General features: G+C 74.9%; 48 protein-coding genes. 35 read left to right on the forward strand and 13 right to left on the reverse strand.

What is annotated here, in order from left to right; all coding sequences use genetic code 11:
- The 3 genes from KIK08_RS11335 to KIK08_RS11345 all read left to right on the forward strand — a co-directional run.
- Window positions 1-1,432: TM0106 family RecB-like putative nuclease (locus KIK08_RS11335; protein ID WP_214403025.1), on the forward strand; the 1,432-nt coding region annotated here is incomplete at its 5' end.
- A 12-nt stretch (window positions 1,433-1,444) separates the two neighbouring features.
- Window positions 1,445-1,852 (forward strand): nitroreductase/quinone reductase family protein, encoded by a 408-nt coding sequence (locus tag KIK08_RS11340; RefSeq protein WP_214403026.1) that lies wholly within the window; start codon window positions 1,445-1,447, stop codon window positions 1,850-1,852.
- 69 nt (window positions 1,853-1,921) lie between these two features.
- On the forward strand, window positions 1,922-3,724 hold the full coding sequence (locus KIK08_RS11345) for a gamma-glutamyltransferase family protein (RefSeq protein WP_214403027.1): 1,803 nt from the start codon (window positions 1,922-1,924) through the stop codon (window positions 3,722-3,724).
- 37 nt (window positions 3,725-3,761) lie between these two features.
- Here KIK08_RS11345 and KIK08_RS11350 read toward each other — a convergent pair whose 3' ends face one another.
- On the reverse strand, window positions 3,762-4,757 hold the full coding sequence (locus KIK08_RS11350; RefSeq protein WP_214403028.1) for a helix-turn-helix transcriptional regulator: 996 nt from the start codon (window positions 4,755-4,757) through the stop codon (window positions 3,762-3,764).
- Window positions 4,758-4,899: 142 nt separating this feature from the next.
- Here KIK08_RS11350 and KIK08_RS11355 point away from each other — a divergent pair, with 142 nt between their 5' ends.
- Complete coding sequence (locus KIK08_RS11355) at window positions 4,900-5,298, forward strand: VOC family protein (RefSeq protein ID WP_214403029.1); 399 nt, start codon at window positions 4,900-4,902, stop codon at window positions 5,296-5,298.
- 13 nt (window positions 5,299-5,311) lie between these two features.
- Here KIK08_RS11355 and KIK08_RS11360 read toward each other — a convergent pair whose 3' ends face one another.
- Together KIK08_RS11360 and KIK08_RS11365 are read right to left on the reverse strand one after the other, a co-directional pair.
- Complete coding sequence (locus KIK08_RS11360; RefSeq protein WP_308257584.1) at window positions 5,312-6,568, reverse strand: MFS transporter; 1,257 nt, start codon at window positions 6,566-6,568, stop codon at window positions 5,312-5,314.
- 49 nt (window positions 6,569-6,617) lie between these two features.
- Window positions 6,618-7,238 carry a DJ-1/PfpI family protein gene (locus KIK08_RS11365; RefSeq protein ID WP_214403031.1) on the reverse strand — a complete coding sequence of 207 codons (621 nt, stop codon included), beginning with the start codon at window positions 7,236-7,238 and terminating at the stop codon, window positions 6,618-6,620.
- Window positions 7,239-7,302: 64 nt separating this feature from the next.
- Between KIK08_RS11365 and KIK08_RS11370 the strand changes: the two genes are divergently transcribed.
- A complete protein-coding gene (locus tag KIK08_RS11370; RefSeq protein WP_214403032.1) occupies window positions 7,303-8,640 on the forward strand; it encodes an aminotransferase-like domain-containing protein in 1,338 nt (445 codons plus the stop codon).
- A gap of 18 nt (window positions 8,641-8,658) precedes the next feature.
- Here KIK08_RS11370 and KIK08_RS11375 read toward each other — a convergent pair whose 3' ends face one another.
- Entirely contained in the window at window positions 8,659-9,048 is a 390-nt protein-coding gene (locus KIK08_RS11375) for a YybH family protein (protein WP_214403033.1), read from the reverse strand.
- A 91-nt stretch (window positions 9,049-9,139) separates the two neighbouring features.
- Here KIK08_RS11375 and KIK08_RS11380 point away from each other — a divergent pair, with 91 nt between their 5' ends.
- The 3 genes from KIK08_RS11380 (at window position 9,140) to KIK08_RS40985 (ending at window position 10,525) form a co-directional block, all read left to right on the forward strand.
- Complete coding sequence (locus KIK08_RS11380) at window positions 9,140-9,796, forward strand: TetR/AcrR family transcriptional regulator (protein ID WP_214403034.1); 657 nt, start codon at window positions 9,140-9,142, stop codon at window positions 9,794-9,796.
- Window positions 9,797-9,874: 78 nt separating this feature from the next.
- A complete protein-coding gene (locus KIK08_RS11385; protein WP_214403035.1) occupies window positions 9,875-10,315 on the forward strand; it encodes a VOC family protein in 441 nt (146 codons plus the stop codon).
- A 75-nt stretch (window positions 10,316-10,390) separates the two neighbouring features.
- Entirely contained in the window at window positions 10,391-10,525 is a 135-nt protein-coding gene (locus KIK08_RS40985; protein WP_256446201.1) for a hypothetical protein, read from the forward strand.
- Between the two features lie 48 nt (window positions 10,526-10,573).
- Here the strand turns inward: KIK08_RS40985 and KIK08_RS11390 are convergent, their stop codons facing one another.
- Window positions 10,574-11,755: a glycosyltransferase gene (locus KIK08_RS11390; protein WP_214403036.1), complete on the reverse strand. Its 1,182-nt coding sequence runs from the start codon at window positions 11,753-11,755 to the stop codon at window positions 10,574-10,576.
- Window positions 11,756-11,845: 90 nt separating this feature from the next.
- Between KIK08_RS11390 and KIK08_RS11395 the strand changes: the two genes are divergently transcribed.
- Window positions 11,846-12,508, forward strand: coding sequence for a TetR/AcrR family transcriptional regulator (locus tag KIK08_RS11395; protein WP_214403037.1), 663 nt, complete (start codon window positions 11,846-11,848; stop codon window positions 12,506-12,508).
- On the opposite strand, the gene KIK08_RS11400 is transcribed toward KIK08_RS11395, so the two are convergent.
- The gene (locus KIK08_RS11400) at window positions 12,492-12,947 is read right to left on the reverse strand and encodes an Lrp/AsnC family transcriptional regulator (protein ID WP_214403038.1); all 456 of its coding nucleotides are present in this window, start codon (window positions 12,945-12,947) and stop codon (window positions 12,492-12,494) included. The two genes, KIK08_RS11395 and KIK08_RS11400, sit on opposite strands and share 17 nt — an antisense overlap.
- A 62-nt stretch (window positions 12,948-13,009) precedes the next feature.
- Between KIK08_RS11400 and KIK08_RS11405 the strand changes: the two genes are divergently transcribed.
- A complete protein-coding gene (locus KIK08_RS11405) occupies window positions 13,010-13,684 on the forward strand; it encodes an AzlC family ABC transporter permease (RefSeq protein ID WP_308257586.1) in 675 nt (224 codons plus the stop codon).
- Window positions 13,677-14,006, forward strand: a complete 330-nt coding sequence (locus KIK08_RS11410; RefSeq protein ID WP_214403039.1) for a branched-chain amino acid transporter permease — start codon at window positions 13,677-13,679, stop codon at window positions 14,004-14,006. Before KIK08_RS11405 ends, KIK08_RS11410 begins: the two co-directional genes overlap by 8 nt.
- 120 nt (window positions 14,007-14,126) lie before the next feature.
- Here KIK08_RS11410 and KIK08_RS11415 read toward each other — a convergent pair whose 3' ends face one another.
- Window positions 14,127-14,786 carry a DUF805 domain-containing protein gene (locus KIK08_RS11415; protein ID WP_214403040.1) on the reverse strand — a complete coding sequence of 220 codons (660 nt, stop codon included), beginning with the start codon at window positions 14,784-14,786 and terminating at the stop codon, window positions 14,127-14,129.
- A gap of 254 nt (window positions 14,787-15,040) precedes the next feature.
- The gene (locus tag KIK08_RS11420) at window positions 15,041-16,279 is read right to left on the reverse strand and encodes an MFS transporter (RefSeq protein ID WP_214403041.1); all 1,239 of its coding nucleotides are present in this window, start codon (window positions 16,277-16,279) and stop codon (window positions 15,041-15,043) included.
- A gap of 269 nt (window positions 16,280-16,548) precedes the next feature.
- Between KIK08_RS11420 and KIK08_RS11425 the strand changes: the two genes are divergently transcribed.
- On the forward strand, window positions 16,549-17,181 hold the full coding sequence (locus KIK08_RS11425; RefSeq protein ID WP_214403042.1) for a TetR/AcrR family transcriptional regulator: 633 nt from the start codon (window positions 16,549-16,551) through the stop codon (window positions 17,179-17,181).
- A gap of 101 nt (window positions 17,182-17,282) precedes the next feature.
- On the opposite strand, the gene KIK08_RS11430 is transcribed toward KIK08_RS11425, so the two are convergent.
- Window positions 17,283-18,590 carry an MSMEG_0569 family flavin-dependent oxidoreductase gene (locus KIK08_RS11430; RefSeq protein WP_214403043.1) on the reverse strand — a complete coding sequence of 436 codons (1,308 nt, stop codon included), beginning with the start codon at window positions 18,588-18,590 and terminating at the stop codon, window positions 17,283-17,285.
- Window positions 18,591-18,757: 167 nt separating this feature from the next.
- Here KIK08_RS11430 and KIK08_RS11435 point away from each other — a divergent pair, with 167 nt between their 5' ends.
- The 7 genes from KIK08_RS11435 (at window position 18,758) to KIK08_RS11465 (ending at window position 25,623) form a co-directional block, all read left to right on the forward strand.
- Window positions 18,758-19,579, forward strand: a complete 822-nt coding sequence (locus KIK08_RS11435; RefSeq protein ID WP_250556797.1) for an amidohydrolase family protein — start codon at window positions 18,758-18,760, stop codon at window positions 19,577-19,579.
- A gap of 31 nt (window positions 19,580-19,610) precedes the next feature.
- Complete coding sequence (locus KIK08_RS11440; protein ID WP_214403044.1) at window positions 19,611-20,123, forward strand: MSMEG_0572/Sll0783 family nitrogen starvation response protein; 513 nt, start codon at window positions 19,611-19,613, stop codon at window positions 20,121-20,123.
- Window positions 20,124-20,182: 59 nt separating this feature from the next.
- Window positions 20,183-21,256 (forward strand): MSMEG_0568 family radical SAM protein, encoded by a 1,074-nt coding sequence (locus KIK08_RS11445; RefSeq protein ID WP_250556788.1) that lies wholly within the window; start codon window positions 20,183-20,185, stop codon window positions 21,254-21,256.
- Window positions 21,257-21,366: 110 nt separating this feature from the next.
- A complete protein-coding gene (locus tag KIK08_RS11450) occupies window positions 21,367-22,779 on the forward strand; it encodes an MSMEG_0567/sll0787 family protein (protein WP_250556789.1) in 1,413 nt (470 codons plus the stop codon).
- Window positions 22,776-23,618, forward strand: a complete 843-nt coding sequence (locus tag KIK08_RS11455; protein WP_214403045.1) for a carbon-nitrogen hydrolase family protein — start codon at window positions 22,776-22,778, stop codon at window positions 23,616-23,618. Before KIK08_RS11450 ends, KIK08_RS11455 begins: the two co-directional genes overlap by 4 nt.
- 65 nt (window positions 23,619-23,683) lie before the next feature.
- Window positions 23,684-24,508: a carbon-nitrogen hydrolase family protein gene (locus KIK08_RS11460; RefSeq protein ID WP_214403046.1), complete on the forward strand. Its 825-nt coding sequence runs from the start codon at window positions 23,684-23,686 to the stop codon at window positions 24,506-24,508.
- Window positions 24,509-24,510: 2 nt separating this feature from the next.
- Complete coding sequence (locus tag KIK08_RS11465; protein WP_214403047.1) at window positions 24,511-25,623, forward strand: MSMEG_0565 family glycosyltransferase; 1,113 nt, start codon at window positions 24,511-24,513, stop codon at window positions 25,621-25,623.
- Here KIK08_RS11465 and KIK08_RS11470 read toward each other — a convergent pair.
- The 3 genes from KIK08_RS11470 to KIK08_RS11480 all read right to left on the reverse strand — a co-directional run bounded on the left by KIK08_RS11470 (window position 25,586) and on the right by KIK08_RS11480 (window position 27,914).
- Window positions 25,586-26,215 (reverse strand): maleylpyruvate isomerase family mycothiol-dependent enzyme, encoded by a 630-nt coding sequence (locus KIK08_RS11470; protein ID WP_214403048.1) that lies wholly within the window; start codon window positions 26,213-26,215, stop codon window positions 25,586-25,588. The two genes, KIK08_RS11465 and KIK08_RS11470, sit on opposite strands and share 38 nt — an antisense overlap.
- Before the next feature lie 80 nt (window positions 26,216-26,295).
- Window positions 26,296-27,513 (reverse strand): RNA polymerase sigma factor, encoded by a 1,218-nt coding sequence (locus tag KIK08_RS11475; protein ID WP_214403065.1) that lies wholly within the window; start codon window positions 27,511-27,513, stop codon window positions 26,296-26,298.
- A 53-nt stretch (window positions 27,514-27,566) separates the two neighbouring features.
- Window positions 27,567-27,914: a YciI family protein gene (locus KIK08_RS11480; protein WP_214403049.1), complete on the reverse strand. Its 348-nt coding sequence runs from the start codon at window positions 27,912-27,914 to the stop codon at window positions 27,567-27,569.
- A gap of 333 nt (window positions 27,915-28,247) precedes the next feature.
- On the opposite strand from KIK08_RS11480, the gene KIK08_RS11485 reads away from it, so the two are divergent.
- The 15 genes from KIK08_RS11485 (at window position 28,248) to KIK08_RS41650 (ending at window position 43,463) form a co-directional block, all read left to right on the forward strand.
- A complete protein-coding gene (locus tag KIK08_RS11485; RefSeq protein WP_308257587.1) occupies window positions 28,248-28,778 on the forward strand; it encodes a methylated-DNA--[protein]-cysteine S-methyltransferase in 531 nt (176 codons plus the stop codon).
- Between the two features lie 22 nt (window positions 28,779-28,800).
- Window positions 28,801-30,039: a cytochrome P450 gene (locus KIK08_RS11490; protein ID WP_214403050.1), complete on the forward strand. Its 1,239-nt coding sequence runs from the start codon at window positions 28,801-28,803 to the stop codon at window positions 30,037-30,039.
- Window positions 30,040-30,070: 31 nt separating this feature from the next.
- Window positions 30,071-30,502 (forward strand): SRPBCC domain-containing protein, encoded by a 432-nt coding sequence (locus KIK08_RS11495; protein ID WP_214403051.1) that lies wholly within the window; start codon window positions 30,071-30,073, stop codon window positions 30,500-30,502.
- 97 nt (window positions 30,503-30,599) lie between these two features.
- On the forward strand, window positions 30,600-31,040 hold the full coding sequence (locus KIK08_RS11500) for a hypothetical protein (RefSeq protein WP_214403052.1): 441 nt from the start codon (window positions 30,600-30,602) through the stop codon (window positions 31,038-31,040).
- A 30-nt stretch (window positions 31,041-31,070) separates the two neighbouring features.
- Window positions 31,071-31,946, forward strand: coding sequence for an Fpg/Nei family DNA glycosylase (locus KIK08_RS11505; protein ID WP_214403053.1), 876 nt, complete (start codon window positions 31,071-31,073; stop codon window positions 31,944-31,946).
- Between the two features lie 8 nt (window positions 31,947-31,954).
- Window positions 31,955-33,160: a histidine kinase gene (locus tag KIK08_RS11510; protein WP_214403054.1), complete on the forward strand. Its 1,206-nt coding sequence runs from the start codon at window positions 31,955-31,957 to the stop codon at window positions 33,158-33,160.
- A gap of 75 nt (window positions 33,161-33,235) precedes the next feature.
- The gene (locus KIK08_RS11515; RefSeq protein ID WP_214403067.1) at window positions 33,236-34,108 is read left to right on the forward strand and encodes a S49 family peptidase; all 873 of its coding nucleotides are present in this window, start codon (window positions 33,236-33,238) and stop codon (window positions 34,106-34,108) included.
- A gap of 135 nt (window positions 34,109-34,243) precedes the next feature.
- A complete protein-coding gene (locus tag KIK08_RS11520; RefSeq protein ID WP_214403055.1) occupies window positions 34,244-35,116 on the forward strand; it encodes a LytR/AlgR family response regulator transcription factor in 873 nt (290 codons plus the stop codon).
- Between the two features lie 84 nt (window positions 35,117-35,200).
- On the forward strand, window positions 35,201-36,199 hold the full coding sequence (locus tag KIK08_RS11525; protein ID WP_214403056.1) for a hypothetical protein: 999 nt from the start codon (window positions 35,201-35,203) through the stop codon (window positions 36,197-36,199).
- 75 nt (window positions 36,200-36,274) lie between these two features.
- A complete protein-coding gene (locus KIK08_RS11530) occupies window positions 36,275-38,017 on the forward strand; it encodes a sodium/solute symporter (RefSeq protein WP_214403057.1) in 1,743 nt (580 codons plus the stop codon).
- A 13-nt stretch (window positions 38,018-38,030) separates the two neighbouring features.
- On the forward strand, window positions 38,031-39,755 hold the full coding sequence (locus KIK08_RS11535) for a sodium/solute symporter (protein WP_214403068.1): 1,725 nt from the start codon (window positions 38,031-38,033) through the stop codon (window positions 39,753-39,755).
- 299 nt (window positions 39,756-40,054) lie between these two features.
- On the forward strand, window positions 40,055-40,390 hold the full coding sequence (locus tag KIK08_RS11540) for a DUF485 domain-containing protein (RefSeq protein ID WP_214403069.1): 336 nt from the start codon (window positions 40,055-40,057) through the stop codon (window positions 40,388-40,390).
- Window positions 40,391-40,395: 5 nt separating this feature from the next.
- The gene (locus KIK08_RS11545; protein WP_214403070.1) at window positions 40,396-42,048 is read left to right on the forward strand and encodes a monocarboxylic acid transporter; all 1,653 of its coding nucleotides are present in this window, start codon (window positions 40,396-40,398) and stop codon (window positions 42,046-42,048) included.
- A 152-nt stretch (window positions 42,049-42,200) separates the two neighbouring features.
- A complete protein-coding gene (locus KIK08_RS11550; protein ID WP_214403058.1) occupies window positions 42,201-42,530 on the forward strand; it encodes a rhodanese-like domain-containing protein in 330 nt (109 codons plus the stop codon).
- 3 nt (window positions 42,531-42,533) lie between these two features.
- Window positions 42,534-43,463 (forward strand): DUF4328 domain-containing protein, encoded by a 930-nt coding sequence (locus KIK08_RS41650; RefSeq protein WP_214403059.1) that lies wholly within the window; start codon window positions 42,534-42,536, stop codon window positions 43,461-43,463.
- On the opposite strand, the gene KIK08_RS11560 is transcribed toward KIK08_RS41650, so the two are convergent.
- Entirely contained in the window at window positions 43,390-44,583 is a 1,194-nt protein-coding gene (locus KIK08_RS11560) for a cytochrome P450 (RefSeq protein WP_250556804.1), read from the reverse strand. The two genes, KIK08_RS41650 and KIK08_RS11560, sit on opposite strands and share 74 nt — an antisense overlap.
- Before the next feature lie 148 nt (window positions 44,584-44,731).
- On the opposite strand from KIK08_RS11560, the gene KIK08_RS11565 reads away from it, so the two are divergent.
- Window positions 44,732-45,676: a DUF5926 family protein gene (locus KIK08_RS11565; protein WP_214403060.1), complete on the forward strand. Its 945-nt coding sequence runs from the start codon at window positions 44,732-44,734 to the stop codon at window positions 45,674-45,676.
- The last annotated feature ends 486 nt before the right edge of the window (window positions 45,677-46,162 follow it).

Here is a 46,162-nt window from a genome sequence, read left to right on the forward strand (position 1 = left end):
CGAGCGCCGCGCGGACACGGCCGCCGCGGTCGCCGCGGGCGCCGAGTTCGTCTGGGGCGCCGTCCTGCCCGACGCCGACGGCCGCCGCGGCGGGGCCGAGCTGCTGGTCCGCGTGCCGGAGGGCGGCTACGTGCCGGTCCTCGTCGTCCGCCACCGCATCACCGACCCGGGCGACGGCGCGGCCACCTCCCCGCTCACCGACCCGCGCCCCGGCGCCGCCCGCCCCGACCCGCGGCGCAAGGTCCGCTCCCAGCCGCGCGACCTGCTGCGCCTGGCCCACCTCAACCGCATGCTGCGGGCGGCCGGCTGGGCCCCGCCGGCCGGTGCCGCCCACGTCGACGTCGGCGGTGTCGTCGGCCTCGACGCCGACGTCGTCGTCTGGCACGACCTGCGCGCCGGCCACTGGCCGGGCGACCGCTCCACCCTCGCCGAGTACGACGCCCGCTTCGCCGACCGCACCGCCGTGGCCGAGGCCGCCGCCGAGCAGCGCCCGGCGCTGGCCCACCCGTCCCGGATCATGGAGTGCCGCCGCTGCCCGTGGTGGCCCACCTGCGCCGCCGAGCTGGAGCGGGCCGGCGACGTCAGCCTGGTCGTGCGCGGGGAGGCGGCGGTCGCCCTGCGGGAGGTCGGCGTGCGCACGGTCGCCGAGCTGGCCGCGTGCGACCCGGCCGTCGAGCCCGTCCCGCTGGCCGGTCCGCCCTTCGCCGACGTGGTCGCGCTGGCCAGGGCGTGGTTGCGGGGCCTGGCCGTGGTGCGCCGGGTGCCGTCGGTGCCCGTGCTGCGCGCCGACGTCGAGGTCGACGTCGACATGGAGAGCTTCGGCGAGTCCGGCGCCTACATGTGGGGCGTGCACCTGTCGTTCCCCGGCGGCCGCCGGCCCGGCGACGAGCAGGAGGGCTACCGCGCCTTCGCCACCTGGGTCCCCGTGCCCGACGCCGACGAGGCCCGGTCGTTCGCCGAGTTCTGGGGCTGGCTGTCCGGGGTGCGCGCCGCCGCCGCCGCGAGCGGGCGCACGTTCGCCGCCTACTGCTACAACGAGCAGGCCGAGAACCGCTGGCTGCTGGCGTCGGCCCGGCGCTTCGCCGGCCACCCGGGCATCCCGCCGGTGTCGGAGGTCGAGGAGTTCATCGCCCACCCCGGCTGGGTCGACATCTACGCCGTGGTCGACGAGTGGTTCCTGTGCGCGCACGGCAAGGGCCTCAAGCGCGTCGCCCCGGTCGCCGGCTTCAGCTGGCGCGACCCGGAGGCCGGCGGGGAGAACTCGATGCGCTGGTACCGCGACGCCGTCGGCATGGACGGCGGCCCGCCCGACGCCGACCAGCGCCGCCGCCTGCTGGAGTACAACGCCGACGACGTGGCCGCCACCCGCGCCCTGCGCGAGTGGATGACCTCGCCCGCGGTCGAGCAGGTCCCGCTCGCCGCCGACCTGTAGCCGGGAGGGCCCATGGACATCACGTCGATCAACCGCGCGGTGATCGAGCAGTTCCGGGCGGGCGGTGAGGTCGAGGGCATGCACCGCGACCGCCTGCTCCTGCTCACCACCACCGGTCGCCGCTCGGGCGAGCCGCGCACCAGCCCGATGATGTTCCACCCCGACGGCGAGCGCCTCCTGGTCATCGCCTCGAACATGGGCGCAGCGGTCCACCCCGCCTGGTACCTCAACCTCACCGCCGACCCGCACGTCACCGTCGAGGTGGGCGACGAGACGTACCCGGCGCTGGCCGAGACGACGACCGGCGCCGACCGGGAGCGCGTCTGGGCCGAGCTGAAGCGGGCCTACCCCTTCTTCGCCGACCACGAGGAGAAGGCGGGCGAGCGGGAGATCCCGGTCGTCGCGCTCACCCGCGCCTGACTGGCGAGGATCGATCCGGTCCGCGGAACCCGGGCTGCCGGCGCGGCCGCGATCGGTGAGGATCGGGGGATGACCACCGGAGGCGGGGCCCCGACCAAGCACGAGCGCCGCGGCGTCCACGGCGCCGCGTCCAGCACCCACTACCTCGGCACCGCCACGGCGATGTCGGTGCTCGCCCGGGGCGGCAACGCCTTCGACGCCGCGGTGGCGGCCGGGTTCGTGCTGCAGGTGGTGGAGCCGCACCTCTGCGGGCCGGGCGGGGAGGTGCCGGCCGTCTTCGTCACGGCGGGCGACCCGTCGCCCCGGGTGCTGTGCGGGCAGGGGGTCGCCCCGGCGGCGGCCACCGCCTCCCGGATCCGCGACGACCTCGGGTTGCCGATCGTCCCGGGCACCGGCCTGCTGGCCGCCACGGTCCCCGGCGCGTGGGACGGCTGGCTCACGCTGCTGCGCGACCACGGCACGTGGGAGCTGGTCGACGTCCTGGAGCCGGCGCTCGGCTACGCCGCGGGCGGCTTCCCGCTGGTGCCGCGGATCCCGGTGACGATCGCCGCCGTCGCCGACCACTTCCGCGACCACTGGACCACCTCCGCGCGCACCTGGCTGCCCGACGGCGCGGTGCCGACGACGACCCACCGGCTGCCGGCACTCGCCGCGACGTGGCAGCGGCTGCTGGACGAGGCCGCGAAGGCCGGCGGCGACCGCGAGCACCGCATCGACGCCGCCCGCGGCGCCTGGTACCGCGGGTTCGTCGCGGAGGCGGTCGACCGGTTCTGCCGCACCCCGGCGCGCGACGAGTCCGGCCGCGACCACGCCGGCCTGCTCACCGCCGACGACCTGGCCGGCTGGTCGGCGACCTACGAGGAGCCGCTGCTGGTCGACGTGGGCGGCGGCTGGTCGCTGGCCAAGCCGGGGGCGTGGTCGCAGGGCCCCGTGCTGGCCCAGGCCCTGCAGTTGCTGCGCGACGCCGACATCGGCTACGCCGACGGCGTCGCCACCGCCGACACGGTGCACGTCGCCGTCGAGGCGGCCAAGCTGGCCTTCGCCGACCGCGAGGCCTGGTACGGCGACAGCGCCCCGGTCCCGCTGGCCGCGCTGGTGTCCGCCGAGTACGCGGCGGCCCGGCGCGCCCTGATCGGCGAACGGGCCTCCCTCGAACTGCGCCCCGGCTCCCCGGACGGCCGCACCCCGCGGCTTGCCGACTACGCCACCCACCCGGGCCGGGCCCGCGGCGACGGCGTCACCAGCCTCGGCCTCGGCGAGCCCACCGTCGACCGCACCGGCGCGGTGCGCGGCGACACGGTGCACGTCGACGTGGTCGACGCCGCCGGCAACATGGTCTCGGCGACCCCGTCGGGCGGCTGGCTGCAGTCCTCCCCGACGATCCCCGAGCTGGGCTTCTGCCTGGGGACGCGGGCGCAGATGTTCTGGCTGGAGGAGGGCCTGCCCTCGTCGCTGGTGCCCGGGAAGCGGCCGCGGACGACGCTGAGCCCCTCGCTGGGGCTGCGCGACGGGGAGCCGCGGATCGCGTTCGGCACGCCGGGCGGCGACCAGCAGGACCAGTGGCAGCTGTGCTTCTGGCTGGCGCACACCGTCGGCGGCCTCGACCTGCAGGCCGCGATCGACGCGCCGGCCTGGCACTCCGTCGCGTTCCCGTCGTCGTTCGCCCCGCGCGGCTGGGAGCCCGGCGGCGTGGTCGCGGAGTCGCGGCTGGGCGAGCCCACCCTCGACGCGCTGCGCCGCCGCGGCCACTCGGTCGTCGACGCCGGCCCGTGGGCGCTGGGCCGGCTGTGCGCGGTCGGCCGCGGCGACGGCCCCCTGCTGCGTGCGGCCGCCGACACCCGCAGCGGGGTGGGCGCGGCGGCGGCGCGGTAGCCGTCAGCGTCCGTGATCGGCGGGACACCGGGGTCCGTCAGGGAAGACCGAACGGCTCCCGTTCGTCGAACGGCCGCTCGGCGGAGCGCACCAGACGTTCGGCCAGCTCCCGCACGTGCTGCCGCAGCGCGTCCGGTTGCTCGACCACGAACGGCCGGTCGATCCAGGCCAGCAGCGACGGGACCCAGTCGAGCTCCTCGACCTGCAGGCGGAGCCGGACCCACCGCCCGTCCCCGACGGGTTCCACCTCCACCAGGCCGGGCGGGGTGCGGTGCTCGATGTGGTGGCGGTCGGCCCGCACCAGCACCCGGACGGCGTGCCGGCGCGGCGCCCCGGCCAGGGACGAGAGCAGGCGGTCCCGGGGGTCGCGGTCGTCGACGGCGGGGAAGGTGTCGGGCAGCAGCACCGCCGTGCGCACCCGGTCCAGCCGGAAGGTGCGGTCCTCGCCGCTGGCCGAGTCGGCGCCGGTGACGTACCAGTGGCCGGCGTGGGCGACCACGCCGTCGGGGTGCAGCGTCCGCTCGCTGGTCCGCCCGCTGCCGGAGCGGTAGCCGATCGCGACCGCCCGGCGCTGCCTGGCGGCCTGGGCGAACAGCAGCAGCACGTCGGTCTCCGGTGCCGCCCGCGACCGCCGGGACTCGGGGAACCCGGTGACCTCCAGCAGCGCGTCAAGCCGCGCGCCGAGCTGCGGCGGCAGCACCCGGCGCACCTTCGCCGCGGCGCTGTGGGCGGCGGCCGCCGAGGACGGGACGAGGCCGGCGCGGTCGGCCGCCACGATCCCGGCCAGCGTGGCGATCGCTTCGTCATCGGTGAGCATCAGCGGCGGCATCCGGTAGCCCTTCGCGAGCCGGTAGCCGCCGTAGCGCCCGCGTTCGGACCGCACCGGCACGTCGAGGTCGACGAGGTGCTCGACGTAGCGGCGCACGGTGCGCTCGTCGACGCCCAGTGCGGCGGCGAGCTGCGCCGCGGTGCGGGTCCCTCCCGTCTGCAGGATCTCCAGCAGGGCGAGGACGCGGCTGGTGGGTCGGGCCACATCGGGAAGGATCGCAGCCGATTCCGGGCGGATCCTGCCCGGTATCCGGGCCACGGTCGGGTGTGCGGCCCGCGGTGGGCCGCGGCGCCCCCGCGGGCGCGCGATCACTGCCACCCGGCGTGGCGGTGGGAGGAGGAACGCCATGAGGTTCGTCTCGACCCGCATCATCACCGCGGACGTCCGTCGCCTGGTCGGCTTCTACGAGGAGGTGACCGGGACGGGCGCGATCTGGGGCAACGAGCTGTTCGCCGAGATCCCGACCCCGGCCGGCACGCTGGCGATCGGTAGCGACCGGACCGTGCCGATCTTCGGGGAGGGTTGCGCCGAACCGGGGGTCAACCGCAGCGCCATCGTCGAGTTCCTCGTCGACGACGTCGACGCCGACTTCGCCCGGCTCCGCGACGGGCTCACCGACGTCGTCGCCGGGCCCGCGGACATGCCGTGGGGCAACCGCTCGCTGCTGTTCCGCGACCCCGACGGGAACCTGGTCAACCTGTTCACCCCGGTGACCGCGGCGGCGCGCGCCAGGTTCGGGGTCTGACGCCCGCCCGGTCTCAGACTGCGCGCGACGGCGAGGAGCGGGCCCGGAACAGCGCGGGGATCAGCAGCAGCGCGAGGACGCCCCCGCCGAGGGCGAGGGCGGGGAAGCCCGCCCCGGCGACCACCACGCCGGACAGGGCGCCGCCGCCCGCGCCGCCGAGGGCGATCAGCACGTCGACGGTGCCCTGGACGCGGGCCCGGTTGTCGGGCGTCGTGGCGTCGACCAGCAGCGCGGTCCCGGAGATCAGCCCAAGGTTCCAGCCCAGCCCCAGCAGGGCGAGTGCGGTGACCAGCAGCGGCATCGAGTCGGGCGGGGCGAGCCCGGCGAGCAGGCCGGCCAGCAGCAGGACCACCCCGGCGGCCGCGGCCATCGGGACCCGCCCGAGCCGGTCGACGAGCGGACCGGTGATCAGCGACGGCAGGAACATGGCGGCCACGTGGATGCCGATGACCAGGCCGATCTCGCCGAGGCCGTGCCCGTGCGCCCGCATGTGCACCGGGGTCATGGTCATGATGGCGATCATCGCGATCTGGGTCAGCACCATCACCGTCGCGCCCACGATGACCCCGGGCCCGGTCGCGCCGCCCGTCGTCGTGGCGACGCCGGGGTTCGCGCGGTGCAGGTGGGCGGCCACCAGGAACGGGTCCGGGCGCAGCAGCGCGAACAGCACGGTCCCCGCGGCCAGGAAGGCGGCCGCGGCCAGCAGGAACGGCCCGGCCAGTGGCGGCAGCCCGAGGGCGCCGGCCAGCGAGCCGAGCGGCTCGACCAGGTTCGGGCCGGCCACGGCGCCGAACGTGGTGGCGACCAGCGCGGCGCTGATCGCCGTGCCGCGCGCGGCCGGTGCGGCGAGGTCGGTGCCGGCGTAGCGGGCCTGCAGGTTGGTGGCGGTCCCGGCGCCGTAGACGAACAGCGCCGCGAACAGCAGCGCGACGCTGTCGGTCGCCGCCGCCGCCACGACGCCGATCGCGCCGACGCCTCCCGCGGTGAAGCCGATGCCGATGCCGACGCGCCTGCCGTGGCGCTGGGTGATCCGCCCGATCAGGAACGCCGTCAGGGCCGAGCCGAGGGTGAACAGCGCCGTCGGCACCCCCGACAGGTCGTCGGAGCCGAGCATCTCCTGGGCCAGCAGGGCGCCGACGGTGATGCCGGCGGCGAGCCCGGCCCCACCGAGCACCTGTCCCAGTACGACGACGGCCAGCACGCGGCGCTGCAGCCGGGCGCGGGCGTCGTCGTCGGTCGCGAGCGCCTCGGCGACCCGTGCGGTGTCCACGGGTGTCATCCGTACCAGTCGCGGACCGCCGTGTCGCCGCGCCGACCGGTCAGGAGGGGATCAGGGCGGCGTCGAGGTACGGGGTCACGTTGCGCAGAGCGCGCTCGACGTGCTCCTGCTTCTCCCCGACCGGCGCGACGTAGTGCATCGCGGCGCGGGCCGCGTCGAGGCCGCGCAGCCGGGCGATGACCCAGGTGGCGAGGTAGCCGGAGGCCAGGCAGCCGCCCGCGGTGGCCACGTTGCCGCGGGCGAAGAACGGCTGGTCGAGCACGTCGACGCCGGCGGCGACGACCCACGGCCGGGTGGTGAGGTCGGTGCAGGCGGGCACGCCGTCGAGGAGCCCGAGCTTCGCGAGCACGAGCGTGCCGGAGCACTGAGCGGCCAGCAGTTGGCGGGCGGGGTCGAGCCGACCCAGCGCGGCCATGACGGCGGGATCCTCGACGACCTCGCGCGTCCGCGCGCCGCTGCCGACGATGACGGCATCGGCGGTGCAGGCCTCGTCGAGGTCGACCATCGCCTCGATGGTGACGCCGTTCATCGACCGCACCCGCGGGGCGGGGCTCGCGATCGACACCCGCCATCCGGGCTCGGCGACCCGGTTGAGCACGCCGAGCGCGATGAGGGAGTCGAGTTCGTTGTAGCCCTCGAAGGTGAGGATCGCGGTGTGCATGGCCGCGGACGCTACGACCGCCGATCCATGACTGTCGAAGAATTGTCATGCCTACAATTCGGCGGTGCGGGTGCCGCGGTACAGGGGCGTGGTCGACGCGTTCGCGGCGCAGATCCGCGGCGGGCGCTGGCCGGCGGGCGCGCGGCTGCCCACGCACCGCCAGTTGGCCGCGGACGAGGGCATCGCGCTGGTGACGGCGTCGCGGGTGTACGCGGAGCTGGCGGCGATGGGGCTGGTCAGCTGCGAGCAGGGGCGGGGCACGTTCGTCCGGGACCCCGCCACCGCGCCGGGCACGGGGATCGACCAGCAGTCGGTCGCCGTCGACGCCACCGACCTGAGCTTCAACTCGCCGTCGGTCCCGGGCCAGGCCGACCTGCTGCGCCGGGCCCTGCGGGACCTGTCGACGTCCGGGGACGTCGACGCGCTGCTCGGCTACCAGCCGCACCGCGGGCGCGTCGACGACCGGGCGGCGGTCGCCCGCCACCTGCGCAGGCGGGGGCTCGACGTCGGCCGCGACCGGGTGCTGATCGTCAACGGCGCCCAGCACGGTCTCGCGGTGGCGGCCACCGCGCTGCTCCGCCCCGGCGACGTCGTCGCGGTGGACGCCGTCACCTACCCCGGGTTCGCGGTGCTCGCCCGCACGCTCGGGCTGGAGCTCGCGCCGCTGCCGGCGGACGGGTCCGGGCCCGATCCGGACGCGCTCGACCGGCTGTGCGCCCGGCGTCGCGTCCGGGCCGTCTACGCGATGCCGACCCTGCACAACCCGCTGGGCTGGGTCCTCGACGACGCCCGGCGGGCGCGGCTGGTGTCCGTCGCCCGCCGGCACGAGCTGTCGATCATCGAGGACGCCTCCTACGCCTACCTCGTGGAGGACGCGCCGCCGCCGCTGGCGGTGCTCGCCCCGGAGCGCACCACCTACGTCTCCGGCCTGTCGAAGAGCGTGGCGACCGGGCTGCGGATCGGCTTCGTCGTCGCACCCGGCCCGCTGGTGCCGGCGCTGGAGCGCGCCATCCGGGTGACGGCGTGGAACACCCCCGCCCTGACCATGGCCATCGCCCGGCGCTGGCTCGACGACGGCACCGTCGACCGCCTTGAGGAGCGCAAGCGCGCGGACGCCCGCCGGCGCCAGGAGGTGGCCAGGGAGGTGCTGGACGGGCTGGCGCACGTGGGCCACCCGTCGTCGTACTTCCTGTGGCTGCCGCTGCCGGTGGGGGCGCGCCCGGACCGGATCGCGGCGGCCCTGGCCCGCAGGCGGGTCGCGGTCTCCACCGCCGAGCCGTTCGCGACCACCCGACCCGCGCCGCCGGCGCTGCGGCTGGCCCTCGGCTCGGTCGGGCTGCCCGAACTGCGGGACGCGCTGGGGGCGGTCCGCAGCGAGGTCGAGCAGGACGCGCACCGCTGAGGGCCGGGGTCCGGCTCCTCAGCCCGCGAGCACCGGCGTGGTCTGGGCGAGCGCGATCCGCCAGCCGTCGGCCGAGCGCACCGCCGTGTAGGTGATCTGGCCGGTCGACGGGACGGCGTCGACGGCCGCGCCGGGCTCGTCCGAGACGTGCTTGCGCGCGCTGACCAGCGCCACGTCGGGTCGGGGGAAGCGCACGTCCAGAACCTCGATGCGGGTGAGCACCTCGGCCAGCGGGGTGTCCAGCGCGGACGCCATGGCGCGGCGCAGCGCGTCGCGGCCCAGGACCCGGCGGCCGGCGAGGTTGACGACCACGGCGTCGGGGTGGTGGAGCGCGACGAACCGGTCGACGTCGCTCTGGTACCGGTCGGCCGCGGCGATGAGCTCCCGCACGGTGTCCTCGTCGGTCATGTCCACTCCCTCGTCAGTTTGCGGAGCGAAACGCTCCGTTTACAACCGTAGACCGGAGCGGAACGCTCCGCAAGGGCCCTATGCTGCTCCGGTGACCGAGCCCCGCAGGGCCCCGCGGCAGGCGGAGGCCGAGGCCAACGACCGCGCGCTGCTCGCCGCGGCCCGCGAGGTGGTCGCCGTCGACGGCGCCCGCGCGTCGGTCGCCGCGATCGCCGCCCGCGCGGGCGTCGGCATCGGCAGCCTCTACCGGCGCTACCGGACCAAGCAGGAGCTGTTCCAGCGGCTGGTCTCGCTCACGCTCGACCGCTGGATCGACGCCGCGGAGCAGGGGTTGGCGCACGCCGATCCCTGGGAGGGCCTGGCGCACTACCTGCTGGCCGGGTTCGACATCGGCCAGGGCTCGCTGGGGTCCGTCGCCGGGACGATCGAGCTCACCGAGGAGATCGCGGACAAGAACCGGCGGGCGGACGAGGCCGTCGACGCGCTGGTGGCCCGGGCCCGGGCAGCCGGGGTCCTGCGCCCCGACGTGACGACGACCGACCTGCACCTGCTCGTGGAGCAGCTGGGCAAGTCGCCCATGATCGACCAGTTGCGGCAGCAGGGCCGCACGGACCTCGTGCCCGCCGCGGTGAACGCGCGGACCAGGATCACCGCGATCGCGCTCGACGGGTTGCGCGCACCCGCTCCGCACCCGCTGCCCGGCGAACCCCCGGCCCCTGAGCTGCTGTCCGGCCGCTGGGAGACCTGACCGCGGACGGGCTGTCGAGATCGGCCCGGTGGCACCGTCCCCGCAGCGACGCGACCGTACGACACCGAGGAGACCGATATGGCGCTCAAGCGGATGGACAACGTCCTCATCGTCGTCGAGGACATCGACGCGGTGATCGGGTTCTTCGTCGAGCTCGGCATGGAGCTGGAGGGCAAGGGGCCGGTCGAGGGGAAGTGGGTGGAGCGCGTCATCGGGATCGACGACGTCCGCCAGGACGTGGCGATGCTGCGGACCCCGGACGGCTCGGGCCGGGTCGAGCTGGTGGTGTTCCACCAGCCGGCGGCGGTCCGCGGCGCGCCCGTGGACGCGCCGGCGAACACGCTCGGCATCCGGCGCATCATGTTCGCCGTCGACGACATCGACGACGTCGTCGCCCGCCTGCGCGCTCACGGCGGCGAGCTCGTCGGCAGCGTGGAGCGGTACGGCGACGTGTACCGGCTCTGCTACGTCCGCGGCCCGGAGGGCATCGTCGTCGGGCTGGCCGAGGAGCTCGGCTGAGGCTTTGCCGATGCGGCAAGGATCCTCGCCGATCTGCTCCGGCCGGCGGGACACTCCGGCCGGAGGTGGTTGCGGATGTCGATCGAACCGGACTACGAGACCGACCGCGGGCCGTTCGCCGTCGACCAGGAGGCCGCGCTGTGCCGGCAGGTCATGGGAGGGCGAGCGCACGGCCTCGACACCCTCGTCGAGGTGGACGGCTATCGCTGAGGCGCTCGTCGGTGACCTGGCCGCGCGGATGGGGGGCGACCGGCCGGATCAGCCCGCGGCCCGGTTGACCAGTTCCCGAAGCGGCCGGGTCCCGTCCTCGGTGCGGAGCGCCTCGGCGACGGCCGCCGCGCCGCTGCGCAGGTGCTGGGCGGTGCGCGCGGTGTCGATCGCGGCGGCGAGCGCGTCGGGGCGCAGGCCCTTCGCGGGGAGCGGGGCCGTGCCGGCGCCGAGCGCGGCCAGCCTGCGGCCCCAGAACGGCTGGTCGGTGTGCACCGGCACGGGCACCGAGGGCACGCCGGCCCGCAGGGCCGCGGCGGTGGTTCCGGCGCCGGCGCTGTGGACGACCGCGGCGGCGCGGGGGAGCAGCAGGTGGTGCGGTGCCTCGCCGATGCGCAGCACGTCCGGCCCGTCGAGGGGTACCTCGTCCATGCCCTGGACGACGGCGCGCACCCCGCTGCGCAGCAGCGCCGCCGCCACCACGTCCTGACCGGCGGGGATGCTGCCGAGCGCGACGACGACGGGCGCCGGGCCGGCGTCCAGGAACGCCTCCAGCTCGGCATCGAGCCCGCCGGCGTCCGGGCCCCACCAGTACCCGTCAAGGGTGAGGTCGGCGGGCCAGTCCGCGGGCCGTGGGAGCACGGCGGGGCTGATCCCGTGGTGCACCGGCAGCCCCGCGTCCCGGCGCCGCCGCCGGCCCGCCGCGCGGCTCTCCGGCGGCAGCCCCAGCTCGGCGCGCACGCGCGCGCAGGCGGGGTCGTACGGGGTGGGCACCCGGGCGGCGATCCGCCCGGCGATCCGGTTGCCCACGCGGCCGAGGTCGCGACCCGCGAAGATCATCGGCGGGTGGTCGGCGCTGGGCTCGGAGGGTTGCAGCAGCGCCTCGACGGAGGGGACGCCGAGCGCCTCGGCGATGTCGTGGCCGTACGGGGAGATGGCGTTGGTCAGCACGATCCCGGCGCCGGGGGCCGCGGCCAGCGCGGCGGTGGCAGCCCGGTCCATGTAGGTGCGGAGCACGGCGAGGTAGCCGCGCACGCCCCCGGGTGCGCCCGCCGGCGGGGTCAGCGGCGCGTCGATGGGGGCGTGGGTGCAGCCGGCCGCGGTGACGAGGTGCTCGTACTCCGCGTTCGCCACGATCGTCACCTCGTGGCCGTCGGCGCGGAACGCCGTGGCGAGACCGGTCGCGGGGACGACGTCGCCGCGCGTGCCGGGAGCCAGGACGAGGACCTTCATGTTCCACCCACCTTATTCGCATCCACTGTTCGCGAACGTTGAACTCGAAGGTACGGAACGGATACGCTGTTCGCAAACGCGGGAGGGTGGATGGCGTCGGACGAGCTGATCTGGATGCGGCCCGAGCGGGCGGGCGTCGGGCGGCCCGCGGGGCGCAGCCGGGCCGAGATCACCCAGGCCGCCGTGCGGGTGGCCGACCGCGACGGGCTCGCCGGGGTCTCGATGCGGCACGTCGCCGCCGAGCTGGGCACCGGCGCCGGCTCGCTCTACCGCTACGTCGACACCCGCGAGGACCTGCTCGACCTCATGGCCGACCACGTCGCCGGGGAGTACCGGCTGGACCCCCCGACCGGCTCCTGGCTCGACGACCTCGTCGACGTCGGCCTGCAGGCCCGCGAGATCTACCGCCGCCACCCGTGGCTGCCGGAACTGGTCCTCACCCGGCCGGTCGCCGGCCCGAACGGGATCGACCTGGCCGAGCACGTACTGGCCGTGCTCGCCGACCACCCCGCGCCCGACGGCGACAAGCTGGTCGCGCTGGCGATGCTCAACGCCGTGGTCGCGGCGAACGCGCAGTCCGAGGCCTCCCCGGTCGACGTGCTGCGCGGCGCCCGGTACCTCGCCCACGTCGTCGCCCGGGGCGGGCACCCCCACCTGGCCGCGATCGAGCTCACCCCCGACGACGGCGATCCGCTGCCGACCGCGCTGCGCCGGATCCTGGGCGGCCTGCTCCCGGTCAGTCCGACGTCTTGATCCGCTTCATCGTCTGGTGCGACACCACCCGAGAGACGGCCGGCAGCCCCAGCAGCTTCATGTGGTGCGCCTCGTAGGCGGCCGGGTCGGCCACCAGCACGCGCAGGAAGTAGTCGGGCGTGCCGAAGCACCGGCGGAACTCGACGACCTCGTCGAACGCGGCGACGGCGGCCTCGAAGTCCAGCAGGGTGTCGCGGTCGGTCATCCGGATCTCCACCGAGACCACCACCTCGAACCCCCGCCCGACCGCCTCCGGGTCGAGCACCGCCCGGTACCCGGTGATGACGCCCTCGTCCTCGAGCCGCTTGACCCGGCGCAGGCACGGCGGTGGGGTGAGGCCGACCCGGCGGGCCAGCTCGACGTTGCTCAGCCGGCCATCGCGTTCGAGGTGGAACAAGATGTCGCGATCGATGCGATCGAGTGCCCGAGGATTGCGCATCGCCGGATGATATCGAAATGATCCGCAACCATATGTCGAGTGGATCGACATAAAATTTCTCCGTGCATGACGTCCGAGCGGCCGCGCGCGACTCGCTGGCGGTGGGGGTCGCCGCCGCGGCCATGGGAGTGGCGTTCGGGGTGCTCGTCGGGCAGTCCGGGCTGGCCTGGTGGTGGGCCACGGTCTTCGCCTCGGTGATCTTCGCCGGCTCGCTGGAGTTCGTGCTCCTCGGCCTGGTGACGGCGCTCGCCCCGCTCGGGCAGATCGCGGCGGCCGCCCTCGTGGTCAACTCCCGGCACGTCTTCTACGCGCTGTCCTTCCCGCTGCACCGCGTCCGGGGCCCGCTGGCCAAGGCCTACAGCACCTTCGCCCTCACCGACGAGGCCTACGCGCTGACCGCGACACCGGCCGCCCGGGGCTGGAGCCGCCGGCGGATCCTGGCCGTGCAGGCCTTCGTGCAGCTGTACTGGGTCGGCAGCGTGACGCTCGGCGCGCTGGGCGGAGTGCTGGTGCCGGCCGGCGTCGTCGGGCTCGACTTCGCGGTCACGGCGCTGTTCGTCGTGCTGGGGATCGACGCGTTCCGGGCGCGTCGGGACGTCCCGAACGCGCTCGTCGCGGTCGGCTGCGCCGTCCTCGGGGTCGTGCTGGCCGATGCCCGGTCGATGCTCGCCGGCATGGGCCTGTTCACCGCGTACCTGCTGGTGCGCCACGCGGTCGCGGGTGGTCGGCGTGCCTGAGCCCGGCTACCTGCTCGCCGCGGTGGCGGTGAGCGCGGCGATCACCTGGACCCTGCGCGCGCTGCCGTTCGCGCTGCTGGCGCCGCTGCGCCGCAGCCCGCTGGTCGCGCACCTCGGCGCGACGACGCCGGTGGGGGTGATGGCGGTGCTCGTCGCCCACACCCTGCGCGACGTGCCGCTGACCGCGCCGTCGTACGGCGTGCCGACGGCGGTCGCGCTGGCCGTCACGGTCGGGCTGCACCTGTGGCGGCGCGACATCGTGCTCAGCATCGTCGCCGGCACCGCGGTGCACGTCGTCCTGCTCAGCGGCGTCGCGGGCTGACGGGCCTCGGCCCGGCACCGGGGTCCGGTCCGGTCCGGTGCCCGGCCTCGGCGAGGACGGAGCCGTCGACGTGGTCGACCAGCAGCCCGGCGGTGCCAGCCCGGTCGGCTCCGCCGGCCGTCAGTACCGCTGGCCGCCGGAGGCGCCACCCTGCTGCGGCCAGCCGCCCTGCTGCGGGTACTGCTGCGGGTATCCGCCCTGCTGGGGGTATCCGCCCTGCTGGGGGTATCCGCCCGGCTGCGGGTATCCGCCGCTCTGCGGGTAGCCGCCCGGCTGGGGGTACCCGCCCTGCTGCGGGTAGCCGCTCTGCTGCGGGTAACCGGGCTGCGGGTAGCCCGCGGGCTGCGGGTAGCCACCCTGCTGGCCGTAGGCGCCCTGGGCGACCGGGAAGCCCGGGTCCGGGCCGTACTCGGCCTTCGGGTCGGGCCCGTACTGGTTGGGCCCGCGGGTGCCCTCCTGCGCGGCGAGCACGATCAGGATGATGCCCCCGACCGCCGGGATGAACGAGACCAGCAGGAACAGCCCGGACTTGTCGATGTCGTGCATCCGGCGCACGGCGACCGCGAGGCTCGGCACGATGATCGCCAGGCCGTAGAGGCCCAGCAGGACCGCGCCGATGATGAACCCGGCGTTCCCGATGATGCTGCCGAGCAGCGTCGTGACGAGGCCGAACGCGAAGCACACGCAGGCGTGGATCAGGACGAACATCCAGTACTCCTGCCGGCGTGCCCGCCCGCTGAAATCGGCGTACTGCCGGAGCACCTTCACGTACCAGTTCACTGAACCCCCTCGACGCGATCGCCCGCGACGTCCTCATCGGCCGTGAGCATCTTGAACAGGAGATCGTGCCTGGTCGCGCGGGTGTGACAGATATTTCCGAGATGCGCGCAATTTCGAGTGGAATGTCCGTTTTTCCGGCGATTCTGGCCGGAGTACGCCACCGGACGCCGGAGAACCGGGCCGCGCACCGCACCCGGATCGCTACTCTCGGTCGCGGGCGGCTCCACGGGACGATCCGCCAGGTCGGCCGGGCGTCACCCCGGTGGTCGCTCGGCGCGCAGCGCGCGGGGCAGGGCGATCGCCACGGCGAGCGTGGCCGCGGTGCCCGCGGTCCCGGCGATCAGGAACGTCGCCGGGGCGCCCACCGCGTCGAGCAGCAGGCCGCCGCCCAGGTAGGAAGCGCCCGCGGCCACCCCGATGGCGCCGTACAGGTTGCCGAAGACGCGGCCGAGGAGGTGGTCGGGCACCAACCGCTGCAGCAGCGTCACGTGCGCGACGTCGATCGCGGCGATCCCCAGCCCGCGCACGGCCTGCAGCGCGAACGCCGCGGCCACCGCCCAGGCCAGCCCGGTGAGCAGGTTGCCGACGCTGCTCACCGCGAACCCGGCGACGAGCAGAACCGCGGTCGGCACCCGGGCGGCCCCGCGGGCCAGCAGGAGGTAGCCGACCAGCAGCCCGATCCCGACCGCCCCCAGCAGCACCGCGGTGGCCGACTCGCCGGCCCGCAGGTCCGCGGTGGCCAGCACGAGCAGGGCCACGTCGTCCACGGCCGTCGCCGCGACGACGGCGCAGAAGCCGAGCACGACGATCCGCACCGGGCGGGCCGCCGCGATCCAGCCCAGGCCCTGCCGGGCGCGCCGCAGCAGCGACCCGGGCTCGACGTGCGGGTCGGCGGATGGGGGCAGCGCCGGTAGCCGGGTCAGCAGCAGCGCGGACACCAGGAACGACGCCGCGTCCACGAGCAGCACCCCGGCGACCCCGAGCACGGGCAGCAGCGCGGCGGCCACCAGCGGCCCGAGCGCCTCGGCCCCGTTGGCGCCGAACCCCACGGTGGCGTTGGCGCCCTCCAGGTCGCGGTCGCGCACCAGCGCCGGGACGGCGGCCCTCGACGCCGGCGCGAACACCTGCCCCGCGACCGCCCGCGCCCCGACCAGCACCAGCAGCAGCGGCAGCGGGGGCAGCAGCAGCGCCATCGCCAGCAGCGCCGCGCCCTGCACGACCTCACAGACGATCATCACCCGGCGCCGGTCGAACCGGTCGGCGACCGCCCCGGACAGCGGCCCGAGCAGCGCGGGCACGAAGTCGCCCACCAGCAGCAGCGAGGCGACCGCGACGGCCTGCCCGCTGGTCGCGGCCACGTGCAGCATGAGCGCGACGAGGCTCAGCGAGTCGCCGACGAAGGAGACGAGCCTGGCCAGCGCCAGGCTGCGGAACGCCGGGTTGGCCCGCAGCAGCGGCAACGCCCCACCCGTCCCGCCGTCGTCCCCCGCCACGCGGGCACTATCCCCGTCCGGCCCCACGCCGCGCCTCCGAGTTCGGGTGGATACCGCCGGCGGGCGAGCCGTCAGGGAGCTTCGCCCGCCGACGGCCGTGTGTGGGGGGAGTCGCCGACGGGTTCGAGAGTGCCGGTCGCACGGCCGCGCGTCGCTCGCGTCGTGCACACCGGGACCGGCACTACGACGCGTATCAGGACACGCGCCGTCGCCTCCGCGGCATCGGTGTAAGACCGTGCTGTAATGCTGTGATGGAACGGCATTCCAGCGTGGCACTCCAGCACGACGTCCGCCCGAAAGATCGTCACCGTGCCGTCCGCGCACAGCGCGCGGAGCAGACGCGGCAGCGCATCCTGGCCGCGGCGGTCCGGCTGTTCGTCGAGCGGGGCTACCTCGACACCACCGTCTCGGCCGTCGCCAAGGCGGGCGGCGTGGCGGTGCAGACGCTCTACCTGTCGTTCGGCAGCAAGATCGCCATCCTGGAGGCGGCGCTGCTCGGGGTCGCCGACCCGGCGGGGCCCCGGCTCGACGACCTGCGCGCCGAGCCGGACGGCCGGGCCGCGCTGGCGCTGCACGTGGCGAGCGCGGCCGCCGCGGTGGACCGCGGCTACCCGCTGGCCGCCGTGCTGCGGGCCGCCGCGGCCGACCCGGAGCCCGCCGTGCTGCTGGAGCGCGAGCGCGTGCAGGCACTGGCCGCGCACTCCCGCGCCGTCGACGAACTGGCCGACAAGCCCGGGTTCACCGACCGGATGTCGCTGCAGCGGGCCACGGACGTGCTGGCGGCGGTGTGCTCACCGGAGACCTACGGCCTGCTGGTCGTGAACCAGGGCTGGACGTTCCCGGACTGGCAGGACTGGGTCACCCGGCACGCCGCCGCCGACCTCTTCCCCTGCCCCCGCTAGCGACCACCCAGGTCCACCGTCTTCGCAGGGGCGGTGTGGTCGACGCAGAGTGCACAGCACCTGCGAGGACGACGGGGACTCTGCGAAGACGGCCGGTCGAGTCAGGAGCCGAAGGCCAGCACGTTGCAGACGTCGCCGCGCGGGCCGGTCCGGGTGAGGCCGCGCTGCGACCGCACCCGCTCGGCCAGGTGCTCCGCGTCGCGCGCGACCCCGGAGAACCGACCCGAGCCCCAGGTCCACTGCCAGGGCAGGCCGAGGAAGTAGAGCCCGGCGGAGTCGGTGACCCCGCGCCGGTGGGCGGGGTAGCCGTGGCCGGAGAACACCGGCACGTCGACCCAGGAGAAGTCGGTGCGGAAGCCGATGCACCAGACCACCGACGTGATCCCGGTGTCGGCGAGCCGCAGCTCGGTCGTCTCCCGCTCCGGCGCCCAGACCGGGGTGTAGCGCTCCTCGGCGGGCGCGTCGATCCCGGCCCGGGTGATGTACGCGTCGATCGTGTCCTTGATCGACTCGGCGACCTCGTCGGCGTGGTCGAGGTGCTCGGCCAGGTCCGGCTTGAACCGCAGCGTCGGCTCGCCGGGGCGGTCGAGGTCGAGCAGGCTGCCGTAGAGGCGCATGCCGTCGCGGGCGTGTGCGCGCAGGTCGATGTCGCGGCCGCCGTCGCGACCGGTCACGTAGTGGTTGGCCTGGGCGCGCACCGCCTCCCGGCGCGGGTGCTCGGTCACCGGCATGTCGTAGTAGCCCAGCTCGTCGAGCCAGTCGGTGACGTCGCGGCCGCGGTAGAACCGGGAGACCCGCGGCGCGCTGCCGGTCGACAGGTGCACGCGGCGCCCGGCCAGGTGCAGGTCCTCGGCGATCTGGGCGCCCGACTGCCCGGAACCGACCACCAGCACCTCCCCCGGCGGGAGCAGGTCGGGGGAGCGGTAGTGCGACGACTGCACCTGCACCACCGACGGCGGGAACGGCGCGGACAGCTCCGGGCGCACCGGGCGGTGGTAGCCCCCGGTCGCCACGACCACCTGGTCGGCCGTCGCCGTGCCGGCGGTGGTGACCAGTTCGTACCCGGCGGACGCGCCCCGGCTCAGCCGGGTGACCGCGACGCCCTCGACCAGCGGCGGGTCGACCAGCGCGCGGTAGGCCTCCAGGTAGGCCACGACCTCGTCGCGGACCATGAAGCCGTGCGGGTCGTCGCCGGGGTAGGGGTGGCCCGGCAGCCGGCACTGCCAGTTCGGCGTCACCAGGCAGAACGTGTCCCAGCGCTCGTGGCGCCAGGAGTGCGCGACGGTGTCGCGCTCGACCACCAGGTGGTCGATGCCCGCCCGGCGCAGGCAGTAGCTCATCGACAGGCCGGCCTGCCCCGCACCGACCACCACCACCGGCCAGTGCCGTCCGTCCAGCTCCCCAGTCATGGCACCGAGGTTCTTCCGGCCGGATGACCGAACGGTTTCATCCGGACGAACGGGGTATTTCCCAGGTTTTCCCGGTGTTACGAAACCGGCCGGCAACACCGGACCCACGCTGCTAGTCCCGATGAAACCGAACGGAAATGCGGCGTTGGTGTCCTTGCTCCGTGGGAATGATCGCCGTGCACGACGCGCACCGGCACATCGGCGTGCTCCCGGCCCACCCGTTCTACGCCGGGCCGCCGGTCAACCCGGACACCACCGCCCGGGAGACGGTCGCCCAGCTGCGCGCCGACCTGGACGCCGAGGGCACCGAGCTGGCCGTCGTCATGCCGAACTACGGCGTGCCGAAGGCCGAGGTCTCGTTCGCGCTGAACGCGCTGGCCCTGGAGGCGGCGCAGGCCGACGGGCGCATCCGCGCCGGCCTGTGGACCTCACCCCGCCCGCAGGACGCGGCGGCCACCGCGGAGGCGCTGCGGCTGGCCGCCGAGCCCGAGGTGCGGGTGCTCAAGCTCAGCTTCCTGCTCGGCGGCAGCGCGTCCGACCCGCGGTGCCGGCCCCAGCTGGACGCCATCTTCGGCACCGCGCGCGAGCGCGGCCTGGTCGTCCACGTGCACACCTCGCCCGGCTCGACGTCCGACATCGACCAGGTCGGCGAGCTCGTCGAGCGCTACGCCGACGACGTCGCCGTGCACCTCGTGCACCTGGGCGGCGGCATGAGCGGGCACATCAAGCTGATCGGCGGGCGGTTCTTCGACTGGATCGCCGCCGGCAAGCGCGTCTACACCGACACCAGCTGGGCGATCGGCTTCGCGCCGCGCTGGCTGGCCGCCGAGATCGAGCGCCGCGGCATCGGCCACGACCGCGTCCTGTTCGCCAGCGACGAGCCATGGGGCGACCGCGACGGCGAGCTGGTGCGCCTGCGCGCGGCCGCCGGCGACGGCGAGCTGGGCCGCGCGGTGCTGCACGGAAACGCCGAATCCCTCTACGCGTGACCCCCGAGAAGGAATACGAGAGGACCGAGAAATGGCCGAGCTGACCGACGTCGAGAAGAAGAGCCTCGAGGAGATCCCGCACCCGTCGCTGCCCGAGGGATCGAGCATCTACGGCGGCACGAAGGTCTTCCCCGATCTGCAGGCCGAGGACGGCGAGTCGTACTTCACGCTCGTGCACGGCATCGCGCACGAGTCCTCGGTGAGCTTCGTGGCCGTCCTGCAGGCCACCCGCGCACTGCGCAAGGGCTTCGAGGCCGCCGTGTACTTCTACGGTCCCGGCTCGCTGAACTGCCTGGCCACCCGCGGCTTCCCGACCACCGGCACGTCCGCGTTCCCGGGCGAGCACAACATCAACGACCAGCTCAAGACGTTCATCGCCGAGGGCGGGAAGGTCTACTGCTGCCGGTTCGGGCTGTCGCTGCACGGCGCCCGCGAGGAGGACCTGATCGAGGGCGTCATCCCGACCCACCCGCTCGACGTCCAGGACGCGATCATCCACTACGCCCGCAAGGGCGCCATCATCAACTCGACCTACCAGCTCTGATCCGCCCCGGGTGGGGCGGCGCGGCCCGCCCCACCCGGCCACCGGCTGGGAGGCCGATCTTGGACGAGCTCGCAGTGCGCTCCGACGTCGCCGTGCGCGGCATCGCGGTGGACCTCGGAAGCGTGATCCCGCTGCGCCGGCCGGGTGGGGCCGGCCCGTCCGCCGACGGGCACGTGCTCGTCGACGGCAGGCGCACGACCATCCCGATCGTCGCCGACAGCCCCTACCGGCTGCGCGACGGCCGGCTCCTGCACGACGGCACCGACATGGGCGTCGAGGTGACCACGATCGCCCGGCCCCGCTTCTACGACCTGACCACCGCCGACGGCGTCCGCTACGAGCAGCTCGCCCGCCTGCACGGCTCCGACGTGCTGGCCACGACCGTGGTGCAGACCTGCGTGCGCTACGGCGAGGCCGACCGGTGCCGGTTCTGCGCGATCGAGCAGTCGTTGGAGTCCGGCGCCACCACCGCGGTGAAGACGCCCGAGCAGCTCGCCGAGGTGGCCGAGGCCGCCGTCCGGCTCGACGGCGTGCGCCAGATGGTGATGACCACCGGCACGTCCAACGGGCGCGACCGCGGGGCCCGGCACCTGGCCCGGTGCACCCGGGCGGTGAAGGCGGCGGTGCCCGGGCTGGCGGTCCAGGTGCAGTGCGAGCCGCCCGCCCCCGACGACCTGGCCGCCCTGACCGCGCTGCGCGACGCGGGCGCCGACGCCATCGGCATCCACGTCGAGTCCCTGGACGACGCGGTGCGCAGGCGGTGGATGCCGGGCAAGGGCGCGGTCCCGCTGGAGCAGTACTGGGCCGCGTGGGACGAGGCCGTGCGGCTGTTCGGGCCGAACGCGGTGTCCACCTACCTGATCGTCGGCCTCGGGGAGGACCCGGACGAGCTGGTCGCCGGGGCCGCGGAGCTGATCCGGCGCGGCGTCTACCCGTTCGTGGTGCCCTACCGCCCGATCCCGGGCACGCTCGCCGCCGCCGCCGGCGACCCGCCACCGTCGGGCACGCTGCTGGCCGACGTCACGTCCCGGGTGGCGGCCCTGCTGCGGGCCGCCGGCATGCGCGGCGCCGACCAGGCCGCCGGCTGCGCGGCCTGCGGGGCGTGCAGCGCGCTGGCCGCGGCGGGCGGGTGAGCCGCGCCGTGACAACCCTCGACCCCCGGACCACCCCGGTTCAGGAAAGCCACGATGCTGAACTGTGGGGGCAGTATCGTGGCTTTCCTGAACTCCGCGCACGGGGTGCGTTGACCTCGGCGGAGGAAATCCTGGCCGGCCGGCCGCCCGGGGCGCGCCCGCACCTCATGATCGAGGAGGCGCGGGCGGCGGACGCCTCGCACCCGGCCGTCGTGGCGTACCGGGCCCTGCGGAGGCGGGTGTTCGTCGACGAGCAGGGCCTGTTCGCCGGCTCCGACCTGGACGACGTCGACGCCGACCCCAGGGCGCTGGTGCTGCTGGCCCGCGGCCCGTCCGGCGAGGCGCTGGGCGGGGTGCGGCTCGGGCCGGCCCGTCCCGGCGAGCCCGACATCGGCTGGTGGGCCGGCAGCCGGCTGGCCGTCGACCCGACCGCCCGGCGCGGCGCCGTGCGGGTCGGGGCGGCGCTCGTCCGCGCGGCCTGCACGCGGGCCGAGGCGGCCGGCGTGCTGCGCTTCGACGCCACCGTGCAGGCGGCGGGGGAGCGGATGTTCGCCCGGCTGGGCTGGGAGCGCGTCGGCGACGTCGAGCACATCGGGCGCGCGCACGTGCTCATGCGGTTCCCGATCGGGCGGGTCGCCGCGCTCGCCGCGGCCACCAAGTCGCCGCTCGGCGGGCTGCTCGGCGGGTTCCACCTCGGCGGCCCCGGCTTCGTCGGCGACGACGGGGCGCCCGTGCCGGGCACCGACGTCGTGGCCGCCTGCGACGCGATCCTGCCGTCGATGGTCGAGCGCGACCCGCGCTGGGCCGGCTGGTGCGGGGTGCTGGTCAACGTCAACGACCTGGCCGCGATGGGGGCGACCCCGGTGGGCCTGCTGGACGCCGTCGGCGCGCGCGACGCGTCGTTCGCCCGGCGGGTGCTCGCCGGCCTGGCCGATGCCGCCGACGCGTACGGCGTGCCGGTGCTCGGCGGGCACACCCAGCTCGGCGTGCCGGCCGCGCTGAGCGTCACCGCGCTCGGGCGCACCGCGCACCCGGTGCCGGCCGCCGGGGCCGGACCGGGCGCCACCGTCCGGCTCACCGCCGACCTCGGCGGCGGCTGGCGGCCCGGCTACACCGGCCGGCAGTGGGACTCGACCTCCGGGCGCCGCCGCGAGGAGTTGGCCGCGATGGTCTCCGCGGTGGGCCGGGCCCGCCCGGCCGCGGCCAAGGACGTGTCGATGGCCGGCGCCGTCGGCACCCTCGGCATGCTCGCCGAGGCGTCCGGCTGCGCCGCCGTGCTCGACGTGGCCGCCGTGCCGCGCCCGGCCGGGGCCACCGCGGGCGACTGGCTGACCTGCTTCCCCGGCTTCGCCGTGCTCACCGCCGATCCCGACCCGCAGCACGCGCTCGACGCGGGCCCCGCCACCGGTGCGGCCTGCGGCGAGCTGGTCGCGGGCGCCGGGGTGGCGTTGCGCTGGCCCGACGGGGTCACCACCACCGCGCTGCCCGGCGCGGTCACCGGGATGGGACGTGCCGCATCATGACCGTGTTCGCCGCCGCGTCGGCCGGCTTCGTGCGCGACCTGGAGGAGGACTTCACGCGCATCGGCGCGATCCTGGCCGAGGCGCGCGCCCGCGGCGCCGAGCTCGTCGCGCTGCCGGAGGCGGCGCTGGGCGGCTACCTCTCGTCCCTGCACGGCGAGCCCGACGACCGCCCGCCGCGGCTCGATCCGGACGGCCCGCAGATCCGCCGGTTGGCCGCGATGGCCGGCGACCTCGTCGTGTGCGCCGGGTACTGCGAGATCGGCGACCCGGATGAACGACCGTACAACAGTGCGGTGTGCGTGACCGGCGACGGCGTGCTCGGCCGGCACCGCAAGGTGCACCAGCCGCTGGCCGAGCACTCCTCGTACGCGGCGGGCGACCGGTTCACCGCTTTCGACACGCCGGTGGGCCGGATCGGCATGATGATCTGCTACGACAAGGCGTTCCCGGAGGCGGCCAGGTCCCTCGCGCTGGACGGCGCCCGGGTGGGCGTGTGCCTCTCGGCCTGGCCGGCCAGCCGCACCGATGCGGCGCCCGTGCTGGCCGACGACCGGTGGACCCGCCGGTTCGACCTGTTCGACCGGGCCCGCGCGCTGGAGAACCAGATCGTCTGGGTCTCGGCCAACCAGGCCGGCACGTTCGGCACGATGCGGCTGGTCGGCAGCGCGAAGGTGGTCGACCCGGGGGGCGACGTGCTGGCCACCACCGGCACCGGCGCCGGCCTCGCGGTGGCCGCGATCGACGTCGACACGGCCGTGGACGCGGCCCGCCGGGCGATGGGGCACCTGCGCGACCGCCGGCCGGACGCCTACCCCGGCCCGGTCGCGGCCTCGGCCTGAGCTTCACGCATGAGCGCGTCAGCGTTCCCCGCAGGGGCCGCGCCGAAGGCGCCTGGAGCCACAGCATGACCCGGATCGCCGCGGCCGCGGCGCACTTCACCCGCGACCTCGCCTTCGACCTCGACCGCGTCCGGGCGATCATCGGGCACGCCCGGCAGGCCGGCGCCGACCTGCTGGTGCTGCCCGAGGGCACCCTCGGCGGCTACGTCACCGACATGCGCGCGCCCGACCCCGACGACCTGCCGCCCGCGCTCGACCCGGACGGCGACGCCGTGCGGGAGGTCGTCCGCGCGGCCCGCGAGATGGTCGTCTGCTTCGGGTTCTGCGAGGCGGCCGGCGCCCGGCGGTACAACACCGCGCTGGCCGTCTGCGGCGACGGCGTGCTGGGCCGGCACCGCAAGGTGCACCAGCCGGTCGGGCTGGCCCCGGTGTTCGCCGCGGGCGACGGCTTCCACGCCTTCGACACCCCGGTCGGCCGGATGGGCCTGCTGATCGACCACGACAAGACCTTCCCCGAGGCCGCGCGCACGCTGGCGGTGGACGGCGCGCGGGTCATCGCCTGCTCGTCGGCCTGGCCGACCAGCCTCACCGACCGCGCCCCGCGGATGGCCGACGACCGCCAGGCCCGCCTGTTCGACCTCTACGACCAGGCCAGGGCGGCGGAGAACCAGGTGGTGTGGGTGTCGTCGAACCTGACCGGGCGCACCGGCAACCTGCGGTTCCTCGGCCGGGCCAAGGTCGTCGGGCCGGGCGGGGACATCCTGGCCCGCACCTGGTCCAAGGGCGGCCTGGCGGTCGCCGAGGTGCAGACCGAGGCGCTGCTGACGGCGGCCAGGGCCGTGCTGCACCACCTCGACGAGCGGCGGCCGTCGACCTACCGGGGGGTGTGAGCGTGCGGATCGCCCTGCTGACCTACTCCACGAAGCCCCGTGGGGGCGTCGTGCACACGCTGGCGCTGGCCGAGGCGCTCGGCCGGGCCGGCCAGGACGTCGACGTGTGGGCGCTGGGCCGCGGCGGCGACCCGGGCTTCTTCCGCGCCGTCGACCCGGCCGTCGGGCTGCGGATCGTCCCGTTCACCGACCGCGCGGGCGAGGGTGTCGGCGAGCGGATCGTGCGCTCGATCGCGGAGCTGGGCGCGGCCTTCGACGGCGAGGGCTACGACGTCGTGCACGCCCAGGACTGCATCACCGCCAACGCGGTGCGCGGGCGCTGCGTCCGCACCGTGCACCACCTCGACGCCTTCACCACCCCCGAGCTGGCCGCCTGCCACGAGCGGGCCATCGTCGAGCCGCACGCGCACGTCTGCGTGTCGGCGGCGGTCGCGGCGGAGGTGCGGGCGGGCTGGGGGATCGAGCCCGTCGTCATCCCGAACGGCGTCGACGGGGCGCCGTTCGCGCGCGCCGCCGGCCCCGGCGGGACCGCCGCCCGGGACGCGTGGCGGTCCCGGCTCGGTCGGTACGTGCTGGCCGTCGGCGGCATCGAGCCCCGCAAGGGCACCCTCGACCTGGTCGCCGCCATGGCCCGGCTGCGCGCGCCCGGCGTGCGGCTGGTCGTCGCGGGCGGGGAGACGCTGTTCGACTACCGCCCCTACCGGGCGGAGGTCGACGCGCTGGTCGAGCGGCTGGGGGTGCCGGTCGAGGTGCTCGGCCCGGTGCCCCAGCCCGACCTGCCGGCGCTGGTGGCGGCGGCCGGCGCGTTCGCGTTCCCGTCCACCAAGGAGGGCTTCGGGCTGGCCGCGATGGAGGCGCTGGCCGCGGGCGTGCCGGTCGTGGCGCGCGACCTGCCCGTGCTGCGCGAGGTCTTCGGCACGGCCGTCCGGTACGCCACCGACGCCGCGGCCCTGGCCGCCGGCCTCGACGCCGCGCTGGCCGCGCCCGACGCGGCCACCGCCGACGCCGGGCGGGCGCTGGCCGCGTCCTACTCCTGGGACACCGCGGCCGCCGCCCACCTCGCCCTCTACCGCTCGCTCAGGCCAGCACCAGCCGCCGCGCGCCCGGCCCGCTGACCCCGGCCAGGCCTGCGGTCCGCCCCGTGGCCACCAGCAGCAGCTCGGACACCGGTCCGCGGATCTCCTCCGGGCCATCGCCCGCCGCCCAGCCGACGTCGGTGGCGACCAGCCGGGTGCCGCGGAAGCGCCGGCGGGCGCCGTAGAAGGCGCTGGTCCGCACGTGCTCCAGGGCCGCGACGGCCGGCCGCGGCGGCATCGACCGCGGGATGTCCAACGCGCGGGCGAGGTCCTGGCCGTGCACCAGCGCGTCGACGAGCGGGTCGAGCGGGCCGGCACCCGGTGCGCGGCGGGCCGAGCCGGCCGTCTCGCGCAGCTGGGCGACCAGTTCGTGGCGGTCGAACCGGGCCGCCCGCTCCCGGGCCAGCACGAGCTCCATCCGGTCGAAGCTGCCGCGCGCCCGCACCGCCTCGCGCACGACCATCCCCAGCGTCGTGCGGGTCGAAAGGGTCAGGTGGGCGGCGAGGTCGTGCACCGTCCACCCGGCGCACAGCGACGGCGCCCGCCACTGGTCGTCGTCGAGGCCGTCCAGCAGGTCGGCGAGGCCGAGCCGCTCGGTCCGCGTCCAGTCGAGGATCTCGTTCCCGTCCATGCCCTGCTCCCGTCGTCGTCGGCTCCGGGATGACCACGAGCGGGCCGGGAGCCGATGGACAGCTCCTCGTATGACCGCCGTCACAGATCGTTCTCGACGGCGGCGAGCCGACGGCGCAGGAAGGCGCGTTCGGGCTCGGTGCCGGCCAGGGCGAGCGCCGCGCGGAACGCCTCCGCGGCGTCCCGGCGCCGGCCGAGGCGGGCGAGCAGGTCGGCGCGGGCCATCGGGTACGGGTGGTACTCGCGCAGAAGCGGGTCACCGGCGAGCTCGTCGAGCAGCGCGAGCCCGGCGGCCGGCCCGTCGCGCATCGCGACGGCCGCGGCCCGGTTCAGCGCCACCACCGGCGAGGGCACGAGCCCCAGCAGCACGTCGTAGAGCGCCACGATCTGCGCCCAGTCGGTGCCCGCGACGTCCGGTGCCTCGTCGTGCAGGGCCGCGATCGCCGCCTCCACCGCGTACGGGCCGGGTGGCCCACCGGTCAGCGCTGCCGTCAGCACGGCCCGGCCCTCGTCGATCATCGGATGGTCCCAGCGGGTGCGGTCCTGCTCGTCGAGCAGCACCGGCTCGCCGCCGGGGCCGGTGCGGGCGGCGCGCCGGGCGTGCACCAGCAGCACCAGCGCCAGCAGCCCGTCGACCTCCCGCTCGCCCGGCAGCAGCCGGTGCAGGATCCGCACCAGCCGGATCGCCTCCTCGGCGAGGTCGAGCCGCTGCAGGCTCGGTCCGGCGCTGGCCGCGTAGCCCTCGGTGAAGATCGAGTACAGCACCTGGAGCACCCCGGGCAGCCGCTCCGGGAGCTCATCGGGCCCGGGCACCCGGAACGGGATGCGCGCCCCGCTGATCTTCCGCTTGGCCCGGGTGATCCGCTTGGCCATCGTCGCCGTGGGCACCAGGTACGCCCGGGCCACCTCCGCCGTGGTGAGGCCGGCGAGGCAGCGCAGGGTCAGCGCGCCGCGGTCCTCGGCGGCCAGCGCCGGGTGCGCGCAGGTGAAGAACAGCTGCAGCCGCTCGTCGGGCAGGTCGCGGCCGGGCTCGACGGCCGGCACCGGCCCGGCCCGGTCGGCCTCCACCTGCAGCACGGCCAGCCGCGCCGCGTAGGCCTGGTCGCGGCGCAGCCGGTCGACGGCCCGGCGACGGGCCGTGGTCATCAACCAGCCGCCGGGGTTCGGCGGCACGCCGTGCACCGGCCAGTGCGCCAGCGCCGCCTCGATCGCCTCGGCGGTGACCTCCTCGGCCAGGTCGAGGTCGCCGAACCGGCGGACGAGCGCCGCCAGCAGGAGGCCGTGCTCCTCGCGGAACACCGCCGCCACCGAAGCGTGCGCCCCCTCGCCTGCGGCCCGCCCGTCCACCGCGGTCAGCCGCCGAAGTCGGCGACCGGCCGCACCACGACCGCGCCGTCGCGCGCCCCCGGGCAGCGCGCGGCCCAGTCCAGGGCGGCGTCCAGGTCGGGCACGTCGACGACCAGGAAGCCGCCCAGCAGCTCCCGGCCCTCGGCGAACGGGCCGTCGGTGACGGTGCGCCGCCCGTCCCGGTCGACCCGCACGGTGGTGGCGGTGACCAGGTCGGCCAGCGACTCGCCGGACACCTTCACCCCGGCCTCGGTGACCTCCTTGTCGAAGGCCGTCCAGTCCTCCACCGTGCAGTCCGCCGACACGCCGTCCTCGCCGGCCGCGTTCGCCTGGATCAGCAGCAGGTACTTCATCTGGGTCTCCTCCGTCGGGCGCGGCAGGGGCGCCGCACAGCCTCCCCACGAACGGCGTCCGCCCGGAAGGACACGGCCCGGTAGAAAGTCTCACCAGCGATCCCACCATCCGGAGCGACGGGAGCCGGTTGGTGTGTCCTCGCAGGGCTGGCGTGGTATCGCAGCGCTGGTTGGACGGCCAGGCGCCCGCGGGGCCGTGCTGGTTGGACGAAAGCCGCTTTCGTCCAACCCGGCCGCACGAGAGCGGCTCTCGTCCAACCCGACGGCGTCCCCCGGGGGCGCGCTCCGGGCATGCCATGGAGGACTGTCGGTGGGGCGGGGCACCATGTGGGGGTGGCGCTGGCGCAGCAGGTGGTTCCCGTCCCCGGGCCGATGGGTGCGCTCACCGTCGGCGTCACCGATGGGGGGCTGGCGCTGGTGGTGTTCGGCGACGAGCCCGACGTCGTCCTGCGCGCGGGCGAGCGGCTCGGCGAGCCGGTGGTCACCGACCCCGATGCCACGGCCGTGGCGGCGGCGCAGCTGCGGGAGTACGTGGCCGGCGAGCGCCGCGCCTTCGACCTCCCGCTCGACTGGCGGCTCACCGCGGGCCGGCAGCGCACCGTGCTCGAGGTCCTCTTCGACACGGTCCCGTTCGGCGCCACCGTCAGCTACGGCGAGCTGGCCGCGCGCTCCGGCCTCGGCCGGGGCTACACCGGGGCCCGCGGCGTCGGCTCGATCATGGGGTCCAACCCGATCCCGGTCGTCGTGCCCTGCCACCGGGTGCTCGCCGCCGACGGGCTCGGCGGGTTCGGGGGCGGGCTCGCCCGCAAGGAATGGCTGCTGGCCCTCGAAGGGGTGCTCACGCCCACCCTCGACTTCGGCTGACCACTACGGCTAAGCAGGGTCCATGCCCGCCGACGTGATCGACGTCTTCGACCCCCGCACCTTCGCCCGCGGCGTCCCGCACGAGGCGCTGCGGACGCTGCGCGACACCGCCCCGGTCAGCTGGCAGGACGAGCCGGAGGTGGGGATCTGGCCGGCCGGGTCGGGGTTCTGGGCGGTGACCCGCTACGACGACGTGCGGCACGTGCTGCGCTCGCCCGCGGACTTCTCCTCCGCGCTCGGGGCCACCCAGATCCGCGACCCCGACCCCGACGACCTGCCGTTCATCCGCCGGATGATCCTCAACATGGACCCGCCCGAGCAGCTGCGGCTGCGCAGGCTGGTCACCCCGGCGTTCACCCGGCGCAGGCTGGAGCGCTCGGCCGAGCTGATCCGGGCCCGGGCGGCGGAGCTGCTGGCGGCGGCGCGGGAGCGGGGGGAGTGCGACCTGCCCCGGGAGGTCACCGACGACCTGCCGCTGCAGAACCTGGCCGATCTGCTGGGTGTGCCGGCGCAGGACCGGGCGCTGCTGCTGAAGTGGACCAACCGGGTCATCGGCTACCAGGACCCGGAGCACGGCGAGGTCGTGCTGGACGAGCGCGGCAGGCCGGTGAACCCGCGCTCGCCCGCCCAGCTGGCCGACATGTTCGGCTACGCCCAGGAGCTGGCCGAGCGCAAGCGCCGGGAGCCGGCCGAGGACCTGATGACGGCGCTCGTGCAGGCCGAGTCCGACGGCGAGCGGCTCACCGAGGCCGAGCTGAACATGTTCTTCTTCCTGCTGGTCGTCGCGGGCAACGACACGGTCCGCAGCGCGCTGCCCGGTGGGGTGCTGGCCCTGGTCGAGCACCCGGAGCAGTACCGGCTGCTGCGGGAGCGCCCGGAGCTGCTCGACGGGGCGATCGAGGAGATGCTGCGGTTCCACCCGCCGGTGCTGACGTTCCGGCGCACGGCGACGCGCGACCTGGAGCTGGCCGGCACGCGGATCGCGGCAGGCGACAAGGTGGTCGTCTACCACGTCTCGGCGAACGTCGACGAGCGCCGCTTCGCCGACCCGTTCCGCTTCGACATCACCCGCTCGCCCAACGACCACGTGTCCTTCGGGCAGGGCCCGCACCTGTGCCTGGGCGCGGCGTTCGCACGCCTGCAGATGCGCGCGTTCTTCACCGAGTTCGTCCGGTTGCCCGAGGCCGTACTCGGCGGTCGGCCGCGTCGGCTGACGTCCAACTTCATCAACGGGATCACCCACCTACCGCTGCGCTGGTAGCGCCGTCCGCCCGTCGCGCGAGTCAACCGCCATGAGGCACTACGAGTCGTCCGTGCTCATCGAGGCGGCGCCGGAGTCGGTGTGGGCGGTGCTGGCGGACGCGTCGCGGTACCCGGACTGGGACTCCGGGGTGACCGCTGTGGACGGTGACATCGTGGACGGTGGGCGGATCACCGTGCGCACGGAGGTCGGTGGGGGTCGGGCGTTCCCGGTGCTGGTCGCGCTGGACCCGCCCCGGTTGATGGTGTGGAGCGGGGGGCTGCCGTTCGGGCTGTTCCGCGGCACGCGCACGTTCGGCCTGGACGACGCCCCCGGCGGGGCCACCCTGTTCACGATGCGCGAGGAGTACACCGGTCCGCTGCTGGGGCTGTTCTGGCGGGCGATGCCCGACCTGCAGCCGTCGTTCGACCGGTTCGCCAACGGGCTGAAGGCGCGCGTGGAGGAGTCCCGACCAGGGCTGTGACGCCCGGGCGTGCGGGCCGCCCGCGATTTCGGCCGGACGGGCCCGCCGTATGGGAAACTGGCCGGGGGAACGGCCCTTCTCACGACGGCGGGGTTCAATGGCGCGCAAGACGGTCAACGGTGTCGACGGGCGGACGTGGTCGGTCCGCCGCAGCATCGAGTGGTCGCTCCCGGCCACCGGCGACGACTTCGAGCACGACGTCGACGGCGGCCGCGGGGCCGCCTTCCTGATCCTGTCGTCGCTGTTCGTCTTCTGGCTGATCCTGGTCGTGTGGGCGCCGGCCGAGCTGCACATCCCCTGGTGGATGTGGATCATCGCGGTGCTGGTGGTCGGGTTCTTCCCGATCCGCTGGCTGCTGCGCAGGCCGTGGACGATCGTCGCGGAGACCACGGGCAGCTACGATCTGCCCGCCGAACGGTGGACGGGGATGATCCGAGGGGGCTCGAAGGCCAAGGAGGAGTTGCGGATCGTGATCCGCCGGCTCCGCACCCAGGGCACTCCGGGCCACGCCGACAGCCCGCTGCAACCGGTGAACTAGCACCGGGAGAACCGTCTAGAGGTACCGCCGATGCCCGAGCTCCCCGAGGTCGAGGCCCTCGCCCACCACCTGCGCGAGCACGCCGTCTACCGTCCGGTCGCCCGGGTCGACGTGGCGAGCATGAGCGCGGTCAAGACGTTCGACCCGCCGATGGGCGCGCTGGTGGGGCGGGTGGTCACCGGGGCGGCGCGGTACGGCAAGTTCCTGGCCGTCGAGTTCGCCGACCGTCCCGACGAGCCGCTGCACCTGATCACCCACCTGTCCCGGGCCGGCTGGCTGCGCTGGCACGCGACGGCCTCGACGACCCCGCCGAAGCCGGGGAAGGGGCCGCTGGAGCTGCGGGTCCACCTCGACGAGGTGGGTGGGCCGGGCTTCGACCTGACCGAGGCCGGCACCCAGAAGCGCCTCTCGATCTACCTGGTGGCCGACCCGGCGCAGGTGCCCGGCATCGCCCGCCTCGGACCAGACGCGCTGGCCGTGAGCCGCGACGAGTTCGGCGAGCTGCTCGCCGGGCACACCGGGCGGATCAAGACGCTGATCGTCGACCAGGCCTGGCTGGCCGGGATCGGCAACGCCTACAGCGACGAGATCCTGCACACGGCCCGGCTCTCCCCGTACGCGGTGTCCGGCCGGCTGCGCCCCGAGCAGGTCGACGACCTGTACGCGGCGATGCGCGCGGTGCTGACCGACGCGGTCGACCGCTCGGTCGGCCAGGGCGCTGCCGAGCTGAAGGGCGAGAAGCGCTCCGGCCTGCGGGTCCACGCCCGCACGGGCATGCCGTGCCCGGTGTGCGGCGACACCGTGCGGGAGGTCTCCTTCGCCAACCGGTCCTTCCAGTACTGTCCCCGCTGCCAGACCGGTGGCAGACCACTCGCCGACCGGCGGCTGTCGCGCCTGGTGAGGTAGTAGCTGACGTGAGTGAGTGGATCCAATCGCCGACCACGGTGATCGTCGTGGGCGCGCTGGTGGTGGCCCTGATCGGCCTCGTCGTGGCCCTCGCGCTGCGCAACCGGCGCAACACGTTCGCCACCCCGCTGGAGAAGGCGACGTTCGCGACCCTGCACACGGTCGCGCTGGCCGCGCCCGCGCTGCGCGAGGGGCTCTCGCAGACCTCGGCCGCGTTCGCGCTGCCGTACCTGCGCCAGCTGCTCGACACGTGCGCGCTGACCATGACCGACAACAAGGGCAACCCGCTGGCCTGGGACGGCGAGTCCGACCGCCACCAGCCCGACGTGCGCACCCTCGCCGAGACGGTGATCTCCACGGGGCGCCAGCAGGTGCTCTCGCACACCGCGATCGACTGCGAGCGCCCCGACTGCGTGGTCCGCGGGATCGTCGCCGTCCCGCTGGAGACCGACGGCAACATCGTCGGCACGCTGGCCGCGCTCACCACGTCCACGGCCGGCCCGGTGCTGCTGCGGGCCACCGCCGAGGTCGCCCGCTACGTCTCCAGCCAGCTGGAGCTGGCCGAGCTGGACGAGTCGCGGGCCCGGCTCAACCGGGCCGAGGTGCGGGCGCTGCGCGCGCAGATCTCGCCGCACTTCGTCTACAACGCGCTGACCACGATCGCCTCGTTCATCCGCACCGACCCGGTGCGCGCCCGCGAGCTGCTGATCGAGTTCGCCGATTTCACCCGCTACTCGTTCCGGTCGGCGGGTGAGTACACGACCCTGCAGGACGAGCTGGCCAACATCGAGCGCTACATCCGGCTGGAGAAGGCCCGCTTCGGCAACCGGCTCAACATCAAGCTGCAGATCGCCCCCGAGGTGCTCTCGGTGGTGCTGCCGTTCCTGGCCCTGCAGCCGCTGGTGGAGAACGCGGTGCGGCACGGCCTGGCCAGCAAGCCCAACGGCGGCACGATCACCATCTCGGCGGAGAACGCCGGCGCGGAGTGCGTGGTCATCGTCGAGGACGACGGCATCGGCATGGACCCGGCCCGGCTCACCGAGGACCTCGACGACGCCCACCTGTCCGGCGCGCACGTCGGCCTGGGCAACGTCGACGACCGCATGCGCTCGACCTTCGGCGACGACTTCGGGCTCGTGGTGGACACCGCGGTCGGCGCCGGTATGAAGATCACCCTTCGGGTGCCGAAGTTCCGCGCGGGCATCCGGGCGTGACGGTTTCCCGACACGGTGGTCGTACCGTTCGTCGCACACCCGCGGACGTCCGACTACCGTGACGGCATGGACGGGCTGAGATTGGCCGACCGGCTGACCTCCCGGTTGCCGGGCAAGCTGGGCGACCGGGCCGACCGGCCGGTGGTGTCGATGGTCCGGCTGCACGGCGTCATCGCCGCGTCGGCGTCGCCGGTGCCCCGCAGCGTCATCAACATCGGCGCGGTGGAGAAGACGCTCGAGCGCGCGTTCGCGCCGGAGCGGTTGGCCGCGGTCGCGCTGCTGGTGAACTCCCCGGGCGGGGCGCCGACCCAGTCGGCGCTGGTGGCCGACCGGATCCGCGGCCTGGCCGAGGACAAGGGCGTGCCGGTGCTGGCGTTCTGCGAGGACGTGGCGGCCTCCGGCGGCTACTGGCTGGCCTGCGCGGCCGACGAGATCTACGCCCACCCGACCTCGATCGTCGGGTCGATCGGCGTGATCAGCCAGGGGTTCGGCCTCGACGGGCTGATCGAGCGGCTCGGGGTGCGGCGCAGGCTGTACACGGCGGGGGAGTCGAAGTCCCGGCTCGACCCGTTCCTGCCCGAGAAGCCCGAGGACGTCGACTGGTTGCGCGGCCTGCAGGACGAGCTGCACGGGCTCTTCCGCGACTGGGTCACCAGCCGCCGGGGCGACCGGCTGGCGAAGGACGCCGACCTGTTCAGCGGCGAGGTGTGGACCGGTGCCCGGGCCGCGGAGCTGGGCCTGGTCGACGGGGTGGGTTCGGCCAGGGCGGTGCTCACCGAGCGCTTCCCGGACGCGGAGCTCTCGCAGGTGGAGGGGCGCAAGCCGCTGCTGGCCCGGCTGGGCCTGGCCGGGTCGCCCGCCGCGGCGGCCGGGCAGGGGGCCGATGTGCTGCTGGGAGTGGTGCAGGCGGCCGAGGTCAGGGCCACGTGGGCGCGGTACGGTCTGTAGCCGGGATGTGGTCCCAGGCGACTCGATCGGTGCGGGCCACTTGGCACTCGGATGGATTCACCGTCACCATGGTCGGGCGGTCGGGATGGGACCCCGACCTTCGGGTGATCCCGGGACACGCAGGATGAGGAGATCGTGGACAGCAACGACAGCTCCGGTGGCCTGGTCGTCCTCGCCGTCGACGACGAGGAGCCGGCCCTCGAAGAACTGGCCTACCTGCTGAGCGAGGACTCCCGGGTCGGGATGGTGCTCAAGGCGTCCGACGCGACGGACGCGCTGCGCATCCTCAACAGCCGGCAGGGCGTGCGCGAGGCGGCCCCGGCCGGGCCCCCCGGGCGCGGCATGGCCAACCCCATGACCGGCACCCGCGTCGCCGAGCGCACCGACATCGAGGTCGTCTTCCTCGACATCCGGATGCCCGGCCTGGACGGCATGGAGCTGGCGAGGGTCTTCTCGTCGATGGCCGTGCCGCCGTCTGTGGTGTTCGTCACAGCCCACGACGACCGCGCCGTCGACGCCTACGAGGTCGGCGCCGTCGACTACCTGCTCAAGCCCCTGCGCGCCGAGCGGCTCGCCTCGGCGATCGACCGGATCCTGGCCAACCGGGCGGCGGGCGTCGCCGAGCCGGTGCAGGAGCAGGGCGGCGAGGACGAGGTCATCCCGGTCGAGCTGGCCGGCACCACCAAGCTGGTGCCCCGCTCCGCCGTGCGGTACGTGGAGGCCCAGGGCGACTACGCCCGCCTGCACACCCACGAGGGCAGCCACCTGGTCCGCATCCCGCTGTCGGTCCTGGAGGACCGCTGGCGCGACGCCGGCTTCGTGCGCATCCACCGCTCCTTCCTGGTCTCGCTGCCGCTGGTCACCGAGCTGCGGCTGTCCGGGTCGGGCTACGTGGTGCGGGTCGGCAGCGGCCCGGACTGCGCCGAGCTGCCGGTCAGCCGCCGGCACACCCGCGAGCTGAAGGACCGCCTGGTCCGCGCGACCAAGCAGGCCTGGAGCCAGCGGTGAGCGTCACCGGCGAGCGAGCTTGCGAGTGAGCCCGTCAACACAGCGTCCTGCGAAGCGTCGACCGAGCGCTAGCGAGGGAGTGCGGTGAGTACCTCCATCGACGGCGACTCGCCGTCGATGCGACCGGGACCCGAGGACGACGGCGCGGGCGACGACTACGACGCCGGTTACGACCTCGAGGGCAACCGGGTGGGCGACCGCGACGACGACCTCGGCCCCGAGGACAGCGGCGCGGTGTGGCTGCACGAGGAGATCCAGCGCCGGATCGCGGCCGGGCGGCGGGCCTCCAAGGGCCGGCACTCCCGGCACGAGGTGGCCAGCTCGACGACGTCGATCAGCTACGTGCCGCGGCACTCCACGGCCACCCCGGGGCCGGGCGCGCTGCCGCCCGAGCCGGTGTCCACGCCCGCCCGCGGGCTGCCGCGGGTGCCGGCGGCCTGGTCCAGTCCCGATCCGACCACCCGCATCCCACCGGTCCGCCCGACCGCCGGGCCCGGCGCGACGCCGGACGCCCGACCCGCCGCCGAGGGCCCCGCGCCGCGCGTGGAGGGCCACCGGCGCACCATGCTGGCCGGCGGGGTGGCGAAGGTCCCGGTCGACGACCAGGGCGCGCCGCCGCCGTACCGCTCCGGCGACCTGCACGGCGTGCGCAAGGCCCGCCTCGACGCCGTCCCGATCGTCCCGGGCGACCCGGACGCCCCCGACCCCGACCCGCACGAGTCGATGGACAGCAGGCGCGTGCGCGTCGTGCTGTCGGAGCGCCGCGGCGGCGCCCGGCCGGTGCGCACCGTCGTCGACGTCCAGGAGGGCACCGGGGTCGGGGAGCTGCTGCGCAGCAACCTGATCGGCGCCCAGCTGGCGGTGGCGCTGCGCTTCGCGGTGGGCACCGCGCTCGCGCTGGGCGCGCTGCCGGTGCTGTTCGCGGTGTTCCCGGAGATCGGTCGCACCGAGCTGCTGGGCCTGCGGGTGCCGTGGCTGCTGCTGGGGCTGCTGGTGTACCCGTTCCTCGTGCTGGTGGGGCTGTGGCACACCCGGACCGCGGAGCGGGTCGAGCAGAACTTCGCCGACCACGTGCAGGACTAGCCCCCGCATGAGACCCCCTGCATGAGACCCCCTGCATGAGATCCCCCGCATGAGACCCCACGGATGAACGCCCCGATGACCACGCCCGCGCTGCTCGGGCTGCTGGCGATGCTGGCGGTCGGGGTGGCCTCGGCCATCATCGGCATGTTCGGCATCCGGATGCGCCGCAGCACGTCCGACTTCCTGGTCGCGTCCCGGCGGGTGGGCCCGGTGGCCAACGCCAGCGCGATCTCCGGCGAGTACCTGTCGGCCGCCGCGTTCCTGGGCATCGCCGCCTCGATCCTGCGGGACGGGGCCGACGGGCTGTGGGCCGCCGTCGCCTACGTCGGCGGTTACCTGGCCCTGCTGCTGTTCATCGCGGCCCCGCTGCGCCGCTCGGGGGCCTACACGGTGCCCGACTTCGCCGAGGCCCGGCTGCCCTCGGCCGGCCTGCGGCGGGTGTGCACCGCGGTCGTGCTGCTGATCGGCACCCTCTACCTGCTCCCGCAGCTGCAGGGCGCGGGGCTCGTCCTGCGGACGGTGACCGGGCTGCCGGCGTGGTCGGGCGCGGTCGGCGCGGCGGTGATCGTGCTGCTGACCGTGATCGGCGGCGGGATGCGCTCGATCACCTTCGTGCAGGCGTTCCAGTTCTGGCTCAAGTTCGCCGCGCTGGCGATCCCGGCGATGGTCATCCTGTCGCTGTTCATGACCGACAACCGCACGCTCGACCGGCCGGCCCCGCCGCGGTTCCCCGCCGACGCGGTCGTCGACATCACCGTCGACGCGAAGCTGCAGACCGTCGAGCCGGTCACGTTCCGGGCCATCGGCGTCGTCGACGGCGTGGACCTCCCGGCCGCGAAGATGATCACCTGGGAGCCGGGGGAGCACGTGGTGGCCAGGGGGAGCCGCCTGGAGTTCGACGCCGGCAGCCCCGTCCCGGCCGTCATCAACCGCCCGGCCACCGACCAGGCTTGGATCGAGCCGATGTCGCGCGGCGACGACCCCAGCCAACTGCTGACCATCTACTCGACGCTGATCGCCGGTTTCCTGGGCACCATGGGCCTGCCGCACGTGCTGGTGCGCTTCTACACCAACCCCGACGGGCGGGCCGCCCGCCGGACGACGATCGTGGTGCTGGCCATGATCGGCTCCTTCTACGTCGCGGTGGTCCTGCTGGGTGCGTTCTCGCGCCTCTACACTCCGCAACTGATGATGAGCGGATCGGATGCGGCCGTGCTGCTGCTGCCGACCGCCGCCCTCGGCGACAACGTGTTCGGCTGGTTGCTCGCGGCGCTGGTGGCGGCGGGGGCGGCGGCCGCCTTCCTGGCGACCTCCTCCGGGCTGGTGGTCAGCCTGGCCGGTGTGCTGTTCACCGACGTGATGCGCGGGCGGTGGCACCACTTCCGGCTGGCCGCGGTGCTGTCGATGGTGGTGCCCCTGGCGCTGGCGATCTCGGTCACCCGGCTCGACTTCGCGCTGACCATCCCGCTCGTGTTCGCGGTGGCCGCCTCGACGTTCTGCCCGCTGCTGGTGCTGGGCATCTGGTGGCGCGGGCTCACCGCGCCGGGGGCGATCACCGGGGTGGTGGTCGGCGGGCTGCTGTCGATCACGTCGGTGGTCGCGGCGATGTTCACCGTGCTGCCGGACAACCCCGTCGGCATCCTGCTCTACCGCCCGGCCCTGATCTCGGTCCCCGCCGCGTTCATGACGATGGTGCTGGTCAGCAGGCTGACCCGGTCGAAGGTCCCGCCGGACGTCGACCGCACCCTGCTCACGCTGCACGCCCCGGAGCGCCTCGGGCTCGGCAGCGACCGGCTCGAACGCCGATCCCCGGGCTGACCCGATGCCGGTGATGTCGATCGAGGCGATCTCCGCGCTGGTGGCCATGGCGCTGGTGGCCATCGCCTCGGCTGTCATCGGCTCGCTCGGCGTGCGCGTGGCCCGCAGCACGTCGGACTTCCTGGTCGCCTCGCGCACCGTCGGCCCGACGGCGAACGCCGGGGCGATCTCGGGGGAGTACCTGTCGGCGGCCTCGTTCCTGGGCATCGCCGGGCTGATCCTGCGCGACGGCGTCGACGCGCTCTGGTACCCGGTCGGCTTCACCGCGGGCTACCTGGCGCTGGTGCTGTTCGTCGCGGCCCCGCTGCGCCGCTCGGGGGCCTACACGGTGCCCGACTTCGCCGAGGCCCGGCTGCGCTCGCGCACGCTGCGCAAGATCTGCACCGTGTTCGTCGCGGTGATCGGCTGGCTCTACCTGCTGCCGCAGCTGCAGGGCGCGGGGCTCACGCTGACCACGGTGACCGGGCTGCCGTCCTGGGTCGGGATGGTCGCCTCGGCGGTCGTCGTGGTGGCCACGGTGGTGCTGGGCGGGATGCGCTCGATCACCTTCGTGCAGGCGTTCCAGTACTGGTTGAAGCTCACCGCGGTGGTCGTCCCGGCCACCATCGCGGTGATCTTCTTCGTCAGCGACGCGCGCACGTTCAACCGGGAGGCGCCGCCGCAGTTCCCGGAGCGGACGACCGTCGACGTGCGCACCGACGTCACGCTGCAGGTCGAGGAATCGGTGCTGGTCATCTACGACGGCATCCCGGTCAGCTGGGAGCCCGGCAGCTACGTCGTGGCGGCGGGCTCGCGGCTGGAGTTCGGGGGTGGGGCGAAGGTGCCGGTGGTGGCCGGCGCCCCGGTCGAGGACGCCGACTGGCTCGTCCCCTACGCCGGCGACCGGGAGGGCGGCCTGCTCGGCACCTACTCGCTGATCATCGCGCTGTTCCTGGGCACCATGGGCCTGCCGCACGTGCTGGTGCGCTTCTACACCAACCCCGACGGCCGGGCCGCGCGGCGCACCGCGGTGATCGTGCTGGCCATGCTCGGCGTGTTCTACGTCGCGGTCACGCTGGTCGGCGCGCTGTCGCGGCTGTACAACCCGCAGCTGCTGGTCAGCGGCGACACCGACGCCGCGGTGCTGCTGCTGCCCGCCGCGGTGCTGGGCAGCGGTTGGGCGGGCGCGCTGCTCGGCGCGCTGGTGGCGGCGGGGGCGTGGGCGGCGTTCCTGTCCACGTCGTCCGGGTTGATCGTGAGCATCGCGGGTGTGCTGTCCACCGACGTGCTGCGCAGCGGCAAGGTGCGCGACTTCCGGCTGGCCGCGGTCATCGCCGGGGCGGCGCCGCTGGCGCTGTCGCTCACGGTGACCAGGCTCGACTTCTCCGAGGCCGTCGGGTTGGTGTTCGCGGTGGCCGCGTCGACGTTCTGCCCGCTGCTGGTGCTGGGAATCTGGTGGCGCGGGCTGACCGACCGCGGTGCGATCGCGGGCGTGCTGGTCGGCGGGCTGCTCTCGGCCGGGGCGGTGGCGCTGGCGCTGACCGGGCGGGTCGGCGACGGCACCCTCGCGGTGCTGCTCTACCGGCCGGCGCTGGTCACGGTGCCCGCGGCGTTCCTGGTCATGGCCGTGGTCAGCTCGTTGACCCGCAAGCGCCGCCCGGCCGACACCGAGCAGGTCATGCTGCGCATGCACGCCCCGGAGCGCCTCGGGCTCAGCCGCGACCGGCTGGCCGAGCGGCTGCGCTCCGCAGGCCGCTGAGGCGCGCCGCGACACGGTCGCGCGACCCCGATCCACCATCGGGTGAAACCGGCGCATACCGGGCGATAACGACGCCGTGACCGACGCCGTTCGTGGACCGTTCATCGGCCGTTCGTCGTGCGGTTCGACCGCTGGTCAGAAGCTTGACGAGGGGTTTCCGCCCCTCTCGCGTTCACTCGAACGGCGTATTCCGAAACACGTGTGTCACTCATCTATCGTTCGCTGCGTTGTGACCCCGACGACACGGCGAAGGTGCTGTGCGCGCAGCGGTCCGAAGCGGGGAGGACGCCGTGAGTGCGTTGAACGAGCGATCTAGCGAGTCCACGGGCGGGACGGTCTACGAGCAGGTGCAGGCCAGTCCCGAGTTCGCCGACCTGCGATCCCGGCTGCGCCGGTTCGTCTTCCCGATGAGCGCCGCGTTCCTGATCTGGTACCTCGTCTACGTGCTGCTGGCCTCCTACGCGCCGTCGTTCATGGCGATCAAGGTGCTGGGCAACATCAACGTCGGGCTCATCATCGGTCTGCTGCAGTTCGTCACCACGTTCGCCATCACCACGATCTACGTGCGCTACGCCAACAAGCACCTCGACCCGGCGGCCGAGCGCATCCGCGAGCGGATCGAGGGGGCGGCGTGAACGTCATCGCGCAGGCGCCCGCCGGGGGCGTGGGCAACCCCGCCCTGAACATCGGCATCTTCGCGGCCTTCGTCGTGGTCACCCTCATCGTGGTGTTCCGGGCGAGCCGCAACAACAGGACCGCGGCCGACTACTACGCCGCCGGCCGGGCGTTCACCGGCCCGCAGAACGGTGTCGCCATCGCCGGCGACTACCTGTCCGCGGCGTCGTTCCTGGGCATCGCCGGGGCGATCGCGGTCAACGGCTACGACGGCTTCCTCTACTCCATCGGGTTCCTGGTCGCCTGGCTGGTCGCCCTGCTGCTGGTCGCCGAACTGCTGCGCAACACGGGCAAGTTCACGATGGGCGACGTGCTGGCGTTCCGGATGCGCCAGCGCCCGGTCCGGGCCGCCGCGGCCACCTCGACCCTGGTCGTGTCGTTCTTCTACCTGCTCGCCCAGATGGCCGGGGCCGGGGCGCTGGTGGCGCTGCTGCTGCAGATCCCCAACGAGAACGTGCTCGGCCAGGGCATCGTCATCGCCATCGTCGGCATCCTGATGATCGTCTACGTGCTGGTCGGCGGGATGAAGGGCACCACCTGGGTGCAGATCATCAAGGCCGCGCTGCTGCTCGCCGGCACCGCCGTCATCACGGTGTGGGTGCTGGCCATCTTCGGCTTCAACCTCTCGGCCCTGCTCGGCCAGTCCGTCTCGGCGAACCCGTCGCTGACCACGGCGGCCGGGGCGGAGAAGCTGCTGGGCGAGAACCTGCTGGCCCCGGGCCTGCAGTACGGCGCGACCGCCACGGCGAAGATCGACTTCCTGTCGCTGGGCCTGGCCCTGGTGCTGGGCACCGCGGGCCTGCCGCACATCCTGATGCGCTTCTACACCGTGCCCACGGCCAAGGAGGCCCGCCGCTCGGTGGTCTGGGCGATCTGGCTGATCGGCATCTTCTACCTGTTCTCGCTGGTCCTGGGCTACGGCGCGTCGGCGCTGGTGCCCGGGGGCGCGCAGCGGATCAGCACCGCGCCCGGCGGCACCAACTCCGCGGCTCCGCTGCTGGCCTTCGAACTGGGCGGGGAGATCCTGCTCGGGCTGATCTCGGCGATCGCCTTCGCCACGATCCTGGCGGTGGTCGCCGGCCTGACGATCACCGCGTCGGCGTCGTTCGCGCACGACGTCTACGCCAACGTGATCAAGAAGGGCGAGACCGCGCCGGACTCCGAGGTCAAGGTGGCCCGGATCACCGCCGTGGTGATCGGTGCGGTCGCCATCGCGGCCGGCATCCTGGCCCGCAACCAGAACATCGCGTTCCTGGTCGCACTGGCGTTCGCGGTGGCCGCGTCGGCGAACCTGCCGACCATCCTGTACTCGCTGTTCTGGAAGCGGTTCAACACCACCGGCGCGCTGTGGAGCATCTACGGCGGACTGCTGTCGTGCGTGCTGCTGATCGTGTTCTCGCCGGCGGTCTCCGGCCGCCCGACCTCGATGATCAAGGACGCCGACTTCGCGATCTTCCCGCTGGCCAACCCCGGCCTGGTGTCGATCCCGCTGTCGTTCCTGCTCGGGGTCATCGGCACCTACGTCGGCGCCCGGCACCACGTCGAGATCGCCAAGTACTCCGAGATGGAGGTCCGGTCGCTGACCGGCGCCGGCTCGGAGAAGGCGGTCACGCACTAGGCCACATCGCACCACTTCGCACCAGCCACCGAGAGCAACCCCTCGGCTCTCGGCGCGGGGGCGGGACCGGAAACCCCGGGACCGCCCCCGTCGGCGTGTCCGGGGTGCGCCGCTCACGGCGGGGTCACGGGGGCGGTGCCAGGATGGTGACCATGACAGGACCAGGTGTGCCGACGATCGCGGTGGCCGACCTGCCCGCCGACGCCCCGGTGCTCGACGTGCGCGAGGCCGACGAGTGGGCCGCGGGCCACGCGCCCACCGCCCGCCACCTCCCCATGTCCGAGCTCACCGGCCGGCTCGGCGAGATCCCCGCCGACGACCCGCTCTACGTCGTGTGCCGCTCCGGCGGCCGCTCGGCCCGCGTGGTCGCCTACCTCGCCGGCCAGGGCTACCCCGCGGTGAACGTCGACGGCGGCATGCAGTCGTGGGCGGCGCAGGGCCGCGACGTGGTGGCCGACAACGGCCGGCCCGAGATCATCTGAGCCGTGCAGCCCAGCCCGGACGCGCTGACCGGAGCGCCGTGCCCGCGCTGCGGGCGCCCGGCGCCGCCGGGGGCCGGCCGGTTCTGCCCGTACTGCGGCCGCTACCTCGCCGCGCTGACCTGGGTCGCCGAGCCGCCGCCCGGGGCCGGGCCGGAGCCCTCCGAGCCGCCCCCTCCGCCGTACTCGGGCCCTCCGCGCTACCGCTACCTGCCCCGCTGGGGGTTCCCGGCGCGGGCGTGGCAGCCGCCGGGTGCGGACGGCACGCCGCCGCCCGACCCGGTGTGGCGAGCGCGGTCGACGGCCGCGAGCGTCGTGCCGGTGCTGTGGGCGACCGCCGCCGTCGCGCTGCTGGCCGCCGCGGCCGAGGCCTGGCGCTACGCGCTGCTGCTGGCCAGCCGTGACGGCGCCCTCGACGCCGCCACGGTGGCCGCGTCCGACGCGTTCGTCGACGCGGCCGGCACGGTCGCGCCGATCCTGACGGTGCTGGCCGGCGGGCTGCTGGTGCTGTGGAGCGTGCGCGCCCGGCAGGCCGCGGCCGAGCTGGCCGGGGTGCGGCCGTCCCGCTCGACGGCCGCCGTCGTGCTCGGCTGGCTGGTTCCCGGGGCCAACCTGGTCGTCCCGGGCGCGGTGCTGGCCGAGGTCGAGCACACCGCGCTGCTGCTGCCGGCGGCGCGGCGCCCGCGGCCCTCGCGGCTGCTGCTGGCGTGGTGGGTGGCGTGGGCGGTCGGCGGCGTGCTCACCGTCGTCGTGCTGCTGTGGTCGTTCCGCACCGGCGTGCAGGCCCGCGCCGACGGCGTCGTCCTGCACGCGGCGCTCGACCTGCTGGCCGTGGTCACCGCCGTGCTCACCGCCCTGCTGGTCACCCGGATGACGCGGATGCTGGCCCCGGTCGGGCGCGCCCGCCGGGAGATCCTGGTGTCCGCCACCGCGTGACGCGCAGCTCGGTCAGCCCGCGCATGACGAAGTCGGGCCGGCGCGGCGGCTCCGCGGCCAGCCGCAGGTCGGGCAGTCTGCGGCGCAGCGCGTCCAGCGCGGCGGCGACCTCCAGCCGGGCCAGCGGGGCGCCCAGGCAGTAGTGCACCCCGGCGCCGAACCCGAGGTGCGGGTTGCGGGTGCGGCCGATGTCGAGCTCGTCGGGCCGGTCCACGGCGGCGGGATCGCGGGCCGCCGCCCCCAGCAGCGCGGCGATCTTCGTGCCGGCCGGGACCGGGTGGCCGGCCACCTCGGTGTCGACGACCGCCGTGCGCTCGAACAGCTGCAGCGGCGGGTCGTAGCGGATGAGCTCCTCGACAGCCGTGTCGAGGACGTCGGGCTCGCCCACCAGCCGCTCCCACTGGTCGGGGTGGCGCAGCAGCGCGAGCACGCCGTTGCCGAGCACGTTGACCGTGGCCTCGTGCCCGGCCATCAGCAGCAGCGCGGCCGTCCCGACCAGCTCGTCCTCGTCGACCCGACCCTCCTCGCCGCCGGCCAGCAGGTCGGTGACCAGGTCGTCGCCCGGGTGCCGGCGGCGGTGCCCGGCCAGCTCGCGCAGCGCGTCGACGAACTCCGCGGACGCGCGCTCCGCGCCGGCGCGGCGGGCGTCGGCGTCCGGTCCGGTGGCGGGCTCGTACATCGTCACGATGGCGTTGGACCAGCCGCGCAGCCGCGAGCGGGCCGGCTCCTCGACGCCGAGCAGCTCGGCGATCACCTCGACCGGCAGCACGGCCGCCACGTCGCCGAGCAGGTCGGCGCTGCCCTCGTCGTCGACGCGGCGGGCCAGGTCGGCGACCATCCGGTCGGCCAGCTCGCGCACCCACGGCCCCAGCCGGGCGACGTGCCCGCGGGCGAAAGCCCCGGCCACCAGCCTGCGCAACCGGTCGTGCGGCTCGCCCTCGCGCTCCAGCAGCGAGTTGCGGTGCAGCAGGTTGAACGCGCCGAACTCGTCGGCCGGCTGCGCGTCGGCCCAGATGCGGCCCAGGTCGCGCCCGCGCAGCAGCTGCGAGCAGGCCGTGTGCGAGACCGCCACCGGCATGCCCAGCAGCGGGTGGTCGTGCACGGGCCCGGCCGCGCGCATCGCGGCGAAGACCGGGTACGGGTCGGCCAGGAAGCTCGGGTCGGCCGGGTCGAACGGGTGCACCGGGCGCCTCCAGCTGCTCTCTCGGCGGTGCGCGCGCACCAGCTGCCTCCGGCGGCGGAATCGACCCGCTACCGTCTGCCGCATCATGGCGAAGAAGACACGCGCCCGCGGCGCGGCCGGGACCGGTGGGGACAATCCCCGCCGTCCGTGTCCGTGCGGTTCGGGCAAACGCTACAAGGCCTGCCACGGCGCCGGCGACGACGTGATCGTCACACGGCCGTTCAGCGGGCTCGCCGCCGAGTGCGACCTGGTCGCGATGCGCGAGTTCCTGCCGTCGGCGACCGCCCCGCTGCCGCTGGCCTCGCCGGTCGAGCGCACCGTCACGCTGGCGACGGTGCTGCCCGGGGCGTCCGCGGCGCTGGTCCGCCCGGACGGCGAGGTCGTGCTGGGCATGCAGGTGCAGACCCGCTCCGGCGACCTGTCGGCCGACCTGGCCAAGGCGCTGGCCTGGGCGCTGGAGGCCGAGCCCGGTTCGGCGCTGCCGGTCGTCGGCCCCGGGTTGGCCGGCGAGCCGACCCGCCTGCAGGACGTGCTGGACACCGGGGCCACCCTCGACCTGACGGTGCACGGCGACTTCGGCTGGTGGGTCCCGCCGCCCGCGGACGGCTCCGAGCCGGCCGCCGACGTCGTGGCCACCCTGGAGCGGGCCAACTCGGTCGTCCTGCCGACCGAGCCCGTCGCCGCCGACGGCGTCCGCTCGGCGTACTGGGTGGACACCGGCGCGAAGGCGCACCTGCGCTGGGTGCGCCCCGAGTCGGAGGACGCGCTGCAGGCCGCGCTGGCCCGGCTGCAGGCCCGCGACGAGCTCAACCTGACCCCGGAGACCCGCTACGCCGGCGCCTTCCGCGCGCACGGCCTGCTGGTCCCGGTGTGGGACCTCGACCGCGAGCAGCACGCCAAGGAGTGGGCCGAGCCCGCCGCGGCGTTCGCGAAGCGCCTCGACAAGGCTCTGGCCGAGACGTCGCCGCTCACCGACGCCGAGCGCCGCGCCCGCGACGCCCTCGCCGGCAAGCAGGTCACCCTCCGCTGACCCCTCCCGGGTTCCCCGCGACCCGCTCGTCGCGGGGACCCGGCCGGGTGCCCTCGCAGAGGGTTGTGCGTCCTCGCAGCGCTGGTGGGGGACGTCGCAGCGCTGGCTGGGTGGTCGCAGCGCGCCGGCGGGCTGCGAGAGCGCCGCTGGTGCTGCGAGGACGCCGGCTGGTGTGGTCTCGCAGCGCTGGTGGGGGACGTCGTAGCGCGGGCGCCGCAGGCGCTACGCCGTGTGGGCCGACGTGACGGCAGTGCCCTCCTCGCAGGAGGTGCGGCCGCACGAGCGCGGCTTTCGTCCAACCTGGTCGCACGAGAGTGACTCTCGTCCAACTCGGCGGCGTCGCCGACGACGCACCCGGCCCGTCTTCGCAGCGTGTGTGGTTCTTGAGGACCGCGCGTTCAGCGGTGAAAATTCCGTGTTGGCTGCCCGTTGACGCCGAGTCTCTTTGATCGTGGGAGGTCGTTTCGCAGCGGGGCGCTGAGGGCC

The sequence above is a fragment of the Pseudonocardia lacus genome (assembly GCF_018531445.1).
Lineage (GTDB): Bacteria > Actinomycetota > Actinomycetes > Mycobacteriales > Pseudonocardiaceae > Pseudonocardia > Pseudonocardia lacus.

Coding starts and splice junctions, on each gene's coding strand:
- KIK08_RS11340 (WP_214403026.1), top strand. CDS start 1,445: ATGGACATCACGTCGATCAACCGCGCGGTGATCGAGCAGTTCCGGGCG.
- KIK08_RS11345 (WP_214403027.1), top strand. CDS start 1,922: ATGACCACCGGAGGCGGGGCCCCGACCAAGCACGAGCGCCGCGGCGTC.
- KIK08_RS11355 (WP_214403029.1), top strand. CDS start 4,900: ATGAGGTTCGTCTCGACCCGCATCATCACCGCGGACGTCCGTCGCCTG.
- KIK08_RS11365 (WP_214403031.1), bottom strand. CDS start 7,238: ATGCACACCGCGATCCTCACCTTCGAGGGCTACAACGAACTCGACTCC.
- KIK08_RS11375 (WP_214403033.1), bottom strand. CDS start 9,048: ATGACCGACGAGGACACCGTGCGGGAGCTCATCGCCGCGGCCGACCGG.
- KIK08_RS11385 (WP_214403035.1), top strand. CDS start 9,875: ATGGCGCTCAAGCGGATGGACAACGTCCTCATCGTCGTCGAGGACATC.
- KIK08_RS40985 (WP_256446201.1), top strand. CDS start 10,391: ATGTCGATCGAACCGGACTACGAGACCGACCGCGGGCCGTTCGCCGTC.
- KIK08_RS11390 (WP_214403036.1), bottom strand. CDS start 11,755: ATGAAGGTCCTCGTCCTGGCTCCCGGCACGCGCGGCGACGTCGTCCCC.
- KIK08_RS11395 (WP_214403037.1), top strand. CDS start 11,846: ATGGCGTCGGACGAGCTGATCTGGATGCGGCCCGAGCGGGCGGGCGTC.
- KIK08_RS11400 (WP_214403038.1), bottom strand. CDS start 12,947: ATGCGCAATCCTCGGGCACTCGATCGCATCGATCGCGACATCTTGTTC.
- KIK08_RS11430 (WP_214403043.1), bottom strand. CDS start 18,590: ATGACTGGGGAGCTGGACGGACGGCACTGGCCGGTGGTGGTGGTCGGT.
- KIK08_RS11435 (WP_250556797.1), top strand. CDS start 18,758: ATGATCGCCGTGCACGACGCGCACCGGCACATCGGCGTGCTCCCGGCC.
- KIK08_RS11440 (WP_214403044.1), top strand. CDS start 19,611: ATGGCCGAGCTGACCGACGTCGAGAAGAAGAGCCTCGAGGAGATCCCG.
- KIK08_RS11455 (WP_214403045.1), top strand. CDS start 22,776: ATGACCGTGTTCGCCGCCGCGTCGGCCGGCTTCGTGCGCGACCTGGAG.
- KIK08_RS11460 (WP_214403046.1), top strand. CDS start 23,684: ATGACCCGGATCGCCGCGGCCGCGGCGCACTTCACCCGCGACCTCGCC.
- KIK08_RS11470 (WP_214403048.1), bottom strand. CDS start 26,215: ATGGACGGGAACGAGATCCTCGACTGGACGCGGACCGAGCGGCTCGGC.
- KIK08_RS11480 (WP_214403049.1), bottom strand. CDS start 27,914: ATGAAGTACCTGCTGCTGATCCAGGCGAACGCGGCCGGCGAGGACGGC.
- KIK08_RS11490 (WP_214403050.1), top strand. CDS start 28,801: ATGCCCGCCGACGTGATCGACGTCTTCGACCCCCGCACCTTCGCCCGC.
- KIK08_RS11495 (WP_214403051.1), top strand. CDS start 30,071: ATGAGGCACTACGAGTCGTCCGTGCTCATCGAGGCGGCGCCGGAGTCG.
- KIK08_RS11500 (WP_214403052.1), top strand. CDS start 30,600: ATGGCGCGCAAGACGGTCAACGGTGTCGACGGGCGGACGTGGTCGGTC.
- KIK08_RS11505 (WP_214403053.1), top strand. CDS start 31,071: ATGCCCGAGCTCCCCGAGGTCGAGGCCCTCGCCCACCACCTGCGCGAG.
- KIK08_RS11530 (WP_214403057.1), top strand. CDS start 36,275: ATGACCACGCCCGCGCTGCTCGGGCTGCTGGCGATGCTGGCGGTCGGG.
- KIK08_RS11535 (WP_214403068.1), top strand. CDS start 38,031: ATGTCGATCGAGGCGATCTCCGCGCTGGTGGCCATGGCGCTGGTGGCC.
- KIK08_RS11550 (WP_214403058.1), top strand. CDS start 42,201: ATGACAGGACCAGGTGTGCCGACGATCGCGGTGGCCGACCTGCCCGCC.
- KIK08_RS11560 (WP_250556804.1), bottom strand. CDS start 44,583: ATGCGCGCGGCCGGGCCCGTGCACGACCACCCGCTGCTGGGCATGCCG.
- KIK08_RS11565 (WP_214403060.1), top strand. CDS start 44,732: ATGGCGAAGAAGACACGCGCCCGCGGCGCGGCCGGGACCGGTGGGGAC.